The 57,513-nt window shown below is 71.3% G+C and carries 47 protein-coding genes, 1 tRNA gene and 3 pseudogenes (2 of these 51 cut by a window edge); 17 read left to right on the top strand and 34 right to left on the bottom strand.

The annotated features are described in order from the left end of the window. On the bottom strand, window positions 1-393 hold the 5' portion of the coding sequence (locus B9S57_RS05870) for an AlkA N-terminal domain-containing protein (protein WP_103514449.1). The gene continues 1,080 nt to the left of window position 1, outside the view; only the first 393 of its 1,473 coding nucleotides appear in the window; it begins with the start codon at window positions 391-393; its stop codon lies beyond the left edge, outside the window. A gap of 507 nt (window positions 394-900) precedes the next feature. On the opposite strand from B9S57_RS05870, the gene B9S57_RS05865 reads away from it, so the two are divergent. From B9S57_RS05865 to B9S57_RS05850, 4 genes and pseudogenes are all read left to right on the top strand, one after another. Beyond that, window positions 901-2,115, top strand: coding sequence for a right-handed parallel beta-helix repeat-containing protein (locus tag B9S57_RS05865; RefSeq protein ID WP_103514448.1), 1,215 nt, complete (start codon window positions 901-903; stop codon window positions 2,113-2,115). Between the two features lie 37 nt (window positions 2,116-2,152). Continuing rightward, window positions 2,153-2,323 (top strand): annotated as a pseudogene (locus B9S57_RS05860) (LuxR C-terminal-related transcriptional regulator); the annotation flags it as partial. 228 nt (window positions 2,324-2,551) lie between these two features. After that, complete coding sequence (locus B9S57_RS05855) at window positions 2,552-3,874, top strand: ammonium transporter (RefSeq protein ID WP_103514447.1); 1,323 nt, start codon at window positions 2,552-2,554, stop codon at window positions 3,872-3,874. Continuing rightward, window positions 3,871-4,209 (top strand): P-II family nitrogen regulator, encoded by a 339-nt coding sequence (locus B9S57_RS05850; protein WP_103514446.1) that lies wholly within the window; start codon window positions 3,871-3,873, stop codon window positions 4,207-4,209. The genes B9S57_RS05855 and B9S57_RS05850 overlap by 4 nt, the downstream gene beginning before the upstream one ends. A gap of 45 nt (window positions 4,210-4,254) precedes the next feature. Here B9S57_RS05850 and B9S57_RS05845 read toward each other — a convergent pair whose 3' ends face one another. From B9S57_RS05845 to B9S57_RS05820, 6 genes are all read right to left on the bottom strand, one after another. Beyond that, entirely contained in the window at window positions 4,255-5,220 is a 966-nt protein-coding gene (locus tag B9S57_RS05845) for a DUF6801 domain-containing protein (protein ID WP_103514445.1), read from the bottom strand. Continuing rightward, window positions 5,210-8,071 carry an NACHT domain-containing protein gene (locus B9S57_RS05840; protein WP_103514444.1) on the bottom strand — a complete coding sequence of 954 codons (2,862 nt, stop codon included), beginning with the start codon at window positions 8,069-8,071 and terminating at the stop codon, window positions 5,210-5,212. The genes B9S57_RS05845 and B9S57_RS05840 overlap by 11 nt, the downstream gene beginning before the upstream one ends. After that, on the bottom strand, window positions 8,068-8,367 hold the full coding sequence (locus B9S57_RS05835) for a trypco2 family protein (RefSeq protein WP_103514443.1): 300 nt from the start codon (window positions 8,365-8,367) through the stop codon (window positions 8,068-8,070). The genes B9S57_RS05840 and B9S57_RS05835 overlap by 4 nt, the downstream gene beginning before the upstream one ends. A gap of 232 nt (window positions 8,368-8,599) precedes the next feature. Next, window positions 8,600-10,015, bottom strand: coding sequence for an NAD(P)/FAD-dependent oxidoreductase (locus B9S57_RS05830; protein WP_103514442.1), 1,416 nt, complete (start codon window positions 10,013-10,015; stop codon window positions 8,600-8,602). A gap of 207 nt (window positions 10,016-10,222) precedes the next feature. After that, on the bottom strand, window positions 10,223-11,080 hold the full coding sequence (locus tag B9S57_RS05825; RefSeq protein WP_103514441.1) for an inositol monophosphatase family protein: 858 nt from the start codon (window positions 11,078-11,080) through the stop codon (window positions 10,223-10,225). Window positions 11,081-11,125: 45 nt separating this feature from the next. After that, on the bottom strand, window positions 11,126-12,931 hold the full coding sequence (locus tag B9S57_RS05820; RefSeq protein ID WP_103514440.1) for a gamma-glutamyltransferase family protein: 1,806 nt from the start codon (window positions 12,929-12,931) through the stop codon (window positions 11,126-11,128). 200 nt (window positions 12,932-13,131) lie between these two features. Between B9S57_RS05820 and B9S57_RS36185 the strand changes: the two genes are divergently transcribed. Together B9S57_RS36185 and B9S57_RS05810 are read left to right on the top strand one after the other, a co-directional pair. Next, window positions 13,132-13,770 carry a hypothetical protein gene (locus B9S57_RS36185; protein ID WP_103514439.1) on the top strand — a complete coding sequence of 213 codons (639 nt, stop codon included), beginning with the start codon at window positions 13,132-13,134 and terminating at the stop codon, window positions 13,768-13,770. Between the two features lie 136 nt (window positions 13,771-13,906). Continuing rightward, complete coding sequence (locus B9S57_RS05810) at window positions 13,907-14,971, top strand: biotin/lipoate A/B protein ligase family protein (protein WP_103514438.1); 1,065 nt, start codon at window positions 13,907-13,909, stop codon at window positions 14,969-14,971. A gap of 212 nt (window positions 14,972-15,183) precedes the next feature. Here the strand turns inward: B9S57_RS05810 and B9S57_RS05805 are convergent, their stop codons facing one another. From B9S57_RS05805 to B9S57_RS05780, 6 genes and pseudogenes are all read right to left on the bottom strand, one after another. Continuing rightward, window positions 15,184-16,605 carry a diaminopimelate decarboxylase gene (locus B9S57_RS05805; RefSeq protein ID WP_103514437.1) on the bottom strand — a complete coding sequence of 474 codons (1,422 nt, stop codon included), beginning with the start codon at window positions 16,603-16,605 and terminating at the stop codon, window positions 15,184-15,186. A gap of 145 nt (window positions 16,606-16,750) precedes the next feature. After that, window positions 16,751-18,418 (bottom strand): CdaR family transcriptional regulator, encoded by a 1,668-nt coding sequence (locus B9S57_RS05800; RefSeq protein ID WP_103514436.1) that lies wholly within the window; start codon window positions 18,416-18,418, stop codon window positions 16,751-16,753. 223 nt (window positions 18,419-18,641) lie between these two features. Next, window positions 18,642-20,861, bottom strand: a complete 2,220-nt coding sequence (locus B9S57_RS05795) for an NADP-dependent isocitrate dehydrogenase (RefSeq protein ID WP_103514435.1) — start codon at window positions 20,859-20,861, stop codon at window positions 18,642-18,644. Window positions 20,862-20,995: 134 nt separating this feature from the next. After that, window positions 20,996-21,155 (bottom strand): annotated as a pseudogene (locus B9S57_RS35205) (LuxR C-terminal-related transcriptional regulator); the annotation flags it as partial. Further along, window positions 21,143-22,624, bottom strand: a complete 1,482-nt coding sequence (locus B9S57_RS05785; protein WP_103514434.1) for an amidase — start codon at window positions 22,622-22,624, stop codon at window positions 21,143-21,145. The pseudogene B9S57_RS35205 and the gene B9S57_RS05785, both read right to left, overlap by 13 nt. Before the next feature lie 177 nt (window positions 22,625-22,801). Further along, a complete protein-coding gene (locus B9S57_RS05780; protein ID WP_103514433.1) occupies window positions 22,802-23,161 on the bottom strand; it encodes a hypothetical protein in 360 nt (119 codons plus the stop codon). 200 nt (window positions 23,162-23,361) lie between these two features. Here B9S57_RS05780 and B9S57_RS05775 point away from each other — a divergent pair, with 200 nt between their 5' ends. Further along, window positions 23,362-24,123 carry a hypothetical protein gene (locus tag B9S57_RS05775; protein WP_103514432.1) on the top strand — a complete coding sequence of 254 codons (762 nt, stop codon included), beginning with the start codon at window positions 23,362-23,364 and terminating at the stop codon, window positions 24,121-24,123. Here B9S57_RS05775 and B9S57_RS05770 read toward each other — a convergent pair. Beyond that, the gene (locus tag B9S57_RS05770) at window positions 24,086-25,633 is read right to left on the bottom strand and encodes an NCS1 family nucleobase:cation symporter-1 (protein WP_103514431.1); all 1,548 of its coding nucleotides are present in this window, start codon (window positions 25,631-25,633) and stop codon (window positions 24,086-24,088) included. The two genes, B9S57_RS05775 and B9S57_RS05770, sit on opposite strands and share 38 nt — an antisense overlap. 86 nt (window positions 25,634-25,719) lie before the next feature. Beyond that, window positions 25,720-26,721 (bottom strand): TIGR03842 family LLM class F420-dependent oxidoreductase, encoded by a 1,002-nt coding sequence (locus B9S57_RS05765; protein ID WP_103514430.1) that lies wholly within the window; start codon window positions 26,719-26,721, stop codon window positions 25,720-25,722. A 503-nt stretch (window positions 26,722-27,224) separates the two neighbouring features. Here B9S57_RS05765 and B9S57_RS05760 point away from each other — a divergent pair. Next, the gene (locus B9S57_RS05760; protein WP_103514429.1) at window positions 27,225-28,055 is read left to right on the top strand and encodes an alpha/beta fold hydrolase; all 831 of its coding nucleotides are present in this window, start codon (window positions 27,225-27,227) and stop codon (window positions 28,053-28,055) included. A gap of 207 nt (window positions 28,056-28,262) precedes the next feature. On the opposite strand, the gene hydA is transcribed toward B9S57_RS05760, so the two are convergent. From hydA to B9S57_RS05745, 3 genes are all read right to left on the bottom strand, one after another. Next, window positions 28,263-29,663, bottom strand: coding sequence for a dihydropyrimidinase (gene hydA / locus B9S57_RS05755; protein WP_103514428.1), 1,401 nt, complete (start codon window positions 29,661-29,663; stop codon window positions 28,263-28,265). 268 nt (window positions 29,664-29,931) lie between these two features. Beyond that, complete coding sequence (locus B9S57_RS05750; protein WP_103514427.1) at window positions 29,932-31,215, bottom strand: aspartate aminotransferase family protein; 1,284 nt, start codon at window positions 31,213-31,215, stop codon at window positions 29,932-29,934. Continuing rightward, window positions 31,212-32,054, bottom strand: coding sequence for a nitrilase-related carbon-nitrogen hydrolase (locus tag B9S57_RS05745; protein ID WP_103514426.1), 843 nt, complete (start codon window positions 32,052-32,054; stop codon window positions 31,212-31,214). Before B9S57_RS05745 ends, B9S57_RS05750 begins: the two co-directional genes overlap by 4 nt. A 271-nt stretch (window positions 32,055-32,325) precedes the next feature. On the opposite strand from B9S57_RS05745, the pseudogene B9S57_RS35200 reads away from it, so the two are divergent. The 3 genes and pseudogenes from B9S57_RS35200 to B9S57_RS05735 all read left to right on the top strand — a co-directional run. Continuing rightward, window positions 32,326-32,964, top strand: a pseudogene (locus tag B9S57_RS35200) (aldo/keto reductase); the annotation flags it as partial. A 58-nt stretch (window positions 32,965-33,022) separates the two neighbouring features. Beyond that, window positions 33,023-33,373: an aldo/keto reductase gene (locus tag B9S57_RS35195; protein WP_258036237.1), complete on the top strand. Its 351-nt coding sequence runs from the start codon at window positions 33,023-33,025 to the stop codon at window positions 33,371-33,373. Between the two features lie 346 nt (window positions 33,374-33,719). Beyond that, complete coding sequence (locus B9S57_RS05735) at window positions 33,720-34,568, top strand: hypothetical protein (RefSeq protein ID WP_146057716.1); 849 nt, start codon at window positions 33,720-33,722, stop codon at window positions 34,566-34,568. A gap of 45 nt (window positions 34,569-34,613) precedes the next feature. On the opposite strand, the gene B9S57_RS05730 is transcribed toward B9S57_RS05735, so the two are convergent. The 4 genes from B9S57_RS05730 to ggt form a co-directional block, all read right to left on the bottom strand. Beyond that, a complete protein-coding gene (locus B9S57_RS05730) occupies window positions 34,614-35,984 on the bottom strand; it encodes a hypothetical protein (RefSeq protein WP_181011242.1) in 1,371 nt (456 codons plus the stop codon). A 134-nt stretch (window positions 35,985-36,118) separates the two neighbouring features. Continuing rightward, complete coding sequence (locus tag B9S57_RS05725) at window positions 36,119-36,499, bottom strand: PPOX class F420-dependent oxidoreductase (protein ID WP_103514424.1); 381 nt, start codon at window positions 36,497-36,499, stop codon at window positions 36,119-36,121. A gap of 179 nt (window positions 36,500-36,678) precedes the next feature. Next, window positions 36,679-37,368: a glycoside hydrolase family 75 protein gene (locus B9S57_RS05720; protein WP_374935913.1), complete on the bottom strand. Its 690-nt coding sequence runs from the start codon at window positions 37,366-37,368 to the stop codon at window positions 36,679-36,681. Between the two features lie 156 nt (window positions 37,369-37,524). Beyond that, window positions 37,525-39,333 carry a gamma-glutamyltransferase gene (ggt, locus tag B9S57_RS05715; protein ID WP_103514422.1) on the bottom strand — a complete coding sequence of 603 codons (1,809 nt, stop codon included), beginning with the start codon at window positions 39,331-39,333 and terminating at the stop codon, window positions 37,525-37,527. A gap of 105 nt (window positions 39,334-39,438) precedes the next feature. Between ggt and B9S57_RS05710 the strand changes: the two genes are divergently transcribed. Both B9S57_RS05710 and B9S57_RS05705 read left to right on the top strand, forming a co-directional pair. Further along, the gene (locus tag B9S57_RS05710) at window positions 39,439-40,185 is read left to right on the top strand and encodes a hypothetical protein (RefSeq protein ID WP_103514421.1); all 747 of its coding nucleotides are present in this window, start codon (window positions 39,439-39,441) and stop codon (window positions 40,183-40,185) included. Between the two features lie 1,005 nt (window positions 40,186-41,190). Further along, complete coding sequence (locus B9S57_RS05705; protein ID WP_103514420.1) at window positions 41,191-42,426, top strand: PP2C family protein-serine/threonine phosphatase; 1,236 nt, start codon at window positions 41,191-41,193, stop codon at window positions 42,424-42,426. 579 nt (window positions 42,427-43,005) lie between these two features. Here the strand turns inward: B9S57_RS05705 and B9S57_RS05695 are convergent. The 5 genes from B9S57_RS05695 to B9S57_RS05675 all read right to left on the bottom strand — a co-directional run bounded on the left by B9S57_RS05695 (window position 43,006) and on the right by B9S57_RS05675 (window position 46,770). Next, window positions 43,006-43,878, bottom strand: coding sequence for an amino acid ABC transporter permease (locus B9S57_RS05695; RefSeq protein WP_103514419.1), 873 nt, complete (start codon window positions 43,876-43,878; stop codon window positions 43,006-43,008). Continuing rightward, window positions 43,875-44,519, bottom strand: a complete 645-nt coding sequence (locus B9S57_RS05690; RefSeq protein WP_103514418.1) for an amino acid ABC transporter permease — start codon at window positions 44,517-44,519, stop codon at window positions 43,875-43,877. The genes B9S57_RS05695 and B9S57_RS05690 overlap by 4 nt, the downstream gene beginning before the upstream one ends. Window positions 44,520-44,535: 16 nt before the next feature. After that, complete coding sequence (locus B9S57_RS05685; RefSeq protein ID WP_103514417.1) at window positions 44,536-45,450, bottom strand: glutamate ABC transporter substrate-binding protein; 915 nt, start codon at window positions 45,448-45,450, stop codon at window positions 44,536-44,538. Window positions 45,451-45,461: 11 nt separating this feature from the next. Next, a complete protein-coding gene (locus B9S57_RS05680) occupies window positions 45,462-46,205 on the bottom strand; it encodes an amino acid ABC transporter ATP-binding protein (protein ID WP_103514416.1) in 744 nt (247 codons plus the stop codon). A gap of 103 nt (window positions 46,206-46,308) precedes the next feature. Continuing rightward, complete coding sequence (locus B9S57_RS05675) at window positions 46,309-46,770, bottom strand: DUF6278 family protein (protein WP_103514415.1); 462 nt, start codon at window positions 46,768-46,770, stop codon at window positions 46,309-46,311. A 107-nt stretch (window positions 46,771-46,877) separates the two neighbouring features. Here B9S57_RS05675 and B9S57_RS05670 point away from each other — a divergent pair, with 107 nt between their 5' ends. Continuing rightward, window positions 46,878-47,657, top strand: coding sequence for an SDR family NAD(P)-dependent oxidoreductase (locus B9S57_RS05670; RefSeq protein WP_103514414.1), 780 nt, complete (start codon window positions 46,878-46,880; stop codon window positions 47,655-47,657). A 121-nt stretch (window positions 47,658-47,778) separates the two neighbouring features. Here the strand turns inward: B9S57_RS05670 and B9S57_RS34345 are convergent. The 5 genes from B9S57_RS34345 to pcaC form a co-directional block, all read right to left on the bottom strand. Continuing rightward, window positions 47,779-47,862 (bottom strand) — tRNA-Cys (locus tag B9S57_RS34345). A gap of 1 nt (window position 47,863) precedes the next feature. Next, complete coding sequence (locus B9S57_RS05665; RefSeq protein ID WP_103514413.1) at window positions 47,864-48,613, bottom strand: Clp protease N-terminal domain-containing protein; 750 nt, start codon at window positions 48,611-48,613, stop codon at window positions 47,864-47,866. A gap of 77 nt (window positions 48,614-48,690) precedes the next feature. Beyond that, entirely contained in the window at window positions 48,691-49,470 is a 780-nt protein-coding gene (locus B9S57_RS05660) for an exodeoxyribonuclease III (protein WP_103514412.1), read from the bottom strand. Between the two features lie 34 nt (window positions 49,471-49,504). After that, window positions 49,505-50,152, bottom strand: a complete 648-nt coding sequence (locus tag B9S57_RS05655) for an MBL fold metallo-hydrolase (RefSeq protein ID WP_103514411.1) — start codon at window positions 50,150-50,152, stop codon at window positions 49,505-49,507. 12 nt (window positions 50,153-50,164) lie between these two features. Next, complete coding sequence (gene pcaC, locus B9S57_RS05650; protein WP_103514410.1) at window positions 50,165-51,466, bottom strand: 4-carboxymuconolactone decarboxylase; 1,302 nt, start codon at window positions 51,464-51,466, stop codon at window positions 50,165-50,167. A gap of 176 nt (window positions 51,467-51,642) precedes the next feature. On the opposite strand from pcaC, the gene B9S57_RS05640 reads away from it, so the two are divergent. From B9S57_RS05640 to B9S57_RS05630, 3 genes are all read left to right on the top strand, one after another. Continuing rightward, the gene (locus B9S57_RS05640) at window positions 51,643-52,014 is read left to right on the top strand and encodes a hypothetical protein (protein ID WP_181011252.1); all 372 of its coding nucleotides are present in this window, start codon (window positions 51,643-51,645) and stop codon (window positions 52,012-52,014) included. 326 nt (window positions 52,015-52,340) lie between these two features. After that, on the top strand, window positions 52,341-56,375 hold the full coding sequence (locus B9S57_RS05635; RefSeq protein ID WP_107499016.1) for an SGNH/GDSL hydrolase family protein: 4,035 nt from the start codon (window positions 52,341-52,343) through the stop codon (window positions 56,373-56,375). A 4-nt stretch (window positions 56,376-56,379) separates the two neighbouring features. Further along, window positions 56,380-56,820, top strand: a complete 441-nt coding sequence (locus B9S57_RS05630) for a hypothetical protein (protein ID WP_146057715.1) — start codon at window positions 56,380-56,382, stop codon at window positions 56,818-56,820. Here the strand turns inward: B9S57_RS05630 and B9S57_RS05625 are convergent. Both B9S57_RS05625 and B9S57_RS05620 read right to left on the bottom strand, forming a co-directional pair. After that, window positions 56,811-57,323: a hypothetical protein gene (locus tag B9S57_RS05625; RefSeq protein ID WP_103514406.1), complete on the bottom strand. Its 513-nt coding sequence runs from the start codon at window positions 57,321-57,323 to the stop codon at window positions 56,811-56,813. The two genes, B9S57_RS05630 and B9S57_RS05625, sit on opposite strands and share 10 nt — an antisense overlap. A gap of 129 nt (window positions 57,324-57,452) precedes the next feature. Further along, window positions 57,453-57,513: the 3' end of a hypothetical protein gene (locus tag B9S57_RS05620; protein ID WP_103514405.1), read on the bottom strand. 662 nt of this gene lie beyond the right edge of the window; 61 of the gene's 723 nt are visible here — the last part of the coding sequence; its start codon lies off the right edge, out of view; its stop codon occupies window positions 57,453-57,455.

The raw sequence follows: 57,513 nt of genomic DNA, 5'->3' as shown, positions 1-57,513 counted from the left end.
TGCGAGCGGTCCCGCGCCGAGCTCGGCCAGGAGCTGGCGTTCGATCTGGCGGGCGGAGTATCCGAGTCGGGCGGCGAGCCCGGGGACGCCTTCCCGGTCGACGACCCCGTCCTGGATGAGGCGCATCGCCCGGGCGACGGAGTCGGCGCGGGCGTTCCATTCCGGGGATCCGGGGCTGGTGTCGGGGCGGCACCGCTTGCACGCCCGGAATCCGGCCTGCTGACAGGCGGCGGCGCTGGGGTAGAAGGTCATGTTCCTGGCTTTGGGTGCCACGACCGGGCAGCTCGGCCGGCAGTAGATCCGGGTGGTGAGGACCGCGGTGAAGAACCAGCCGTCGAAGCGGGCGTCCTTCGACTGTACGGCTCGCACGCAGCGCTCGGTGTCGGTGTGCATGCTCCAAGCATCGGGCACCGGAGCGCCCCGGGGCTGGCGGAAATCCGACATGGACGTCACGCGGAATTCCGACACGCCCGCGGCTCCCGCCCATCCTTCCGAGACACCCCACGCCCCCTCCGGACCGCCGCCCGACAGCCTCTCCGGACCGCACCATGCCGCCGCCGCGAGGAGCGCGGGATGCATGCCTCCACCCCTACATCGTTCAGATCGGTGAACTTCAATCACGTACCAACGTATTGACGCGCTCACGACACGGACCTACGGTCCAGGAAAGCGCTTGCCACCCGCCCGGCGCGGTGCCGACCGTACCGTCTGTTCACCCACTCGGACAGATGGCATGGCTCCACCCGAAGCCGCTCCAGGACGGGACATCCCCGTCCCTCCGCTCGGCCACGCCGCTCCCGGTCCCTTACGTACCGGGTCCGGTCTCCCCGCCGAGGTTTCCTCCGGATCCGCCGCTCCGGCCCCCACTGGTCACACGACCCACCAACCTGGAGACGAACGATGCAGAAGAAGAAGCCCGTCATCGCGTGCGTCAGCCTGCTGGCCGGCTCACTCGTCGCCCTGTCCGGCACCATGGCGCAGGCCACCTCGGCCCCCGAGGCCGCGGTCGCCGCCCCCGCCGCGGCGGCCGCGGACGCGCTGTACGTGGCTCCGGACGGCAGCGACGACGCGGCGGGCACCGGGTCCGACCCGACCACACTCTCCTCGGCGATCGCCCAGGTCTCCTCCGGCGGGACGATCTACCTGCGCGGCGGGACGTACGCCTACTCCGAGACGATCACCATCCCGCCGGGCAACGACGGCTCCGCGAGTGCCCGTACGACGCTGGCCGCCTACCCCGGCGAGAGCCCTGTCCTGAACTTCTCGTCCATGAGCGAGGACCCCGCCAACCGCGGGCTCGCCGTGAACGGCGCGTACTGGCACATCGACGGCATCGTCGTCGAGCACGCCGGTGACAACGGGATCTTCGTCGGCGGCAGCAACAACGTCGTCGAACACGTCGTGACACGCTTCAACCACGACTCGGGCCTGCAGATCTCGCGGATCGCGTCGGACACCCCCGACGACGAGTGGCCCGCGAACAACCTCATCCTGAGCTCGGAGTCGCACGACAACGCCGACTCCGACGGTGAGGACGCCGACGGCTTCGCCTCGAAACTCACCTCGGGCCCCGGCAACGTCTTCCGCTACACGGTCTCCCACAACAACGTCGACGACGGCTGGGACCTCTACACCAAGAACGAGACCGGCCCCATCGGCCCGGTGACCATCGAGGACTCCCTCTCGTACAGCAACGGCACGCTCTCCGACGGGACCATGAACGAGGACGGCGACCGCAACGGCTTCAAGCTCGGCGGGGACGACATCGAGGTCGACCATGTCGTCCGGCGCAACATCGCCTACGACAACGGGCACCACGGGTTCACCTACAACAGCAACCCGGGCTCGATGACGGTGTCGGACAACGTAGGCATCGACAACGCGGAGCGCAACTTCTCCTTCGACAAGGGCACTTCGCTCTTCCGTAACAACGTCTCCTGCCGCAAGGGCGACGGCTCGAACGACAAGACCGCGGGTGACGCCGACAGCTCCAACCAGTTCTGGACCGGCTCGAACGGCTCCGGGTGCTCCGCCTACTCCGGCGCGATGGACTGGTCCTTCGCCGAGGACGGCCACCTCGTCGTGACCTTCGGCGGCAACGAGGTGACGCCGTAGCACGGTGGAGCGGTCCGGCCGCGACACCCGAAGTCCCCTGACGGGCGGAGGGATCGCGGCCGGACCGCGCGTACGTCCGGCCGCCCGGGCCCTCGGCATGCAGGAGAGCACCGTCAAACCCCACGTCAGCCGCATCCTGACCACCCTGGGCGTGACCAACCGCGTCCAGGCCGCGCTCCTGGCCCGCGACGCCGGCCTCACGCCCTGAGGTCCAGCCCCGGCTTCACCCGCCACCGTTCACTGTGAACTCCACCGGCGGAACCGGAATCCGGACGTCTCCTGGCGCGGCCGGGAGGCCGGACGGCTCCGCACGTGAGGTTTCGGTCACCTTCACGCAATGAAACATGCCGGAAACGTGACGGCGTCCTCCGTGAAACGCACGCCCGGGACCCTCTTCGGGCCGGACCCCACGCCGCCCCGAGGAGGGACCTCTCTCTTGACCCCCGTGACCCTGGCCTCGGAAGGCCTCGACACCGGCGACACCGCCTGGCTCCTCGCCGCCACCGCCCTGGTGCTGCTGATGACACCGGGCCTGGCCCTGTTCTACGGCGGGATGGTCCGCACGAAGAGCGTCCTGAACATGCTGATGATGAGCTTCGTGTCGATCGCGCTGGTCACCATCGTCTGGCTGGTCGCGGGCTACTCGCTGGCCTTCGGCGACGACACCTTCGCCGGGCTCATCGGCGGGCTGGACCACGTGGGCATGGTGGGCATCGGCCCCGACGACCTCACCGGCAGCGTCCCCACCCTGCTGTTCACCACTTTCCAGCTCACCTTCGCGATCCTCACCGCGGCACTGATCAGCGGAGCGATCGCGGACCGCATGAAGTTCGCGGCGTGGCTGGTCCTCGTACCGGTGTGGACCCTGCTCGTATACGTTCCCGTCGCCCACTGGGTGTGGGGACCCGGCGGGTGGATCGCGGACTCGCTCGGCGCCCTCGACTTCGCGGGCGGCCTCGTCGTGGAGATCACGTGCGGGGCGTCGGGTCTCGCCCTCGCCCTGGTGATCGGCCCGCGCCTCGGCTTCAGGAAAGACGCGATGCGGCCGCACAACCTGCCGATGGTCATGCTCGGCGCGGGCCTGCTCTGGTTCGGCTGGCTGGGCTTCAACGGCGGTTCGGCGCTCGGCGCCAACGGCCTGGCCGCCGCCTCGGTCCTCAACACCCTGGTCGCCGGATGCACCGGACTGCTCGGCTGGCTCTTCGTCGAGCAGAAGCGGGACGGGCACCCCACCACCTTCGGCGCGGCCTCCGGTGCGGTCGCGGGCCTGGTGGCCATCACCCCGGCGTGCGGGACCGTCGGCGTGCTCGGTGCACTCCTCGTCGGGCTGGTGGCCGGCGTCGTCTGCTCGTACGCCGTCGCGTGGAAGTTCCGCTTCGGCTACGACGACTCCCTGGACGTGGTCGGCGTGCACTTCGTGGGAGGCGTCGTCGGCACGCTGCTCATCGGGCTGTTCGCGACGGCCGCGATGACCGGCGGCGCGGAAGGTCTCCTCTACGGCGGCGGGGTGGGCCAGCTCACCCGGCAGGCCGTCGCCGTGCTCGCCGTGGCGGCGTACACGTTCCTGGTGACGTACGGGATCGGCAAGGCGATCGACCGGCTGATGGGTGTGCGGGCCACCGAGGACCAGGAACTGACCGGCCTGGACCAGACAGTGCACGCGGAGAGCGCCTACGATCACGGCGGTCTGGGTCACGCCGCCGCGCAGTCCCCCGGCCACTCCGCACTCCATTCCGCGAACAGGAGCACCGCCCCATGAAGCTCATCACCGCCGTCGTGAAGCCGCACCGCCTCGACGAGGTGAAGACCGCGCTGCAGGACCTCGGGGTGAACGGGCTGACGGTCACGGAGGCCAGCGGCTACGGACGCCAGCGCGGGCACACCGAGGTGTACCGGGGCGCCGAGTACCGGGTGGACCTCGTGCCCAAGATCCGCATAGAGGTCCTGGTCGAGGACGAGGACGCGGAGCCCGTCATCGAGGCGGTGGTCCGCGCCGCCCGCACGGGCAAGATCGGCGACGGCAAGGTGTGGGCACTCCCCGTGGAGACCGCCGTACGGGTCCGCACGGGCGAGCGGGGGCCGGAGGCGCTCTGACCTGATCATTGGCCTGTGCTCCTGCCCAGCCGCACCGGAGGCTTCTCAGCCGCCGCCCTCGTCCCCCTGGCGCTTTCGCAGCCTCAGGCCGGCGATCGAGGCCGCAACGGCGATCACGAGGACGGCGGCCACCGGGAGGATCGGGCTCCGGCCGTCCTTGCCGTCCGGGGAGTCCGCCGCGGAGGGCCGCGTGACCGTGTCGTCGTGCGGGGCTCCCCCGGGCGGGGCCGAGGCCGCGTTGGACGAGGACGTGGCCTCGGAAGGTCCGGTGGTCGCGGACATGGTGACCGACGACGGCCCGGCGGTCGCGCTGCCGGAAGGACCGGGCTCCTCGCCTGTTCCCGGGCCCGCCGAGGCAGACGGCCGAGGGACGGACGGTGCGGATGGTCGCGGGGCGGGCGCGATGGTGAACGAGGTGAGGACGGCTTCCTGCCCGCCTCGCACGGTGCAGGGGACGTCGAGCTCCTGCAACGTGGGATCGCCGTCCGCGTCTCTCGGCACCAGGTGCGCGGCGAAGTCGCCCACGACGATCTCCGCCCGGCCGTCTTCGGCGAATGTGACCGCGGGGGCGACGCCGTCCGCCGGAATGCGGAGTGACCCCGAAGACGGGATGCCGGTTCTGTCGACGGTGAGGGGCACCGTGAACCCGAGGTCGCCCTCCGGAGCCGTAACCCGGGTCCTCGCCCGCAGAGTGCCGTCGATGCTGTGCACACCGAGCACGGCGAGTCCGCGCGTGAGACCCGAGCCCACCGTCGCCTCCGCATGAATGGCGAGCCGATGACTGGGCTCTCCGACCGTATGGTCCTGCGGGACATCCATGGAGATGCTGGCGGTGATGTCCTGGGATCCGATGTACGGAAAGGCGCACGCATACCTCAGAGTGAGCGAAACCGGCTGCGCTGCCGAGGTTTCGGCTCCCAGGACGCCCGCGGCGACGCCGGCCGCCAGCGTCGCCGCGAGGACGGAGGCCGTCGCCGTCCGAGTTCTTCCCGCACCGTGTTCATCCCTCATGGCTCACCTCCGGTTCTCGGTGCCCGCGGCGCCTGTGCCGTTCGTGGAAAGTGCGGCTCAGATGGTCTTGCAGGCGTGCGTGTCTGAACTGGTAGACCGCACCGGACCGCAGCAGCACGCCCCGCTCGTGGGCGTCGTCGAGAAAGGCGATCAGGGCCCAGGGCAGTCGTCCCCGCAAGGGCAACCAGATGCGGCACAGAGCCACCCACTGGCACCACGCGGTCATGGTGAGTCCGTATCCGATCCCGCCCGCGAACGCGGACACGAGCCCGAACACCAGCCCGGTCAGGAAGCCGCGCAGAGGACCGTGCTGGACACCCTCGATGATCCCGGCCAGGGGGCCGAGTACGCAGATCCAGGCGAGCAGGTTGTAGACCACGTTCCGGCGGTTGGTCTCCAGCAGGTCCACGGGCCTGACCGTGGTTCCGGGCGGCACAGGCACCTCGAGCCACGCCATGAGCCCGAACACGAGCCCGCCCCCGAGCGAGATCTCGGCCAGGAAGAGCAGCGCGGTCGTCAGTCCGCCGCCGCCCTGGCCGTCCGGCAGCCCGAGCGGATCGATCACCCCCCGGTCGATGAGCACCAGCGTGAGCGCGACGATCAACCCGCCGCAGAAGCCGGTCATGAATTTGGGGCGCACCTCCCCGTGTCTCATCCGGGGGCCGGCGAACGTCCTCAACCGGCCCACGAGGCTGATGCGGACCGGGGAGGGCCGGAACGCCGCGCCCTCGGAAGTGAAGTGATAGGCCAGCCCGAAGATCAGGCCGGCCGCGATCCCGTGGAGGAGCCCGGCCACCAGTCCTCGCAACAGGGCGAATTCGATACCGTGCGGCGTGTCGACCAGGACCACGGGCACATTGGAGATCGCGGTCGTGACTCCGAAGGCCAGTCCCGCCAGAAGGCCGATGACGACGGTGCGCGTGAAGCGAGGCAGGGTGGTGCCCAGTTCCCACCAGGTGAGGTCGTTGCTCTTCGCCCGGGCACCCTGAGGAAGCCGGTCCAGGTGCGCGGCGAGGTGGCCCAGCCAATACTCGGCTCGCCTGAGGTCCCAGGGGGGACGCGCGCCGGTGCCTCGCACATGTGGCGTGCCTGTCCGTCGAGGGTGGTAGGCGGCCGGCAGGAACTCCGTGAGAAGGTGCTCCTGAATGGCCTCGGGGCCGGCGAACCTCTCCACCTCCAGCAGAACCAGAGGGGACTCTCCCGGGGGGTCACCGCACACGGTGCGGGCCAGCGAGGCCATCAGCGGCGTCGTCAGCGCGGCAGCGACGTTCGACGCGCCTTCGGAGCGGTGCTGTTGACGCAGTTGCGCGAGGACCGGGTCCCAGGCGGAGACTCGCACGGGGCCGTCCGCGTCGGCTCCCTGCCCGCCGCGCAGATAGGCAGCGAGATCATCCGGGGTGAGGTCGCCCAGCTCGATTCCCGGGGCATTGAGGCGGACCGGTACCCGCTTCCTCCCCTCGGTTCCGTCGTCGTTCGGCAACACAGCCTCGGCGTAGGCAGCGGGACGACTCGTCAGGAGAAACTTCAGGCCGCTCTGGTTGAGTGCGGAAAGCGCTTCGTACCGCAGGCCGGCGCCGATCTCGTCGAATCCGTCGAGCACCGGCAGAATCCTGCCCTCATCGAGCAGCATCTGAGCCAGGCTTGTTCCGGGTTGCACGCGGAGCGCCAGATCGGGGTAGTCCCGCACCAGGAGTTCGCACAGCCAGTCCTGCAATTCGGTGGTCGCGGGGTTCCAGGAGCCCAGACCGAAGATCACGGGCACGGGACCACCGTGCGCACGGGTGCGCAGCAGTTCGAGGACGAGATGGATAAGCAGTACCGACTTGCCCGCACCAGCACCCCCCAGCACCACCAGGCGCCCCGTGCTGATCTCCCGGTACCCTGCCACGATCTGCGCGATCTGGTCGTCCAGTCGCGGGGACAGCGCCTCCTGCGTCAGCAGGCCGGGCGCCCTCTCGTTGAAGTAGGCGGGGTCCGCGGGCTTGAGACGCAGAGACAGCGCGTAGGGATCGTGCAGCCGTCTGCGCCGCTGTTCGGCTCTCCACTGTTGCCGTACCGAAAGCGCAAGCCGTTCGATCGGCTCCTCCTGCCCGGCGGCCGAGAACGACGACGAACGTGTGAGCCGGTCGAGCTCGACCACCGTGGCAGGGAGGCCGATCAGTCGGCACAGTGTCTCCAGCCGGTCCGGAGCCACCTTTCGGTACCACTCTTCGACCCGGCTCGCCGTCAGCGTGCCGGGCCCTTCGGCCCGGTGCTGCTCGGCGACGACGCCGACGACGCAGCCGCCGCTCCACATCGCGGCACCCGACATCCCCTCCCAAGCCGAGCCTGCGTGCTCCGGACCGTCGTGAGGAGCACCCGTGACGATGAACTCCAGGCTGCCCGCGCGGGCGTTCGACCACGGCGCGATCGTGCCGTGGGCATGGTGGGAGTCCCGGTACACCGAAGCGGCATCACCCCTCAGCTTGAACCGGGGAAAGCCCAGGGCCTCGCAGTCCGCCTTCATCCGGGTGCAGCCGAAGCGCACACCGGCGAGTGAGCCGGTCAACAGCCCGACAGCCGCGGTGTCCTCGATGTCGAGCACCGCCACGTCCACCGCGTCGTGTTCCCATACCGTCCGGCACTCGAGCTCCACCGTCCGGCGGTCCTGGGTCACGAAACGGGCGTATACCGTCGCCGCGTCCCGCACCACGTGCGAGGCCGTGAGCACCGCTGTTCCCGTCACGAGGTAGCCCGACCCCAGCACACGCCCACCGGTCTCGCGCACGGCGACGATCTGCACCGCCCTGGAGGGTTCGAGCCCGCTCGGCCCGGTCGTCCCGACGAAGGCACCGTCGAACACGACGCTCACCGCTCGTGGGCCTCGGCGTTGCCGGAGACGTACGGCGGGTTGACCGATCCGGCAATCGTCGGTTTCAGCGACAGGGTGATGCGCTGCGTCCCCGTGTGGGCGACCGCCGCCTCGGCGCCGGACTCCACCACCCAGAAGCGCACCTTCGCCCCGGTGTTGCCGGACCGCTCCAGTGCAACCGACACTTCGAGCTCGATGGTTCCCAGCTCGAACTTCAGTGTCGCGCCCTCGGCCGCACCCGTTGCACGTTCCAGTTCCTCTCTCAGGTCATTGATCACATGGGCCAACTCGATCACGCCACGCCTCTTTCCGAGCACTCCGACCATCCGGCGCCGCGCTCACCCCGGGATGCGTCCGACCCTAGGGATCCGTGGTTCCTTGGCACCACAGGAGGCATCTCATTGGCCGAAAGCAACCTGTGCGCAGCCGATTCGGCACAGTGCCGCACTCCCATGACTGCATGCGCGGGAGACCTGACGCCGCGGGGCGCACGGCCGAGTCCGCGCTTTCGGGTGAGTCGACTTCCGCTCACTCCGCCCTCAGGCGCCGCCACACCGCCTTCGCCGCGTGGTGTCCCGACATGCCGTGCACGCCCGGGCCGGGCGGGGTGGCCGACGAGCAGAGGAAGACCGCCGGGTGGGCGGTGGCGTACGGCACGCGGGCCAGCTTGGGCCGGAGCACCGTCTGGAGTCCGGCGAAGGCCCCGGTGCCGATGTCGCCGCCGACGTAGTTGGCGTTGCGGGCGGCCAGCTGGGGCGGTCCGGCGACCGCGCGGGCCAGGACCAGGTCGCGGAACCCGGGGGCGAAGCGCTCCAGTTGGCGTTCGATGACCTCCGTGGCGTCGCCCTCCCAGCCGGCCGGGACGTGCCCGTACACCCAGAAGACGTGGCGCCCCTCGGGGGCGCGGCCCGGGTCGACGAGGCTGGGCTGCGCGGTGATCAGGAAGGGGACGCTGGGGTCGCGGCCGTCCACCGCGGCGCGCAGGGAGGCGTCGATCTCGGCGGCGGTGGGGCCCACATGGACCGTGCCGGCCCTCCGGGCCTCCTCCGCCGTCCAGGGCACGGGGCCCGACAGCGCGTAGTCGATCTTGAAGCAGGAGGGACCGTAACGGTAGTGGTCGTAGGCCCCGCCGAGGCCGGCGATCCGGGCGAGCGCGGTCGGTGAGGTGTCGAAGACGTACGCGCGCGCGGGCGGGAGTTCGTCGAGGCGCCTGACCTCGAAGTCCGTGCGGATCACGCCGCCCTGCTCGCGCAGGAAGGAGGCGAGGGCGTCGGAGATCGCCTGCGAGCCGCCGCGTGGCACGGGCCAGCCGTTCTCGTGCGCCGCGAGGACGAAGAGCAGGGCGATCCCCGCCGTGGCGAAGCCGTTCGTCGGGGCGATGGCGTGCCCGGCGAGACCGGCGATCAGCGCGCGTGCCTTCTCGCCCCGGAAGCGCCGGGAGAGCAGGGTCGCGGGCTGGACCGCGTCGAGCCCGAACCGCGCCCAGCGGTACGGGTCCAGGGGCAGGCCGTCCCACGGGGTGCGCAGGAAGTCGGCGGCGAGGGTGTCCCAGTGGCCGGTGAACGGGGCGACGAGTCTGCGGTAGGCACCGGCGTCCGCCGGACCCAGCGACATGGCGCTCTCCCCGACGGACCGGCTGAGCAGCGCCGCGGAGCCGTCCGGGAAGGGATGGGCGAGAGAGAGCGGAGCGTGGAGCCATTCGAGGCCGTGCCGGGCGAGGGGCATCGCACTGAAGGCCGGGGATCCGATGCCCAGCGGGTGCACGGCGGAACACGGGTCGTGGCGGAAGCCGGGAAGGGTCAGCTCCTCGGTCCGGGCGCCTCCCCCGACAGTCTCCCTCGCCTCGAACACCTCTACGGCGAAGCCGCGACGGGCCAGCTCGGCCGCGGCCGTCAGTCCGTTGGGGCCCGCCCCCACGACGACGGCATCCAGCATCGATGGCACCTTCGGACTCCTTTGTCAGCCGGTGGCCGGGCTCCCAGGATATTCACGCGCACCGGCAGCGGTCCTCCGGGTAGCGTCATGCCTCGATGACCACTGCCTGCGAACCCACCCCGCCGTCGCCACGATGGCCGCCCGGCTCACCCAGGTGCCCGGTAGGAGGCGGCCGGAGTCGTCCGCGACGTCGAAGCCGTGCTGGAGGCCGGCTGATCAGCCGGCCTCGGGGCCGGGAGCGCGTAGCGCCTGGAGGATCCGGTCCGCCGTCGCCCGGTCCCTGGCCGCGGTGAAGGGCAGGTCGTTCCCGCCGGTGATGCGGTACGGGACCCCGGAGAACGTCGACTCGGTGCCCCCTGCCTCGGTGACGAGGAGCAGCCCCGCCGCGTGATCCCAGGCGAGCTCCCAGTTGAAGGCGACGGCGTCCTGCGCGCCGCACGCGACGGCGAGGTACTCGAGACCCGCCGAGCCGCACGCGCGGGCGTCGATGCCCTCGGTGCGCAGGCCGAACAGGGCCCGCTTCTGCGCGTCGGAGGTGTGGTCGGGGTGGGACATGGCCACCTTGAGCACGGCTCCGGGCGCGGGCGAACCGCTGTGCACCGGAGTTCCGTTGAGGGTGGCTCCCCTCCCTCGTACGGCGACGGCCATCTCGTCCAGGACCGGGGCGTACGTCCACGAGGCATAGACCTCGCCGTGGCGGGCGAGGGCCACCAGGGTGCAGAAGCCCGGCTCGCCGTGGACGAACTGGCGGGTGCCGTCGACCGGGTCGACGATCCACACGGGGGCGTCGCCGCCGAGTGCGTCGTAGACCGAGGGGTCGGCGTGGACGGCTTCCTCGCCGACGACGACGGAGCCGGGCAGCAGCCGCTTCAGGGACGCGGTCAGGTGTTCCTCGGCCCCCCGGTCAGCCGCGGTGACCAGGTCGTGCGGGCCGCTCTTCTCGACGATCTCGTGTGCGGCCAGCTGCTGGTAGCGCGGCAGGATCTCGGCGGCCGCCGCTGCCCGGACCGCCGCCTCCACGTCGGCGGTCGGCCCGGCGTGCCCGGCGGTCCCGTACAGGAAGTCATCGATCATGACTCCAGCTAAGCACGGTCCGCCGGGGGCGCCCCGGGCAGGTGGTCAGCGGCCGACGGCGTACCCCTGCATCCCGCGCGGGTTGGCCGCGGCGGACAGGACGCCGGTCTCCGGGTCCCTGGCGACCGCGCACATCCGGCCCTCGGACCAGGGGTCCCCGACGGTGACGTCGTGGCCCCGTCGGCGCAGTTCCTCGACGACCTCCGGGGCCATGCCCTCCTCCACGGTGACGCTGCCCGGGCGCATCCCGCGCGGGAAGAAGGAGCCGGGGAAGCTGTCGTTGTGCCAGTTCGGGGCGTCGATGGCGCCCTGGAGGTCGGGGCCGCCGCGGACCTCGTCGCGCTGTGCGACGGCGAGGAAGAAGTGCAGCTGCCACTGGTCCTGCTGGTCGCCGCCGGGGGTGCCGAACGCCATCACGGGGACCCCGTCGCGCAGGGCGAGGGACGGGGTGAGCGTCGTGCGGGGCCGCCGGCCGGGGGTCAGGGTGTTGGGCAGGCCCTCGTCGAGCCAGGCCATCTGCAGCCGGGTGCCGAGCGGGAAGCCCAGCTCGGGCACGACCGGGTTGGACTGGAGCCAGCCACCGCTGGGCGTGGCGGCGACCATGTTGCCCCAGCGGTCCACGATGTCGAGGTGGCAGGTGTCCCCGCGGGTCGCACCGTCCTTGGCGACCGTCGGCTCGCCCGCTCCGGCCACCGGGATGCCCATGGCGTCGAAGCCGGACTCGCCGGAGGCGACGGCGTGGGCGTGGGCGCTGAGGACGGGGGTCCGGCCCTCGGGGCTGCCGGGACGCAGCTCCAGGGAGGCGGTGTCCTTGATCAGGGTGCGGCGCTCGTCGTTGTACGGCGCGGAGAGCAGCGCGTCGAGCGGCACACCGGTGGCGTCTCCGTACCAGGCCTCGCGGTCGGCCATGGCGAGCTTGCAGCCCTCGATGAGCAGGTGGACGTAGTCGGCGGAGCCGTACGCCGGGAGCTCGTCCGGGAGGAGGGCGAGCTGCTGGAGGAAGGCGGGGCCCTGGCTCCAGCCTGCCGCCTTGGCGAGTGTCCAGCCGTTCCAGTCGTAGGTGGCGGGCGCCTCGTAGGTCGCGGACCAGTCCGCCAGGTCGGCGGCGGTGAGGGTGCCGGTGTGACGGCTCCCGCTGGTGTCCATGGTGGGGACGGCGGACTGGCGGACCAGTGCCTCGGCGATGAAGCCGGTGCGCCATATCCCCCGGGCTGCGTCGATCTGCGCGACGCGGTCCTGGCCGCCCGACTCCTCGGCCTCGTCGACGAGGCGGCGCCAGGTGGCGGCGAGGACCGGGTTGCGGAACAGCTTGCCCGGTTCGGGCGCCCTGCCGCCCGGGAGGTAGACGTCGGCGGAGGTCGGCCACTCGCTCTCGAAGAGCTCGCGGACGGTCTCGACGGTCTGGCCGACGCGCTCGACGGGGGCGTGGCCGTCCTCGGCGTAGCCGATCGCGTAGCGCAGGACCTCGGCGACGGTCTTGGTGCCGTGGTCGCGGAGCAGCAGCATCCAGGCGTCGAAGGCGCCCGGCACGGCGGCGGCGAGCGGTCCGGTGCCGGGGACGAGGTCCAGTCCGAGCGAGCGGTAGCGCGCGGCGGAGGCACCCGCGGGGGCGGGGCCCTGGCCGCACAGCACCCGCACCTCGCCGTCCTTCGGCGCGAGGATCATCGGGACCTCGCCGGCCGGGCCGTTGAGGTGGGGCTCGACGACGTGCAGGACGAATCCGGCGGCGACGGCCGCGTCGTAGGCGTTGCCGCCGTCCTCCAGGACGGCCATCGCGGACTGCGAGGCGAGCCAGTGGGTGGAGGACACCATGCCGAAGGTGCCCTGGAGGGTGGGGCGGGTGGTGAACACGGGTGAGGCTCCTTGCTGCGACATGCTGAGTTCTGTGGTTCCGCGACGCGTTCGCGGATCGTACGTACGGGAGGCGAGCCCCGTACAGGCGGTCAGGCCGCCGCGTCCGGGGCGGTGCCGTCGTCGGCGACGAGGTGGCAGGAGACCTGCCGGCCGGAGAGCACTCGACGCAGCTGAAGAGACGAAGGAGACGGCCAGCCATGCCACGACGATTCGGACGCCCCGGCCTGTTGGGGACGATCGCCCGTACCGCGGTGATCTCGGGCACCGCCACCGCGGTGTCCAACCGGGCGGAGCGGCGCGACATGCAGCGCCAGATGGACTCCCAGCCCCAGCAGATGCCCCCTGCCCAGGCTCCCGCTCCGCCCCCGGCCGCTCCGGCGTCGGGGACGGACCGGGTGGCCCAGCTGACCCAGCTCGCGGAACTGAGGATCCAGGGTGTGTTCGCCGGGATGGTGGTCTTCGCGGCCATTGGAATCACCCAGGCCGCCGAGGGCCGTCGGCGGGCTCCACGACGCGCCTACGTCATGCTCGGACTGCTCTTCACCGCCGTGCTCCTCCCGCTCGGCGCCAACACGGTGACCACCGTGCTGCTGAACAACTGGACCTCACGGACCAAGAGCACCGCGCAGCGATGGCTCTCCCACACCCCCGGCGCGTCGGTCACAAGCGTCGAGGCGCAGTCCAGAACCCTGTACGTCCACGTCCGCAGCCCCGGCGGTCTGCCCCCGCTCGACGACCTGCTGAGCGACCTCGAAGGGGCCGTTCCCGACGGCGTCCCCATCGTGGTCGACTCGACGCGTGGTGAGCGCATCGCCGCGGGCAAGGTCGGAGGATGAGGTGAGGCACCCACCCGCAGCCGTTGCCCCGAAGGCCGCGCCTGCGGCATCGGGGCCGCACAGCCGCCCACACAGCCGCTCGTGACGGTGCGACAGCTTCAGTACCCCGCACCGAACCGTGGAGAGGAACGAATCCGTGCATGGCGAGTACAAGGTGCCCGGCGGCAAGCTGGTCGTCGTCGATCTGGAGGTCGATGGAGGTGTCCTGCACGACGTGGCGGTCGCCGGGGACTTCTTCCTGGAACCCGACGAGGCGATCCTCTCGATCAACAGAGCTCTGGAGGGCGCCCCTTCCTCGACGGACACGGCAGGCCTGGCGGCCCGGATCACGGCAGCCCTGCCCGAGTCGGCCGTCATGCTCGGACTGACCGCGCAGGGCGTAGGCACCGCTGTCCGGCGAGCGCTCGCCCGTGCAACCGAATGGAGCGACTACGCCTGGCAGTTGGTGCACATGGAGCCGCAGGCCCCTGCCCTGCACATGGCACTGGACGAGGTCCTCACCGCAGAGGTGGCCGCCGGGCGGCGGGCCCCCACGCTGAGGGTCTGGGAATGGGCCTCGCCGGCTGTGGTCATCGGCAGCTTCCAGTCCCTGCGGAACGAGGTGGACCCGGTGGCGGTGGCGAAGCACGGCATGACCGTGGTCCGTCGTGTCTCCGGGGGTGGCGCCATGTTCGTGGAGCCCATGAGCACGATCACCTACTCCCTGTCCGTGCCGGAGTCGCTGGTCTCGGGCCTCTCCTTCGCCGACAGCTACGCCTACCTCGACGACTGGGTCCTGGGCGCGCTCGGTGACATGGGCATCAAGGCCTGGTACCAGCCCCTCAACGACATCGCCACCGACGCCGGAAAGATCGCGGGCGCCGCCCAGAAGCGGATCACCGGCCCCGACGGTACGCCGGGAGCCGTCCTGCATCACGTGACGATGTCGTACGACATCGACGCGGACAAGATGCTCGAGGTCCTGCGCATCGGCAAGGAGAAGATGTCCGACAAGGGCACCGGGAGCGCCAAGAAGCGCGTCGACCCGCTCCGCCGCCAGACGGGCCTCGTCCGCGAGCAGGTCATCGAGAACATGATCGCCTCCTTCCGCGACCGCTACGGGCTCACCGTCGGCGAGGTCACTGAGCGGGAGATGGCCCGGGCCAAGGAGCTGGTGCGGACGAAGTTCGCCACCGAGGAGTGGACGGCGCGGGTGCCGTAGCGGCGCACCCGGCGGCCGGCCTTCTCCGCGGGCCGGGGAGGAGGCCGGTCCCGTCAGCTCCCGACTGGCACACCCCGCAGGAGACGGCCGGGGCGCGCGCCGGCCGTCTCCTGGCCGCCGCGCAGGACGACGTCCCCCGCCACGACGACGTGCCGGGTCCCCGTGGCGTACTGCCACGGTTGCGCCTACGTCGCCGGATCGTCCGGTTCCCCTCAGGAACCGGCTGCAGCGCCCGGGGGGACCAGCGCGTCGGCGTGGGCGAGGCCGCTCTCCGCCGCGATCTCGTCGAGCGTCTGCGCAGCACGGACCGTGGTCAGCCGTACGCTGCCGTCCTGTTCGACTGTGAAGCCGTGGACGGCGGGACGGGGCAGGCTGTTGTACGCCCAGTGCGTCGAGAAGTAGTAGGCGCCGGTGTCGTACAGGGCTACGAGGTCGCCCTCCTCCAGCTCCGGGAGATCCCGGCCGTGGGCGACGACGTCACCGGCGAAACAGCAGGGACCGGCGATGTCCTGGCGCAGCGGGGAGCCGGTCCGGGGGATGCCGTCGCTGTCGAAGGCGCCCACCCGCAGCGGCCACGCCTCGGGCATCAGGACGGTGCGCGTGGCGGTCTGCGCTCCCGCGTGGGTGACGGCGATGCGCCGGCCGCCGGCCTCCTTGACGTACTCCACGCGTGCGGCGACGAACCCGTTCTTGGCGAGCAGCGAGCGGCCGAACTCGGTGACGAGCGCGTAGCGGCCGTCGAAGAGGTCCGGGACGGCAGCGCTCAGGGCGCGGGTGTGGTCGGCGAAGGTCGGGCGGGTCCCGTCGTCGTCGAAGTTGACGGGCAGTCCGCCGCCGATGTCGAGGCTCGTGATCTGCCGGGTGCCCAGCCTCCGGTTGATCTCCTCGGCCAGCCGGTACGCCTCCGCCACGCCCTCCGCGATGAGTTCCAGCGGACACCCCTGGGAGCCGACGTGCGCGTGGAGCCGGGTCAGCCACGGCCGTTCGGTGAAGGCGCGCACGACGCGCTCGCGGGCGCCGGGATCACGCAGTGCCACCCCGAACTTCGAGGTCGCGGTGGCGGTGCTCATCGCTCCGATGGAGCCGCCGCCGACCTGGGGGTTGACGCGCAGTCCGACGACCGAGGCGCTGCCCGGGGGGCGGAGTGCGTCGATGCGGCGCAGCTCGTCGAGGTTGTCGGCGTTGACGGCCACACCGAGGGCGAGGGCCTCGCGGATCTCCTGCCGTGTCTTGGCGGGCGAGTCGAGGACGATCCGCGAGGGCTCGACGCCGGCGTCGAGCGCGAGGCGCAGCTCCCCCGGGCTCGCCACCTCGCAGCCCATGCCGAGCCCGGCGAGCAGCCGGAGCACGGGGATCAGGGAGGCCGCCTTGACGGCGAAGGTGTGGAGCACGTCGGGGGCGTGGGCGAAGGCGGCGTGGAGGCTCTCGACCGAGGCCCGGATCCCCTCGGGGTCCAGGAATCCGGCGACGGGCTGCTCCTCCGAGACGAGTCCGGTGGCGACGGCCCTGCGCAGCACGGCGGAGACACGGTGGGCGGGGGCGGGGGCGGGGGCGGCCGGGATCGTGGGCGGCTTCGGGGAGACGTCGCTGACTGAGGTCACGGAGGGACTTTCCGGTGGGGCTGTGCCACGCATGCGGAACGGCGTGGCGGGACAGGGCAAGGCTGCTCCCCGCGTCCCTCGCCCGTCTTCGTCGACCAGGACGAAGCAGCACCGGATTTTTGGCCGGACGGACGAATACCGCCCCGAATCCGCTCAGACCGATCCGGCCCGGGTCCGCTCAGCTCTGATCACCGCTTGGGCCCGGGTCCTCTCGGACCACTTGGGTCAGACGCACCGCCAGGGCCATGACCAGCCGGGTGTCGGGGTCGTCGAGGTCGATGCCGAAGCGCTCGCGGACCCGCCGCAGCCGGTACCGGAGGGTGTTCGGGTGCAGCACCAGCCGCCGGGCCGCCCGAGGGACGTCCCCGGAGGTCTCAAGAAAGGCCGCGAGGGAGCGCACCAGGTCTCCGCCCGCCGCCAGGTCCGCGCGGATCAGCTCGTGCACGGGACCGGCGCCGGACTCCCACACGGGGCGGACCGCGTCGAGCATGCGCAGGGCGTCGATCGTCGGCCCCACGTCACCGGGCCCTGCGTGCCGTACGGGCTGGGGGTCGCGTCCCCGGGCCTCCCGTTCGCGCAGCGCGCGGACGACCAGCAGGGCCTTCTCGTACGACAGGGACGCCTCCAGCCCCGAACGCACGGCCTGACCCACGCCGATCCGGACGCGTGCGGCGTCCGGGATGCCGGCGGCCAGCGTGTCGAGTTCCCGGGCCAGGGCCATGGCCTCACGGGGGTCACCGCCGTCGTCGGTCACGGGGAGCAGCACGGCGACCTGGCCCTCCTCCCGCAGGGCCCGGGCGGTGGACCGGGAGGCGGTGGCCTGGATCGCCAGGGCCTCCAGTGCACGGTCGGCCCCCGGCCCCTCCGCCTCGCCGCGTACGGCGGCGACGACCGCGCAGGGGGCGTCGGGCGGCAGCCCGAGCGACCACAGGTGCGCGCGCCGGTCACCGTTTCGGTGCAGCAGGCCGCGCAGGGCGTGCGCCTCGCGCCGCAGGGTGCCGCTCTCGCGCATGCGGTGGCGCAGCAGATGGGGCACGGCGAGAGCGGCGGCGCGGCGCAGCACCTGTGCCGCGTCGGGCGAGAGGCGCCGGCCGTCGGCCGCCGCCCAGAGTGATCCCAGCATCTCGCCGCCGCTGCGCACGGCGACGACCAGGCGTTCGGGGCTGTCCCCGTCGGCGGCCCGGTGGATGACGTCCTGGGAGGTCCACAGCGCGCGCAGGAGCCCGCTGCGGCGCAGCTCGGCGACGCGCCGGTCGGGGACCCGGCCGCTCAGGATCGTGGATCTGCGCACCCCGTCCGCACCGGGGCCGGTCGCGGAGTGGGCGAGGACCCGGAACTGGGTGTCCTCCACCGTGATCGATCCCCGGCAGGAGTGGGCGGTGGCGGTGGCGAGAGCCACGAGCCCGCCGGCGTCGTCGGCCACGAGGCCGCCCCGGCCGGCCGACGCGAAGGCCGTCGCGGACCGCAGCAGTGCGAGGGTGTCGCCCCAGTCGGCCCACTCCGCGCGGGCGAGCAGTACGATCCCGCACTCCTCGGCGGCGTCCAGCGCCTCCGCCGGCACGGGCGCCCCCTCCGGCTCCCTCAGCACAACGGCGGCCGCACCCCGGCGGGCGGCTTCCCGCACGGCGGCGGTGGCGGCGGCCGGGTCCGCGGCGGGTCCGGCGGCCAGCACGATCCGCCCTTCGTGGGGGCGGGCCGTTGCCTCGTCACCGATGACCACGCCGTGGACCGTCACGTCCTGCCCGGCGGGAGCGAGCAACAGGCGCAGGACGCCGTCCTCGTCGTGGGCGAGGATCTGGCGGAGCGTGACGTGGTCCGGTTCGCTGCCGGTGGTGCCTGGCATCATGCGCCGAGGATACGAGCAGGCCGCAGGCCGTACGGAGCGCGACCACGCCCCGGCCGGGCCCGCCGGCGGTGTCGGGGGCGACGGCCCCCCGCCCGCGTGCGGAGGTCGCGGTGCGTCGCACGCAGCCGGTCGGTGAAGGCGGGGAAGGCCCCCGGACCACGCACGACCGCCCCGGCGGTGGGGTGCCTGCCGGGGCGGTCGTACGTGCGATGCGGTGCGCGAATCAGCCCAGGGTCGCGATGGCCTTGTTGAAGGTGGCCGACGGACGCATGACGGCCTCCGCCTTCGCCGGGTCGGGCTGGTAGTAGCCGCCGATGTCGGCGGGCTTGCCCTGAGCGGCGACGAGCTCGTCGACGATGGTCTGCTCCTGGTCGGACAGCGTCTTGGCGAGCGGTCCGAACGCCTCGGCGAGCGCGGCGTCCACGGTCTGCTGCGCCAGCTCCTGGGCCCAGTAGAGCGCCAGGTAGAAGTGGCTGCCGCGGTTGTCGATGCCGCCGAGCTTGCGGCTCGGGGACTTGTCCTCGTTGAGGAAGGTGCCCGTGGCCTTGTCCAGGGTGTCGGCGAGCACCTTGGCGCGCGCGTTGTCCGTGGTCGTGGCCAGGTGCTCGAAGCTGACCGCGAGGGCGAGGAACTCACCCAGGCTGTCCCAGCGCAGGTAGTCCTCCTTGACCAGCTGCTGGACGTGCTTCGGGGCGGAGCCGCCGGCGCCCGTCTCGAACAGACCGCCGCCGTTCATGAGCGGGACGACGGAGAGCATCTTCGCGCTGGTGCCCAGCTCGAGGATGGGGAACAGGTCGGTGAGGTAGTCACGCAGCACGTTGCCGGTGACCGAGATGGTGTCCTCGCCGCGGCGGATGCGCTCCAGGGAGAACGCGGTCGCCTCCTCCGGGGTGCGGACGGAGATGTCCAGGCCCTCGGTGTCGTGCTCGGCCAGGTAGGTGGTGACCTTGGCGATGAGGTTGGCGTCGTGCGCACGGCCCTCGTCGAGCCAGAACACGGCCGGGTTGCCGGTCGCGCGGGCGCGGGTGACGGCGAGCTTGACCCAGTCCTGGATGGGCAGGTCCTTGGTCTGGCACATCCGGAAGATGTCGCCGGCGCCGACGGCCTGCTCCAGTACGACGTCGCCCTTGCCGTCGAGGACCCGCACCGTACCGGTGGTGGGGATCTCGAAGGTCTTGTCGTGGCTGCCGTACTCCTCGGCCTTCTGCGCCATCAGACCGACGTTGGGTACGGAGCCCATGGTCGACGGGTCGAAGGCGCCGTTGGCGCGGCAGTCGTCGAGGACGGCCTGGTAGACGCCCGCATAGCTGCTGTCGGGCAGGACCGCGAGGGTGTCGGCCTCGTTGCCGTCCGGGCCCCACATGTGGCCGGACGTACGGATCATGGCCGGCATGGAGGCGTCGACGATGACGTCGCTCGGCACGTGCAGGTTGGTGATGCCCTTGTCGGAGTCGACCATGGCCAGGGCCGGGCCCTCGGCGAGCTCGGCTTCGAAGGACGCCTTGATCTCGGCGCCCGCGTCCACGGAGTCGAGGCCCTTGAGGATGCCGCCGAGACCGTCGTTCGGGGTCAGGCCGGCCGCGGCGAGCACGTCGCCGTACTTGGCGAAGGTGTTCGGGAAGAACGCGCGGACCACGTGGCCGAAGATGATCGGGTCGGAGACCTTCATCATCGTGGCCTTCAGGTGCACGGAGAACAGGATGTCCTCGGCCTTGGCGCGCGCGACCTGCGCGGTGAAGAACTCGCGCAGGGCGGCGACGCGCATGACGGCGGCGTCCACGACCTCGCCGGCGAGGACCGGGACGGACTCGCGCAGGACGGTGGTGGTGCCGTCGTCGCCCGCGAGCTCGATGCGCAGCGAACCGGCCTCGCCGATGACGACGGACTTCTCCGTCGAGCGGAAGTCGTCGACGCCCATGGTGGCGACGTTCGTCTTCGAGTCGGCGGTCCAGGCGCCCATGCGGTGCGGGTGCGCCTTGGCGTAGTTCTTGACCGACGCGGGGGCGCGGCGGTCGGAGTTGCCCTCACGCAGGACGGGGTTCACCGCGCTGCCCTTGACCTTGTCGTACCGGGCGCGGACGTCCTTGTCCTCGTCGGTCCGCGGGTCGTCCGGGTAGTCGGGAAGCGCGTAGCCCTGCCCCTGGAGCTCGGCGATCGCGGCCTTCAGCTGCGGGATCGAGGCCGAGATGTTGGGCAGCTTGATGATGTTCGCGCCGGGAGTCTTGGCCAGCTCACCGAGCTCGGCGAGCGCGTCATCGATACGCTGATCGGCCTTGAGACGCTCCGGGAAGCCGGCGATGATCCGTCCCGCCAGGGAGATGTCACGGCGCTCGACCGTGACACCCGCGGTCGAGGCGTACGCCTCGATGACCGGCAGGAACGAGTACGTCGCCAGGGCAGGGGCCTCGTCGGTGTGCGTATAGATGATGGTCGAGTCAGTCACCGGGTGCTCCGCTCCACGTCTGCAACATTGCTTGACATCAAGATATCTCCTGACCGTCCCCCTCTCCACAGTGGCCCGCGCCCATTCCGGCGGAACCGGTCACTCCTGCCCGGCGGGGCGGCGGGTGCTCGGGTGCGTGGCGCTTCGACCAGCCCGGACCCGTAGGCGAAGACGACCGAGCTGGGCGCGGTCGCGTGGGCCCAGCTCGGTCATGGGCCGGCTGATGTGGGTCCTGGCCGTGAAAGGGATGACCACCATGTGGACGGCGATCTCCTCGTTGGTCAGACCCCTGGCGTATCCGGGGCGGGCGGCCGGTGCTCGTACCAGCGCCGGTCGTCCTCCAACTGCGCGGCGAGGGAGATGAGCCGGGCCTCGCTGCGGGAAGGGCCGAGCAACTGGGCGCCGAGGGGCAGGCCGTCGCGGGTGAAGCCCGCCGGAACGTTGACGCCGGGCCAGCCGAGGACGTTCCAGGGCCAGGCGTAGGGGCAGGCCGAGGTCATCGCCAGGTCGGTGCGCCAGGCGCTGAGCCGGTCGAACGCCCCGATCTCCGGTGGCGGTGCGGCCGTGGTCGGGGTGAGCAGCACGTCGTACCCGGGTCCTCCGCGTGCCGTGGTGTCGAAGAAGGCGCCGATCCTGGCGTGCTGGCGCACCTCCCGCGCGCGTGCGGCGCGTACGACGCGACCGCCGAGGCGGGTACCGGTCCGCAGGGCGCTGCGGGTGCGGGGGTCCAGGAGTCCCGGTTCGGGGTGGAGCGCGGCGAGCTCGGCGATACCGGCGGTGGCGCGGGGGACGAAGGAGAGGCCGATCAGGCCGTAGCGGGGACGGGCCTCCTCGACGTGGTGGCCGAGCCGGGCCAGGACTTCGGCGAGCGCGGTGACGGCCCGCAGGACCTCCGGGTGGGGCGCGTTGCGGGTGAGGGTGAGCGGAGGCCGCAGAGAGAGCCCGATGCGGAGCCTGCCCGGGTCGCGGCGGGCCGCGGCCGACGCGTCGACGGCGGGCGGGCGGTGCGGATCACGGGGGTGCGGTCCGGCCGCGGCGTCCAGGAGGAGGGCCGCGTCCGCGACGGTGCGGGCGAGGGGCCCGTTGACGGTGAGGCCCTGGAAGGCGTCGCTGTGGGGGTGGACCGAGATCCGGCCGCGCTGCGGCTTGATGCCGACGAGGTGGGTCCAGGCGGCGGGGATGCGGATGGAGCCCGCACCGTCCGAGCCGAGGGCCGCGGGGACGAGTCCGGCGGCGACGGCCGCCGCCGAGCCACCGGACGAACCACCGGGTGTGTGCGCGGTGCTCCAGGGATTGCGGGTGACACCGAAGGCGGGCCCCTCGGTGAACGCCCACTGCCCGAGCTCGCAGGAGTTGGTCTTGCCGACGACGACGGCTCCGGCGGCCCGGAGCCTGCGGACCGCCTCGCTGTCCGCGGCGGCCGGAGGCAGCGCGCCGTCGCAGCCGAAGTAGGTGGGCATACCGGCGACGTCGGTGTCGTCCTTGACGGCGACCGGGACCCCGAGCAACGGCAGCCGCTCCCCCGCCGCCAGCCGCCGGTCGGCGTCGGCCGCCTCGGCGAGCGCGTCCTCGGTCCGCAGCTGGCGGAAGGCGTTGAGGGTGCGACGGCTCGCCTCGATCCGCGCGAGGGCCCCGGCGACCAGCGCGTACGAGGTCGTCCGGCCCTCGGCCAGCTCCCGTGCGCTGTCCATGAGTCCCGGCTGTACGGACGGCTCCGGCGGCCTGATCGGTCCGGTCCGCTCCGTGGGGTCTGCTGAGGACATCGCCACCGCCTCCTCGCGTCCGCCGGAGCACCGGTCCCCGGGGTCCGCCCGGGGACGCCCGAGCGGGTCTACTGGAGAGTAACGAGGCGGGGGTCCCCGCTCAAGCACGCCGCACGCTGACGGGCGCCCGTCTCCTCCCGCACGTGCCCCGGGAGACGGGCGCCACGGGCCGGGGTACTACGGCCGTACGTGGATCTCGCCGATGCCCGAACCGAGTCCGGCGCAGTGGGCGGTCGACTGCCCGGACTGGCCGGGCCCGAGCGTGACGTGCTCGCCGTCCACGTCGGGGGACCAGCCGCAGACCAGGTGGACCCAGAAGGTCTGCGTGGTCGAGCCGTTGTTCCTGCAGAGCGCGTAGCCGGTGTAGTCGTCGATCGCGTGCTTCCCGGTGTCGCAGGACAGTCCGGGCGGGATGGCGGCCGGTGTCGTGGCGGCGGCGGGCGCGACGGCCGTCGCGGCCAGCGCGAGGGCGGCACCGGCGACGGCAGCGCCTCGCACCAGCACGCGGACGGTGTTCCCCCCGAGCAGCTTCTTCATGGTCTCCCCTTTGGTTCCGGTCGGATTCCGGCGATCTTCAGGGCTGCTCTCCCCCACGTTCCGTAGCCGAAAACAGCGCCGAACCTCACCCTCCGTGCACCCGGCCACCGCGCACCGAACCGCGCGCGGGCGTACGCTCGCTGGAAGGGGTGAATTCCGCTGGCAAGGCCCCTGACCAGGGACGTTTCCGAGGAGGCGCCGTGACAGGACAGCGCATCGCCGCACGTGCTGCCGCCTGTGCGGCAGCGGTCGTACTCGCCGTCGCGGGTGGCACGGTGGCCCGGGCGGACGACGACTTCGCATCGCTGCCGGCCGAGCAGATCGCCGACCGCTTCCGGGACGCCCTGCTGGACGCCCGGTCCCTGCATCTGCGGGTGAGGGGCGACCTCGGGGAGAGCCGGCCTCCGATGACCGTCGAGCTCAGCCTGGACCGCAGCGGCAACTGCGCGGGCGACGTCGACCTGGGCAAGGGCAAGGGCATGGTCGAGATCGTCAAACGCGGCAACTCGGTCTGGCTGAAGCCTGACGCCGACTTCTGGGAGAACCAGGTCCCGGTCGGCGGCTCGGCCTTCGATGCGGTCCTCGCCGGGCGGTACATGAGGGGCGAGGCCTCGGACTCCAGGCTGCGGCCCGTCGTGGAGGCATGCGATCTGGACACCTTCCGCGAACTGGTCTCCGACAACGCCGACACGGCCACCGGGACGCTCACCAAGGGGGACGTGACGACGGTCGACGGCGTCCGGACCGTCCCTGTGACCAGGACCCTGCACGGCCAGGAGCTGACGGCGTACGTCGAGACCGGGGGCGCGCACCACCCGGTGCGGATCACCGTCCGGGGCGACGGGGCGGACGCGGCCGTGGACTTCTCCGGCTTCGACGAGCCGGTGCCGACGGCCACGCCGCCCGCGGACGAGACGGTGGACGTCAGCGCCCTGCTCGGCCGGGCCCCTTCGCAGTCCTGAAACCCCGGCTCAGCGCGGTGTACAGCACCAGCGAGGAGGCCAGCCCGACCGCCCAGCCGTAGTCGGCGAGCGGTTCGAGGAAGGGGATCAGCCCGTCGGCCGGGAACGGCCCCTTGCCCGGGGCCGAATGGGAACCGCCCACCGCGAGGACGCCTCCGGCCACGAATGCGGCCACGGCGCGCCAGTTCCAGCCGTTGGTGTACCAGTAGCGGCCCCCCGGCAGATAGAGGTCCGGAAGGTCGAGCACGGTGCGGCGGATGATCCAGTAGTCGGCGATCAGGATGCCGGCCACCGTACCCAGGAGCCCGCCGACCAGTCCCAGCCAGGTGAAGATGTACAGCTCGGGCGTCTCGGTGAGCTTCCACGGCATGATCAGGACGCCGACCACGCCGGTGATCAGCGCGCCGGTACGGAAGTTGATGAACTTCGGTGCCAGATTGGCCAGGTCGTACGCCGGTGAGACCACGTTTGCCGCGATGTTCACGGAGATGGTCGCGACGAGCACGGTGATCAGCCCGAAGAGCAGGCCGAAGACGTTGTCCGTCTCCGCGACGAGCTGGACCGGATCCCAGATGGCGTCCCCGTACACGGCCTGCGAGCCGGAGGTCACAAAGACGGAGAGCAGTGCGAAGAACGTCATCGTGGTCGGCAGACCGAACGACTGCCCCCGGATCTGGGCGCGTTGGCCGGCACCGAAGCGGGTGAAGTCGGGGATGTTCAGCGAGAGCGTGGACCAGAACGCGATCATGCCCATCAGCGACGGGAAGAAGACCGGCCAGAAGTCGGCGCCCCAGCCGAGGGCGGAGGGCTGGTCCAGCAGCGGGCCGAAACCGCCCGCCTCGACCGCGACCCAGACCAGCAGGGCGACCGCGCCGACCAGGACGAAGGGAGCCGCCCAGTTCTCGAAGCGACGCAGGGTGTCCATCCCCCGGTAGATGATGGCGAGTTCCAGCGCCCAGAAGAGCACGAAGCAGAGCCACAGCGTCCAGGGCTGCCCGCCGATCTCGCCGGCCTTCGCCCAGCCTCCGAAGATCTTGCCCAGCAGGGTGAAGATCCCGACGCCGCCGATCCACGTCTGGATCCCGAACCAGGCGCAGGCGACCGCCGCCCGGATCAGCGCCGGCAGGTTGGCGCCGCGCAGCCCGAAGGAGGCACGGGCCAGGACGGGGAAGGGGATGCCGTACTTGGGGCCGGCGTGTCCGGTCAGCAGCATCGGGGCGAGCACGATCAGGTTGGCCAGCGCGATCGTGAGGACGGCCTGCTTCCAGTCCATGCCGAGCGCGACGAGCCCGGAGGCGAGCAGCCAGGACGGGATGTTGTGGGCCATCCCGATCCACAGAGCCGCGAAGTTGTACGTCGTCCAGGTACGGCGCTCCAACGGGACGGGCAGGAGGTCGCCGTTGACGAAGCGTGAGTCGTCGGGAACGGCTCCGGGGGCGAGCTCGATCCGGCCCGGCGGTATCGGCTCCCCGGGGGCGGACGGTGGGACGGGCGGGATGGTAGCGGTCATGCCGGTGGGACCCTTCGCTCGGGAGAGGTGCCGTGCGGGGCGTGGGCGTGTGGTGCCCGGACCTCCTGCCAAAGGCGCGGAAGGGGTCAGACGGAGAGTGCCGGGATGATCGTCGAGCCGTAGGCGTCGATGGTCGCCTCCCGCGCGTCGTGCATGTTGTACACGGCGAACTGGTCGACGCCCAGATCGCGCAGGACCTGCAGCTTCTCGATGTGGGCGTCGGCGGGGCCCAGCAAGCAGAACCGGTCCACGATGTCGTCGGGGACGAAGGCCGTGTCCGGGTTTCCGGCGCGGCCGTGATGGCTGTAGTCGTATCCGGAGCGCCCTGCGATGTACTCCGTGAGCGCCTCGGGCACCAGGCCGGAGTGCTCGCCGTAGCGGGAGACGAGGTCGGCCACATGGTTGCCGACCATGCCCCCGAACCAGCGGCACTGCTCGCGCGCGTGGTCCAGGTCCTCGCTCACGTAGGCGGGCGCGGCCACGCAGATGGTGACGGAATCCGGGTCGCGGCCGGCCGCGGCAGCCGCGTCGCGGACCGCTTTGACCATCCACTCGGTGAGGAAGGGGTCGGCCAGCTGGAGGATGAAGCCGTCCGCCTTCTCCCCCGCCAGCGCGAGGGCCTTGGGGCCGTACGCGCCCATCCAGACGGGCAGCCTGCCGTCCTTCACCCAGGGGATCTGGACCGGCTGTCCGTCCACGGTGGCCTCTCGCCCCTCGGCGAGGTCCCGGATCACGTCGATGGCCTCGCCCAGCCTGGCCAGTGTGTTGGGCTTCCTGCCGGCCACCCGCATCGCGGAGTCGCCCCGCCCGATGCCGCAGACGGTGCGGTTGCCGTACATCTCGTTGAGCGTGGCGAACGTGGAGGCGGTGACCTCCCAGGTGCGGGTGCCGGGGTTGGTCACCATCGGCCCGACGACCAGCCGGTCGGTGTGTTCCAGGATCCGGCTGTAGATGACGAAGGGCTCCTGCCAGAGCACCGCCGAGTCGAAGGTCCAGCCGTAGCGGAAGCCGTTCCGTTCCGCGCGGCGCATGAGTCCGACGACGGCCGAGGCGGGCGGGTCGGTCTGCAGGACGAGTCCGAATTCCATGACAGATGCTCCTCGTAGAAGTACTGACACGTGGCGCGGGGGTGAAGGGGCCGTGCAGGGAGCGGCGGCGAGCTGCCTGCCCGGTGTGCACCGTCCGGCACGGCGCACGCAGGTGGACGGGGTCCGGACTGCGCTTCCGGAGACGTGTTCCGGCAGAGCCTTCCACATCGGGCCGTGCCCGCCCCGCTGACGCGGCCCCTGGCGACACGAGTCGCGGGGGGACAATCCTGGACCGCTTCCCGGCCTTTGGGAAGGGGGAGTCTACGCGCGAAGCTTCCCGGTGCGGGGTGCGTGAGCTGTGGGCCCGCACGACCACGCGGGGGCCTGCCCGTCCCCTGGCCCGAGACGGATTCAGAGTGAGGGGTTTGCCCCAGGAAGGTATCGTTTGTGGAGTTCAGTCGCGTATCCGGGCTCATCCGTCCGTGGCGGTCCTGCGCCCGCGCGGCCGACGCATTCCCGCACGTTTCCCTCCCCACAGCAGCGACTCCAGCGGAAGGATCGACATGGGCACGGTCACCACCGTCGACGGCACGAGCATCTACTACAAGGACTGGGGCCCGCGCGACGCGCAGCCGGTCGTGTTCCACCACGGCTGGCCGCTCAGCGCCGACGACTGGGACAACCAGATGCTGTTCTTCCTCGCCCAGGGCTACCGCGTCGTGGCCCATGACAGGCGGGGGCACGGGCGCTCGAGTCAGAGCGCCACGGGGCACGACATGGACACCTACGCCGCCGACGTGGCGGCCGTGACCGAAGCGCTCGACCTGCGGGGCGCCGTGCACATCGGCCATTCCACCGGTGGTGGCGAGGTGGCCAGGTACGTCGCCCGGGCCGAGCAGGGGCGGGTGGCGAAGGCCGTGCTCGTCAGCGCGGTCCCCCCGGTCATGGTGAAGTCCGCGTCGAACCCGGGCGGCCTGCCGATCGAGGTCTTCGACGGCTTCCGCGCCTCCCTCGCCGCCAACCGCGCGCAGTTCTACATCGAGGTGGCCTCGGGACCGTTCTACGGGTTCAACCGCCCCGGCGCCGAGGTGTCCCAGGGGCTGATCGACAACTGGTGGAGGCAGGGCATGCGCGGTGCGGCCAACGCACACTACGAGTGCATCAAGGCCTTCTCGGAGACCGACTTCACCGAGGACCTCAAGAAGATCGAGGTGCCGGTCCTGGTCGCCCACGGCACCGACGACCAGGTCGTGCCCTACGAGGACGCGGGCCCCCTGTCCGCGAAGCTGCTGCCGAACGGCAGGCTGAAGAGCTACGAGGGCTACCCCCACGGCATGCTCTCGACGCACCCGGAGGTCATCAACCCGGACCTCCTGGCTTTCGTGAAGGAGTAGGGCCCGCCGCACGGGCCACCGCGGGCCGGGCTGGCCCCGGCCCGAACGCTCATGCCGCATCCCTCATGCCGCATCCCTCATGCCTCATGCCTCATGCCGCATCCCTCATGGCTCATGCCTCATGCCTCATGCCGAATCCTGGGGTCGGGTGTCCGCTCCGCCGTGGCCTCCGGGTGCGATGCGCGCGCGGGCGGGGTGGGGGGCCGTTCAGTCGAGGTACTGACAGGTGGATCTGGGCGTGAAGGTCCCGTGTCCCGCGTGGCCGACGTACGTCCGCCCTTGGATGACGGGCTTGCCGCGCGAGAGGACCGTCTCGGCCTGCCCGGTGACCGTCTTCCCTTCGTACGCGGAGTAGTCGACGTCCATGTGGTGGGTCTCCGAGGACAGGGTCTGGACGGCCTGCGGGTCGTAGATGACGATGTCGGCGTCGGATCCGGGCGCGATCGTGCCCTTCCTCGGGTACAGGCCGAACATGCGGGCCGGCGTCGCGCAGGCGATCTCGATCCAGCGGCGCCGCGAGATGTGCCCGTCGACGACTGCCTGGTGCAGCAGGTCCATGCGATGCTCCACGCCCGGCAGCCCGTTGGGGATCTTCGAGAAGTCGCCGCGTCCCATCTCCTTCTGGCCGGAGAAGCAGAAGGGGCAGTGGTCGGTGGAGACGACCTGAAGTTCGTTGGCGCGCAGCCCTCGCCACAGCGCCTCCTGGTGTTCCCGAGGACGCAGCGGGGTCGAACAGACGTACTTCGCCCCTTCGAAGTCCGGCTCGGCGAGGTTGTCCGTGGAGAGGAAGAGGTACTGCGGGCAGGTCTCGCCGAACACCGGCAGCCCCTTGTGACGGGCGGCGGCGATCTCGGCAACGGCCTCGTCGGCGGAGACGTGCACGACGTAGAGCGGCGAACCCGCGACCCTGGCGAGCTGGATGGCGCGGTGCGTCGCCTCGGCCTCCAGGGCCACCTTGCGCACATCGCCGTGGTAACGCGGATCGGTACGCCCCTCGGCGAGCGCCTGCTCGACCAGGACGTCGATGGCGATGCCGTTCTCCGCGTGCATCATGATCAGACCGCCGTTGCCGGAGGCCCGCTGCATGGCGCGGAGGATGCGGCCGTCGTCGCTGTAGAAGACGCCCGGGTAGGCCATGAAGAGCTTGAACGAGGTGATGCCCTCCGCCACCAGGCGGTCCATCTCCTTGAGCGAGGACTCGTTCACGTCCGAGAGGATCATGTGGAAGCCGTAGTCGATGGCGCAGTTGCCCTCGGCCTTCTTGTGCCAGGCGTCGAGCCCTTCGCGCAGGGAGCGGCCCATGGTCTGGATGGCGAAGTCGACGATCGTCGTGGTGCCACCCCAGGCCGCGGCCCGGGTCCCGGTCTCGAAGGTGTCGGCGGCGTAGGTCCCGCCGAACGGCATCTCCATGTGCGTGTGCGCGTCGACCCCGCCCGGAATGACGTACTTGCCGGTGGCGTCGATCCTCCGGTCGGCACTCCAGCCCGCCGCGGCGTCGGTGCCGTGGGCGGCCAGGGCGGCCACGCGTCCGCCCTCGATGAGCACGTCGGCGTGGATCTCGTCCGACGCGGTGATGACGAGGCCGCCGTGGATGACGGTGCGGCTCATGTACCCCTCCTCGCTGTGGCGATACCGGTGGTGACCACCGGTGAAGACGTTCCTTGGCTCGTGTGAGGCCCTCCGCGCTCCCCCTCGGTGAGGAGTCCAGCTTCCGGCACGGGGCCGCCCGTTTTCTTCCCCCGCCCGAGGGATCCCGCTCCCCCGCCCGGGGGAGACCTCCGGCGGAAGAACCTCCCGGGGGAACCGCCCGGGCGGGGAGAACGGGAACGTCAGCGCGGGGTGCGACGGCTCGATGTCCGGCCGCCGCGCGGAGATGTCACCCGGCCGCCCGCAGCGCCTCGGCCAGGATCTCCGCGCCTTCCTCGGCCTCGGCGACGGTGAGCGACAGGGGTGGCGCGATCCGCAGGACGCTGGTGTCGTGGCCGCCGCCCTTACCGATGAGCAGCCCGCCCTCACGGGCCGCTTCGAGCACGGCCGCCGCGGCCTCCGGGTCGGCCTCGTCACTGCCGGGCTTGACCAGCTCGATGCCGATCATGAGCCCTCGGCCGCGTACCTCCCGTACGGCCGGGGAGCCCGCACCCACCGCCCGCAGCCGCTCGATGAGCAGACCGCCGACCCGGCGGGCGTTGCCCTGGAGGTCGTGCTCCAGCAGGTACGAGAGGTTGGCGAGCCCGGCGGCCATGGTGACGGGGGATCCGCCGAACGTCGAGATGGAGTTCGCGTCCAGGGAGTTCATGACCTCGGCGCGGGCGACCACCCCGCCGATGGACATGCCGTTGCCGATGCCCTTGGCGAAGGTGAGGATGTCCGGCGGCCCGTTCGACGCGTGTGCCTGCCAGCCCCAGAAGTGGTCGCCCGTACGCCCCCATCCGGTCTGCACCTCGTCGGAGATCCAGAGGATGCCGTGCCGGTCGAGGACCTCGCGGAAGGCCGCGTACAGCCCGTCGGGCGGTGCGGTGAAACCGCCGACGCCCTGAATGGGTTCGGCGATCAGGGCCGCGGCACCCCTGGTGTGCCCGAGCAGGTCCTCGAGGTCGGCGACACAGGCCTTGACGAACTGTTCGTCGCTCAGCTCGGCGTACGGTCCCCGGCCGCGGACACCGCCGTGGACGTACAGCGTCTGCAGCGGCGACAGACTCGTGGTCGACCAGGACCTGTTGCCCGTGATCGAAACCGCCGAGAAGGACCTGCCGTGGTAGCTGTTGCGCATCGCCAGGATCTGGTTCGACCCCCGGTGGGCGGTGGCGAGGAGGAGCGCGGTGTCGTTGGCCTCGGTGCCCGAGGTGGTGAAGAAGACCCGGGCGTCCGGGATGCCGGAGAGCGCCGCCACCCGCTCGGCGAGTTCGACCATCGGGCGGTTGAGGTAGAGGGTCGAGGAGTGGATGATCCGGCCCGCCTGCTCGGAGACCGCCTTGGTCACCTCGGGCAGGGCGTGCGCGGTCATCGTGGTGAGGATGCCGCCGAAGAAGTCGAGGTAGCGGTTGCCGTCCGCGTCCCAGACGTGGCGGCCCTCGCCGTGGGTGAGTTCCAGGGGCTGCCGGTAGTAGAGCGCCAGCCATGTGGGGCTGACCGCCAGGTGCCGTTCGTGCAGTCCGGTCACGGCTCCACCAGCCCGTCGTACGCGTCCGGCCGACGGTCCCGGTAGAAGGCCCACTGCTGCCGGACCTCCTCGATCAGGCCGAAATCGAGGTCACGGACCAGGAGTTCCTCCTCCTTGTCGCTCGCGACCTCCCCCACGAACTGCCCGCGCGGGTCGACGAAGTAGCTCGTCCCGTAGAAGTCGTTGTCGCCGTACTCCTCCTGGCCGACGCGGTTGATCGCGGCGATGAAGTACTCGTTGGCGACCGCCGACGCGGGCTGTTCCAGCTGCCACAGATAGCTGGAGAGGCCCCGCGAGGTGGCGGACGGGTTGTAGACCAACTGTGCACCGTTGAGTCCGAGTTGACGCCAGCCCTCGGGGAAGTGCCGGTCATAGCAGATGTAGACGCCGACCTTGCCGACGGCGGTGTCGAAGACCGGCCAGCCGGCGTTGCCGGGCTTGAAGTAGTACTTCTCCCAGAAGCCCTTGACCTGCGGGATGTGGTGCTTGCGGTACTTCCCGAGGTACGAACCGTCGGAGTCGATCACCGCTGCGGTGTTGTAGTAGAAGCCGGACTGCTCCAGCTCGAAGACCGGCACGACGATCACCATGCCCGTCTCCCGGGCCAGATCCTGCATGCGCCGGACGGTCGGCCCGTCGGGGACGGGTTCGGCCCAGCGGTAGTGCTCGGGTTCTTGGACCTGACAGAAGTAGGGGGCGTTGAACACCTCCTGGAACCCGATGATCTTCGCGCCCAGGCGGGCTGCCTCGCGCGCGTGCTCCTCGTGCTTGGCGATCATGGATTCGGTGTCGCCGGTCCAGGTCGCCTGGACGAGTGCGGCACGTACGACGTGGGACATGAGCTGCTCCTTCGACGCGGCGTCAGAGAGCCTCTACGTTCTCTACGCCCGTAGACACGGTGCATAGGAGGAGAACGTAAGCCCCGTCACACACCGGGGCAAGACCATCGCCGTGAACCGGCGGAGTCGATCATGTTTCGTACCCGAGCGGTCCACACCCACCAGGAAGGCCGGCACGCCCACCGGGCTGCGCGCACGGCCGTGACGCTCTTGTCCTGGAGTCCGCTCCAGCCCCCGGCCTCCGGGTAACACCGACCCGAGGGGGACACCCATGCGTTTCACACTGTTCGGCCGGACCGGTCTGCGGGTCAGCGAGCCGGCCCTGGGAGCCATGACCCTGGGTGGCCACGAGAAGGATCCGGAGGCCGTGAGGAGGGTCAGCGGGCACATCGTCGACAGCTACCTGGAGGCGGGCGGCAACTTCATCGACACGGCCGACGTCCGCGGCGCCGGCTCCTCGGAAACGGTCCTCGGCGAGCTGCTCGGACGCCGCAGGGAAGGGCTCGTGCTGGCCAGCAAGTACACCTGCGCGACTGCCGACGGGGATGTCAACTCGGCCGGAAACCACCGCAAGAACCTCGTGCGGTCGGTGGAGGAGAGCCTGGGCCGGCTGCGCACCGACCGGCTGGACGTGCTGCGGGTCCACGCGCGGGACAACTTCACGCCGGTCGAAGAGGTGATGCGCGCACTCGACGATCTCGTACGCGCGGGAAAGATCCTCTACGTCGGCGTCTCCGACTGGCCCGCCTGGGAGATCGCCCGGGCCAACACCCGTGCGGAGCTGCGCGGCTGGACGGCCTTCGCGGGCTCGCAACTCCGCTACAGCCTGCTCGAACGGACGCCCGAGCGTGAACTCCGCCCGCAGGCCAACGCCTTCGGACAGGCCGTCTTCGCCTGGAGCCCGCTCGCCCGTGGCCGGCTCACGGGCAGGGGCCTCACGGACAGGCCCCCGGCGGACAGGACGAGACGTGGGCCGCGAGCAGGAGACCGTCCGGGCCGTCGTGGAGATCGCCGGACAGGGCGGCTGGACGCCGGCCCCGGTGGCACTGGCGTGGCTGCGCGGGCGGCCCGGCACCATCGTCCCGATCATCGGCGCCTCCACGGAGAGCCGGCTCTCGGACAATCTCGCATGCCTGGGCACCCGGCTGGACGCCGGGGCGGTCGAGCGGGTGGACGCGGTGAGCGCCGTCCCGCTCGGGTTCCCGCACGACTTCCTGCGCGAGCGGGAGATCACCCGGAACGCGTACGGGGACCGCTGGCAGGACATCGAGGGCGGCCGCTCCGCGGCCGGGCGCACGGTGGACGGCTCGCCGTACTGAGGCCACCCCCGCGACTGCGCCAAGTCACCTCCCCTCAACTGCGGTTCATGTGACGGACACCCTCGCCACCCGGGCGTCCGCAAGAGTGACCGACGTGAACCGCAGCCGCTCGGGGGAGGCACAGGGTTCCGCGATGCCCGTTACCCGCGGTCACGGTTGGCAGTTGTTCGGTTCACCAGCCGATCGGACCAATCCTCGAGGCCTTCGGTTCCGAACCGGTTGTAGGGGTGGGGGGATCGGTCCGGCACGGTTGCCGGACCTCTTCGGCACAGGAGTGGCGTGGCCCCGGCAGCGGATGGGCCCTGCGGGCATACGGTCCGACAGGCCGACACAGGTGGAGATACACGTGGGCATAGCCAGTGCACCAGCGAACGACGTACGGGACCGCCAGGAGGTGCGGGGCGGAGGAAGGGCCGACGAGGACGGGCCTGCCGGACGCCCGGGGGCGAAGCGGCCAGCGGGCACGGAGCCGGGGAACACGGCCGACGCGCCACCGCCCGGCAAGGCACCGGCCACGTTCGCCGGCCGGCCGGCGCCCCGTGGACCGGCCCCGTCCACGGGGCCCGTCTTCGTCGACATGACCGGACGACGCAGCCGTACCTGGCGCCGGGCCGGCACCATCGCGGCGCTCTGCTGCGCCTGCTACGCCACGACCCTGGTCGCCACCCTGATCGGGAGCGACTCCAGTGCCCCCTTCCTCCAACTGCCCAGGGCGATGGGCCTGGAACGCGAGGGGGCAGCCAGTCCGGCACCGGACGGAGGCCAGAAACCGGCCGGCGAAGCGGCCGACGGAACGGCGGTGCCCGCAACCTCCGGGGCGGCCGTGCCGTCCCGGAGCGCCGAGGCCGTCACCCCCCAGTCCCTCCGGGCGTCCTCCGGCCCCTCGGACATCCCCGTCGTGGAGACGGGACACACCGCGGCTCCCCCCAAGGCCGCGGAGCCCGTCGCACCCGGTCCGGCCGTGCAGGACGCCGGGGACGACGCGGCGTCAGCCACAAAGCCCTCGACCGCGCCGGACACCGGGGCGGAGAGCGGCGCCGGGACAGGAGACGGATCCGGGAACGGGGCCGGGAACGAGACTCCGGCGGACAGCGACGACGACGCACCGGCCACCGAGCCCGAGGACACCGCCGCGAGCGGCCATCCCCTCGGGGACCTGGTCGGAGGACTGCTCGGGGGGCTCCTGGGCATCTGACCGGCGCCGCGCGCCCCGGCCGGGCCGGCGCCGTACGCCCCGCCTCTACGGGGCTGCGATGCCGGCCACCCGGAGCGCGTGGACCAGATCCCACTCCCGCGCCGCGGACACCTCCCGCGCCGCAGCCAGCAGTTGGGGCACGAGGTGACGCGGCCCGCCCTCGGCGATGCGCGCCGCGTCCTGGGGGGTCCGTACGCGGACGAACGCGCCCAGCAGCGCCCGGGCCTCCGGCTCGAGTCCGGCCCGGTCGAGGGCGACGACGGCGTCGGCGATCTCGCCGGCGGGCCGGGCCACCCCCTGTCGGAGCAGTTGCCCGCAGTCCTCGGCGCGGCCCGCGGCCGCCAGGGCCCCTGCGGCGGCGGCGAGTTCGGCCGGAGGCAGGGAGGACACCTCCCACAGCAGTGTCGCCCAGTCGGCGGCCAGCCCCGCCTGGTGAAGAGCCACGGCGAGTACGGGCAGATGCCCCGCGGGCCGGCCGGCCGCTTCGCAGAGCACCACGTGTGCCTCACCGGTGCGGCTCTCCGCGCGGAGCCGTACGAGCAGCGCGACGGTGTCCTCGGCCGCCCGGCGTGCGGCGGGGTCGGCCTCGGCGGCCTGCGGGAACCGCGGGGCCCCCTCGTCGACGCGGGACCCGCCGAAGCGTGCGCCGCGCGGTAAGGCGGCGGGCGCGGGAGCCGGGAGCACGGGCCCCTCCGAGGGCACGGGTTCGGCCTGTGCGTCGTCCTCGATCTCCAGGCCGGCGAAGCGCGCCCCGCCCGACTTCCTGCGCTTCTTGACCGTGACCGGCTCCGCCTCCGCCCGTGGACCGGGGCGCGCCCACGGGGCCGTGGGCTCCTCGGCGCGGCGGGGGCCGGGGACGGACGGACGGCCACCTGGGTCCGGCTCGTCCTCGTGGCCCTGCTCCCGGAACCAGCTGTCCGGCACCGTCCGTTCGACGGCCGCCAAGCGGTGGCGGAGCTCCACGCAGCGTGCCGTGGCGCGGACGTGGTCGTCCCGCGCCCAGGCCATCGCCTCCGTCTCCCCGTCCGCCGCACCCGTCCCGTCCGCGCCGGCGGCCCGCATCCGCCGGGCCGCGTACGACTGCTCCTGAAGCATCACGCCCAGCCGGTCGACGAGTGCCTGCCGCCCGCCCGGGCGCCTGTCGTGCGCGGCCGCAGAGGCGGCGCACAGCGCGGCGGCCTGGACGGACTCCTGTGCGGCGAACGCGGTGCCACGCAACGCGGCGAGGTCCTGGAGCAGCGACTCGACGACGTCCCAGGGAGGTACCTCGGCGCCGTCGAAACAGGCGCGCATGCCTTCGGGGTCGCGGACCCGGAACACCCCGTACCAGCCCTGCCCGGGATCGAGCAGGGCAGCCAGAGCTCGCAGGTACTGTGCGAACGCCCGTACTTCCGCCGCATGCTGATGCACTGTCACTGTCGCCCTCACCGGTCGCCCGGGACTGGACCATTCCAGTCCGCGGGCATTCGACCGCAGGCGTGTTACAGAAGCGCTACGCACGCTTTTCCGGAAGGGTGCGGCCGGAGCGCGGGCGCGGCGGGCGCGCCCCGTCAGAGGGTGACGGCGATTCCCGTGTGGGGCCGCTTGCCGAGCCGCGCAACCATGGCGGGCCAGTCCACGAGCCAGAACTTCCAGGTGTACTTGCGGGCGAGTACCTTGCGCACCGCGGCGGTTCCGTCACGGTCGAGGATGCGGGCCGTTCCCTCGGCGCTCGGCGCGCCGTCGGCGATCCGGCCACGGACGTCGCAGACCGTGACCCGCACCCGGCTGTCGTTGCGCAGCCGCTTCACCTTCCACGAGTCCGACCGGGTCCAGACGTACAGCACGCCGCCGTCCTCCGCGGCCCAGACGGGGGTGGCGACTGGAGTGCCGTCCTTCCGGTACGTGGTCAGGCTGACGTACTCACTGCGGGCGAAATCCTGGAGAGTCACGGGCGTGACCCTACTCGGCCCACGCCCCGAGCGGCAGGTCCCCCGTTCCTGTCCCGGGCCCCCGGGGCCCGCACGAGGGGATCCTCCGAACGGGTGACGGCGGCCGGGCGGCCGGCATCCGTGCCCGTCATCGACGACGGGCACGGATGCCGGCCGCGCTCCGGCGGGAGCCCTCGCCGTCAGCTCCCCCCGACGAACTCCCGGGCGAGCGACTCACCCTCAGCGACGGCGGCCGCGTGGTCCTCGATGGGCGACACCCTGGAATTCCGGAACAGGATGTACGTGACACCGGACGCCGTGCCCCCGGTCTTCGGGTCGGGGTCGATGCCGAGCGCCCGCGCCGTCGCGTAGGACGCCTCTCCGATGATCCCGGTGGGGCCGGTGTCCCCGACCACCGCGTAGACGACCTTGCCGTCGTGGACCACCGCGGCAACTCCGCCCGGCTTGATGCCGGACTCGGAGTACTTCCACAGGGGCCCGGGGCCGGGCACGACGATGTACGGCAGCCTGCTGGAGTCCAGGGGTCTGCCGCCCGACGTCTGGAAGGCGGTCTGGGACTGGAAGGACGGGTCCGTCTTCCTGTTGCAGACGGTGGTACTCCTCCCGTCGCAGTCGATGTCCATGTCCGCCTTCCAGAACACGGCTTCCTTCGTCCCGCACACGGGGATGTTCGCCGGTGTGCCCTGGTCCGTCCGGTACATCCCGTGGGAGATCCGGTCGCAGATCTTCACCTGCGCCAGGAGTTCGGCGGCACCGACCGTGCCTTCGCCGGCACTCCCGGCGGAGGATTCGGCCGACGCGGGGAGGGCCGGGGCGGCGAGGACGACCGCGGACGAGACCGCGGCGAGGGCCGGCATGCGCTTACGCACCGTGGGAGATGCCTTTCACTGGACACGGAGGGCCCTGGCGGGCCCTCCCTTGCCGATGCGGCCCGGACCGCGGGCCCGGCCGCTTCACGGCCTCGGGGCCGGTACGACGCGCGGAAGCGTCGTACCGGCCCCGAGGCCCTGGCATGCGGCGAACCGTCACGAACGGCCGCTCGGATGCACCACCATGGCCGAGCCCCCACCGCGCCGCACCTTTTCCGCGGCCGCGAGCCAGCGCCCGTCGGGCAGCCGCTGGATGCCCGTGGCGGCCCCGATCTCCGGGTTCAGCTTGAACACGTGTCCGAGCGACTCCAGCTCCCCGCGCACCGGGCTGTCCCACAGCCCCGGCTCGATCTCGGTCGTGGCCGAGTTGCGCTGGCTGGCACGCGGCGCGGCGATCGCCTCGACGAGGGGCAGCCCCCGGTCCAGATGCCCGGTCAGCGACTGCAGGACGGTGGTGATGATGGTGGCGCCGCCCGGCGACCCGAGTGCCAGGAGGGGCCTCCCGTGCTCCAGCACGACGGTCGGCGAGATGGACGACCGAGGCCTCTTGGCCGGGCCGGGCAGATTCGGGTCGTGGACCGCCGGGTTCGCCGGCGCGAAGGAGAAGTCGGTCAGCTCGTTGTTGAGCAGGAATCCGCGCCCCGGCACGGTGATGCCACTGCCACCCGTCGACTCGATCGTCAGGGTGTAGGCGACGACGTTGCCCCACTTGTCGGCCGTGGTCAGGTGCGTCGTGTTCTCCCCCTCGTACGTGGTCGGGGCGGCCGTGCCCCCGGCGGCGCAGCGGGCGGGATGCCGCGGATCGCCGGGCGCGAGCGGGCTGGTGAGGACCGCGTCGTCCTTGATGAGGCACTCGCGGGAGTCGGCGAAGCGCTGGCTGAGCAGCTCCCGCGTCGGGACGTCCTCCGCCGCTGGGTCGCCGACCCAGCGACCCCGGTCCGCGAACGCGATCCTGCTCGCCTCGATGAGGCGGTGCAGGTACCGCGTCCCACTCGCCTTCGAAAGGTCGGTCGACTCCAGGATGTTGAGGGCCTCCCCCACGCTCGTGCCCCCGGACGAGGAAGGAGCGATGCCGTACACGTCGAGGCCCCGGTAGCCGATTCTCGTCGGGTCCTGGCGGAGTGCGCGGTAGGCCTTGAGGTCCGCGGCCGTCAGGTCCCCCGGGCGCACCGCACGGTTCGCCGCCGGGTCCACGGGCGGCTTCCGGACCGTCGACACGATGTCCCGGGCCAGGTCGCCCCGGTACAGCTCGTCGACGCCCTTCCGGCCGAGCGCCTTGTACGTACGGGCGAGGTCGGGGTTCTTGAACACCGACCCGGTCACCGGCAACTGCCCGCCGGGCAGGAAGAGTTCGGCGGTCGCCGGGAAGTCGGCGAACCGGGCCTGGTTCGCCGCGGTCTGGGAGCGGAAGGTCTCGTCCACGACGAACCCGTCGCGGGCCAGCCGTTCGGCCGGTTCGAGCAGCCGCCCGAGCGGCTTACTGCCCCACGCGTCGAGCGCCTTCTCCCAGGTGGCGGGCGTGCCGGGGGTTCCGACCCCCAGCCCGCTGGTGACGGCGTCGGCGAAGGGGATCGGCTGCCCGTTCTCCAGGAAGAGCGAGGAGTCCGCGCTGCGCGGGGCGGTCTCGCGGCCGTCGACGGTCTCGACGCGCCCTGTCCGGGCGTCGTAGTGGACGAAGTAACCGCCGCCTCCGATGCCCGCCGAGTAGGGCTCGGTGACTCCCAGCGCGGCGGCGGTGGCGACGGCGGCGTCGACGGCGTTGCCCCCCTTGCGGAGCACCTCGATCCCGGCGGCCGAGGCGTCCGCGTCCACGCTCGACACGGCTCCGCCGTATCCCACCGCCACCGGTGACTTGGGCGGTGGCGCGGCCGGCGGCGCCGAGGCCGCGGGGGCCGCGGCACCGAGCGAGCCGATGACGGCGATCACGCTTAGGAACGACACATTCCGGCCGACGGAACGACGCATCCGTACCTCCTGTGAGGGATCGTCCGCGCAGGGTAGCCCCGCGCCGGCCGTATCGTCAGGACCGCCTCGGCCAGGTGTCCGAACGGACCGCTACTATCCCCGCTCATGAATGACGACGTACGCAACATCGCGCTCGGTCTCATAGCCGCCGGAATCAGCGCCGCCCTCGGCTGGATCGCCCGTACGTACCTCTGGCGGCGCAAGCTCCACCGCAAGCAGGCCTTCTTCGGGCTGCCCGGGAACTCCGAGTGCCTGCTCGTCGTCAACCGCGACGCCGGCGGCGACGGTGCGGTCCACCGCAACGACGTCTTCGCCCTGCTCGAACTCTCGGCACTCATCAAGGACTGCGCGGCACATGCGCAGATCGTGTCCCACGACACCACCCAACAGGGGTTCGGCGAACGTACGGAGTTCTGTGTCGGCGGCCCGGGGTCCAACCGGCGCATGGCCGCGCACCTGCAGCAGCTGCTGCCGGGTGTGAAGATCAACACCGGGTCCGAACCGGGCCCCGACCGCGCCGCCTTCCAGGTGGGCTCGGAGCGCTACCGCCTGGAGCCGGGCGCGGCCGAGCACGTCCTGCTCGCCAGGCTGACGGGCGGCCAGGACGCGCGCCCGGTCTTCCTGCTCTGCGGCCAGCGCGCCATCACCAACCAGGCGGCCTCGCGCTACCTCATGCGCAACTACGAGAAGCTGCAGCGCAAGCACCGCGGCGGATCCTTCGTCCTGCTCCTGAAGGTGGTCAACTCCCAGGCCTACGGGCCCGATGTGGTCGAGCTGGTCGGCGACGTCACGCGCGCCGCCCAGGCCCCGCTGCCCACCCCTTCCCCCGCCACCCATCGGGCCACCGACTGAGACCCGACCCGGTCGGCAGCGCTCCGTGCCGGGCCGCGCCCCCCGGTCCGTCGAGCGTCACCGCCAGCACCGGGAGGAATGCCTTGTTCTCAGGCGAGTTGAGGACGACGGCCAGTCCCGGCGCGCTCTGGCCCAGCCCGATCGTGAACCTGGGGCGCATCCGTGACCTGGGCGGTGACGTCGAAGGTCAGCCACGACGGCACGGCGGTGGCGGTGGCGTCCGCGCCTGACGGACCGAGAGCGGGCCGGGTGTTCCAGGTGAGGCCGGCTTCGGTCCAGGAGGCGTCGGCCACCCCGTGGTGGTGACGACCGCCCCGGTGCCACCGGAGTCCGACACGAGGCCGTGGACGGAGAGCGGCTCCGGCGTGGTGGTCGACGGCCGCCGTCCAGTCCGGCGGAGCCGTGCAGGACGCGCCCGCTGCCGTCGGTGGACGAGGTGCCCTCGCGTACAGACCGGTCGCGGTGGTCGACAGGACGGCGAGCGCGGGGGCGTAGTTCGCCCGGCGCCGGTCCGAAGGCGGTCGGCAGGGAGCCCGGGGTGACCGGGGTCCGCCGACCCGAGCCGCGCCTCCTGAGGCAGGGGCGGGGCGGCGGGCCTTGGTGAGGGCCCTTCCTCGACCGCCGGTCCTCGGCGACCGCACGTGGCCGACCGGCCGGCCGCGGACATTCCGGCCATGAGCCCCGTGGGCATCACGCCGAGGAGCGAGGTCGCCGCAGGCAGGCAGACAGACATCCCCCGGAAGTGCGCTGCGGCGGAGGCGACTGCCCCGGACGGCGGCACGCTCCGCCGGAAACGCCGCGCCGCGGGGCCGGCCCCGCGCCCGGAGCGGGAGAGAGCGGTCCTGCCGGGCTGTCCTCGGCTCCTCGCCCCCGTGGTCCCGCTCCCCGCCGCGAGGTGGGCCAGGCGATTCCCCGAGGCCGCGGCAGTTCGTTCCCGCGCCCGGCGGCCCGGCTCCTCCTAGAGTGGAACCTCACAGTACGGGTCGGCACCGAGGCGGACAGCAGATGAGGGAACCGCAGATCGACTACGCGGCGGTCTTCCGCGCCCTCCCCGGCATGGTGGCCCTCCTCACCCCCGACCTGGTGTACGCCGACGCGAACGAGGACTTCCTCCGTCTGGCCGGCCGGAGCCGTGAGCAGTTGCTGGGGCAGTACATCTTCGACGTGTTCCCCGAGAACCCGAACGATCCGGCCGCGGCCGGAATGCGGGAGACCCGGGAGTCGATGCTGCGGGTGGTGGCCGAAGGGGAGCGCGACACCATGGCGCTGGTGCGCTACGACATCGAGGACCGGGACCGGCCCGGCCACTGGGTGGAGCACTACTGGAGCCCCGTCAACGCACCTGTGGTCGGCCCGGACGGAAACGTGCTGCTGGTCGTGCACCGGGTCGAGGAGGTCACCGAGCTCATCCAGGCCCGCGCCCGCGGCGGTCCGGACAACGACGACCGGGCCCGCGTGCTGGAAGCCGAGCTCTACACCCGCGCCCGGGAGCTTCAGCAGATCAACGAACGTCTGCGCCGGGCCCACGCGCGCGACCGCGAGGTCGCCCTGGCCCTGCAGGCGGCGATGCTTCCCGCTCCCACGCCGGTCGGACACCACCGGGCAGCGGTCCGCTACCAGCCCGCCGTGGGCACGCTGAACGTGTGCGGTGACTGGTACGACCTGGTCGACCTGCCCGGTGACCGCATCGCGGTCGCCGTCGGCGACGTCGTCGGTCACGGCCTGAAGGCGGCGTGCGTCATGGGACAGCTGCGCAGTGCCTTGAGCGCGGCCGCCCGTGTCGCCGAAGGCCCGGCCCGTGCGCTGGAGGCCCTCGGTCTCTACGCCCGCCACGTGGACGGTGCCGAGTCGACCACCGCGGTGAAGACCTACATCGACTGGGCCGCCCACACCGTCGTGTACAGCAGCGCGGGCCACCCGCCCCCCGCGCTGCTCGCCCCCGACGGCACCGTGACCTTCCTCGACCAGGCGACCGACCCGCCGCTGGGCGCCCGCCCCGAGCACGTCCGCCGCCCTGAGGCAACGGTGTCCTTCGTCGAGGGCGCCACCCTGGTGCTGTACACCGACGGTCTGATCGAGCGCCGTCGCGAGGACATCGACGTCGGTCTGGCCCGCCTCTCCACGGCCCTCGTCCGCCACGGGCGCTCGGGCCCCGAGGCGCTGGCCGACGCACTCCTGTCGGACCTCCTCCCTCCCGCGGGCAGCACCGACGACACGGCGCTGGTCATCATTCGTCTGTGACTCCCCGACGGGGGCCGGCGGCGGACCGCCCGTCGAGAGGCCGCGGGCCGGCGGGGGTGCGAGCGCGACGGCCGGTGCCCGCACGCCCGTCCTTGACCATGCTGCGGACAGGGCGAGTGCTGGGCGTGCAGCTCGTCCATGGCCGCACCGGCGTCTCCCACAGATCCTCGGCCTCGTGGAACGAACCCAGCATCCGGTAGCAGAGCGCCACCGACCCACCTCGGTACGGCTCGAAGTCCACGGGCTCATCATGCCGCACACCCGTCCTGCGCCCACGAAGCCGGGCAGGCCGAGCGCCCTACCGCTGTCGGCCAGGCACATCCCGAGGACCGTCCGCCGACGGCGGAAGGACGGTCCGCGACGTGCGGAACGCGAACATGGCGGCCCCTCGTCGTCTGCCGGGACGACGTGGAACCGCCATGTTCCGGCGGACTGTTCGGTAACGCCCCCTCACTCTCCAGGGCCACGATCCGGCCGGCACACAGCTGACCTTCTCCCCCGCCGGGCGCGGCTCGGCCGCGCTCCGCTTGTGCGGTACGGGAGTGATCACCGGCTGCTGCCGGGCGGACGCGACGGCGGCTACCGCAGGCGGCCCGGCAGTACGGACCCCGGCTCGGCCGCGCCGACTCCCGTACCCTCCGTCTTCGGATTGCGCCGCTGCCGTCTGGCCACCCAGGTGGCGCACCAGGAGAGCAACATGCACATCCCGATGTAGATGGGTGAGATCACCATGACCACGGGGATGAACGGCAGACCGTAGTCGAGATTCGACGCGATCAGCTTCCCCGCGTGGAGGAACTCCTCGTAGGTGATCAGATAGCCCAGGGACGTGTCCTTGAGGGCCACCACCAGCTGGCTGATGATGGTGGGCAACATCGCCCGGACGGCCTGCGGGGCCAGGACATGGGTGGTGACCTGCGTCTTGCGCAGACCGAGGGCGTAGGCCGCCTCGCGCTGCCCCCGCTCCACGGAGTTGATGCCGGTACGGAAGACCTCAGCGAGCACGGACCCGTTGTAGAGGGTCAGTCCGGCCACCAGCGCAGGCAGCGGCTGGACCTTGAGCGCGACGAAGATGAAGAAGATCATCACCAGCACGGGCATCGCCCGGAAGAACTCGACCAGCAGCGTCGCGATCCAGCGCACCGGCCTGTGGTCGGACAGCCGGCCGACGGCGAGCACCGCCCCGAGGGCGAGGGAGAGAACAGCGGCGTAGGCGAAGGCCTTGAGCGTGTTGCCGAGCCCGCGCAGCAGCAGTTCCTGGATGCCCTTGTACGTGAAGGGGGCCCACTTCTCGCTGGTGAACTGATCGGTGTCGAAGAGCAGATAGAGGATCCAGCCGAACAGCGCGAGGATCACGACGGTCGAGATGATCCCGTAGAGGAAGTGCCGCTTACGGGTCGCGGGCCCCGGGATGTCGTAGAGCGCGGTGGCGGAGGCGGTGGTGCGGTTCATCGGGCGACTCCCCAGCGCTTCTCCAGGATGTTGAAGAGCGCGCTGATGGCGAGGGTGATGATCAGATATCCGACGGCGATCCAGACGAAGGACCAGATGATGCTGTAGCCGAGTTCGTTGAGCGGCTTGTACGTCCCGAGGAGCTCGGTGACGCTGAAGGCCCCCGCGATCGCGGAGTTCTTGGCGAGGGCGATGAGCGTCGACCCGACCGGCGGGATCACGGACCGGAAGGCCTGGGGCAGGACCACGTTGCCCAGGGTCTGGCTGAACGACATCCCGAGGCTTCGGGCGGCTTCGCCCTGCCCCGTGGGCACGGTGTTGATGCCCGAGCGCAGGGCCTCGCAGATGAAGGCCGAGGTGTAGCAGCCGAGCGCGAGGACAGCGAAGACCTGGAAGGGCAGGACCAGGCCGAAGCGCGGCAGGCCGAGGAGCACGGCGAAGAACAGCAGCGTCAGCGGGGTGTTGCGGAGGACCGCGACCCAGACCGTGCCGATCACCCGGAGGGAGCCGACGGGCGCGACGCGGAAGGACGCCATGACGAAGCCGAGCACCAGCGCCAGGATCGAGGCGTAGACGGTGAGTTCCAGGGTGCCGAGGAAGCCCTTGCCGTAGAGCGAGAAGTTGTCTGTCAGTACGTCCATGGTGGTGGCCGGCCCCTCAGTTCGCCGGGTAGCGGTCGATGGGCGGCGGTGTCGGCGCAGGCACTCCGGAGAGGCCGAGGGTCGCTTCGAACGCCTTCTTCCAGTTGCCGTTCTTCTCGTTGGCCTCCAGCGCGTCGTCGAGCGCGAGGCGCAGGGCGTTGTCGCTCCGCGGGACACCGATTCCGTACGGCTCCTCGGAGAAGGGCTTGCCGACGACCTTCATCTCGTCCGGCGCCTTGGCCGCGAAGCCCAGCAGGATGGCGTCGTCCGTGGTGACGGCGTCGACCTGGAAGGTCAGCAGGTTGTCGACACAGATCGAGTACGTGTCATAGGCGACGAGCTCCGCCTCGGGGTAGTCGGCGGCGATGCGCTGGTACGGCGTCGAGCCGGCGGCCGAGCAGACGGTCTTGCCCGCCAGGTCCTGCGGGCCGTTGATGTCCTTCTCGTCCGTGCGCACCAGCAGTCCCTGCCCGGCCATGTAGTAGGGCCCGGCGAAGCCGACGAGCTTCTTGCGCATGTCGTTGATCGTGTAGGTGCCGACGTAGTAGTCGATCTGCCCGTTCTGGAGCGCCGTCTCCCGGTTGGCGGAGGCGATGGTCCGGAAGCGGATCGTGTCCGGCTCGAAGCCGAGGGAAGCCGCCGTCATGCGGGCGATCTCGATGTCGAAGCCGGAGTAGACGCCCGTCGCGGGGTCCTTCTCCCCGAGGTAGGGCTGGTCCTCCTTGGCGCCGACGATGAGGTAGCCGCGCTTCTTCGCCTTCTTCCAGGTCTTCGACCCGGGCAGCCGGAAGGCGGTGTCGACCGTGTACCGGGGCAGCTCTCCGGCCTTCGGCCCCTTGACCGGCGGGCTGCCCTCCCTGCCGCAGCCGGTGGCCAGCGCGGCGATCAGGAGACAGGCCAGCAGGGCCGCGATGTTCTTCGTACGCAACACGGTGCCCCCTGTCAGTGCTTGAGGATCTTGGACAGGAAGTCCTTGGCGCGATCGCTCTCCGGGGCGGTGAAGAAGTCCTCCGGGGTGCGGTCCTCCACGATGCGTCCGTCGGACATGAAGACCACGCGGTTCGCGGCGGACCGGGCGAAGCCCATCTCGTGCGTGACGACCACCATGGTCATGCCCTCGCGGGCGAGTTGCTGCATGACCTCGAGGACCTCGTTGATCATCTCCGGGTCGAGCGCGGAGGTGGGCTCGTCGAAGAGGAGTGCTTTGGGGTCCATGGCGAGGGCGCGGGCGATGGCGACGCGCTGCTGCTGGCCGCCGGAGAGCTGGGCGGGGAGCTTGTCCGCCTGCGAGGCGAGCCCGACCCGCTCCAGCAGTTCCCGGGAACGCTGGTCGGCCTCGTCCTTCTTGCGCCCCCGGACCTTGAGCTGGGCGAGCGAGACGTTCGCCAGGACGGTCTTGTGGGCGAAGAGGTTGAACGACTGGAAGACCATGCCCACTTCGGCCCGGAGCTCCGCGAGCCCCTTCCCTTCCTCGGGGAGCGGCTTCCCGTCGATGGCGATGTGGCCGGACTCGATCGTCTCGAGTCGGTTGATGGTCCGGCAGAGCGTTGATTTACCCGATCCGGAGGGGCCGATGACCACCACCACCTCCCCGCGGCCGACGGTGAGATTGATGTCCTGCAGTACGTGCAAGGTCCCGAAGTACTTGTTGACGTCCCGCAGCTCGATCAACGGATCGACGGCCATACGCTGCCCTACCCACTTATCGCTTTGTGTCGAGGTCAGCGCAAACTATCCGGGGTGGGCACACTCGCCGGGGGCGACACGCACCGGCGGGACATAAGGCTGTTTATCGCGTTTTGGCCTCGGGGCCGCTCTCCGCCGACTCCGCGTACATCTCGGAGAGCTCGGGGCTGCCCGACATCGCCCAGTCCAGACCGGCGGCGACCACGTCGATCTCGCGCCCGGAGGCCAGGCGCACCACCGGCCTCCCGCCCGCGAGGATGTCCCAGACAGCCCCGCCGACGGTGCGCACCAGAACGGTGCCGAGGTAGAGCCCGGCGTCGTTGCCCACCCAGGGCAGCTCCTCCGGGTCGTCCCGCCAGATCGGCGGCAGCTGGTCGAGCGCGGACAACGAGGCGGGAGTGTCGTCGAGTTCGAGGCCGCACTGGCCTGCGCGGGCGCGCAGCAACTCACATTCCGCGAACAACTCGGCCACGCCGTCCGGATCGGTCTCGACAGCGGCCGCGAGTGCCGTCTCCCGTGTACCGCCCATGCGCTTGCGCCAGTTGTCCAGGAAGGAGATGTTCATACCACCAGGATCCCACCCCGGGAGCGTTCCGTATCGCAGGGCGCGCGACCGTACCGATTCCGGGACCCACGCCGTACATGTTCAGGCCATCTCTCTAGGGTACGGGGATGACTTCGCGGAACTACCTCTCCGAACTCTTCTCGCTGGAAGGCCGCGTCGCCGTGGTGACCGGCGGCAGCTCCGGCATCGGCCTCGGCATCACCCGGGCACTGGCGCGCGCCGGGGCGAAGGTGGTGGTCGTGGCACGCAGGGAGGCGGAACTGGTGCGGACCGTGGACGAACTCACCGCCGAGGGCTGCCGGGCGGCCCGGGTGAGCGCGGACCTCGGCACCGGCGAGGGGGTGCGCGGGGCCGGCGAGGAGGCGGCGGCCGCGTTCGGCGAGCCCGACATCCTCGTCAACTGCGCGGGGATCAACCTGCGTCCACACATGAGCGAGCTGGACGAGGACGTCTGGGACACCACGATGACGGTGAACCTCAAGGCGCCCTATCTGCTGGGCCGGAGGTTCGGCCCGGGGATGGCCGAGCGCGGATTCGGCCGGATCATCCACATCACCTCCCAGCAGGCGCACCGGGCGTTCGTGCAGAGCGGTGCCTACGGAGTGTCCAAGGGTGCGCTGGAGTCACTGGCGCGCTCCCAGGCCGAGGCCTGGTCGCCGTACGGCGTCACCTGCAACACCCTGGTGCCCGGTTTCGTGATGACGCCGCTCAACGAGCGCCTTTCGTCCGATCCGGAGCGGGTGGCCGCGCTGGCCGCCCGCACGATGGCCGGACGCAACGGGGTGGCCGAGGACTTCGCGGGCGCCGCGGTGTTCCTGGCGAGCGCCGCCTCCTCCTACGTCACCGGGCAGTCACTGTTCGTCGACGGCGGCTTCTCGGTCCACTGACGGACCGTGGAACGCGCGATGCCGCCCGGGCCGGGGCGGCATCGGCAGCGCACGAGCGCCCGAGATCGAAGTCGGTGACGGAGACAAGATGCTGGGCCGCTGCACCACAGCCCGGCCGGAGCCGGACCGCCAGGATTCGAACCTGGGTCCTCTTTTTTGCAGAAAGAAGTATCCGTCACCTGCGCACCGGGCGCTCGACGGCCACTCTAGCTCTCTGCGCCCGGAGCCTGCTTCCTCATTTCGCGGGCGACCTCCGCGGCGACGGCGGACGACGCCGCCGCCTTGTCGACGCTCAGTCCCGTGAGCACTCCCGCGCCCCCTTCGAACTCCAGCAGGGCGAGCAGGATGTGCCCGGACCCGATGTGGTCGTGCCCCAGACGCAGGGCCTCCCTGAAGGTGAGTTCCAGGACCTTGCGGGCTCCCGCGTCGTACGGGATCAGCTCGGGGACCTCGCCGGCCGCGGCCGGCAGGGTGAGCGTCGCCGCCTCCCGGAGCGCCGCCGGTGACACGCCCTGCCCGGCGACCACCCGCGCACCGACGGAGTCCGGCTCGGCCATGAGGCCGAGGGCGAGGTGCGCGACACCCACCTCGTCGTTACGGGCGGCGTGCGCCTCGTTGTTCGCGCCGACGACGACGTTCCTGGCCTCTTCGTCGAAACGGCCGAAGCCCTGGCTGCGATCCAGGTCCGATGACTCGCCGGGCTTCCTGGGGACGAACCTCTTCTGGGCCGCCTGCCGCGTGACGCCCATGCTCCGCCCGATGTCCGTCCAGGACGCGCCCGAGCGGCGCGCCTGGTCGACGAAGTGGCCGATGAGGTGGTCGGCCACCTCGCCCAGGTGATCCGCGGCGACCACGGCCCCGGAGAGCTGGTCCAGTGCGTCGGGGTGGGTGTTCCTGATCGCCTCGATGAGGTCGTCGAGGCGGATGAGAGGAGCGATACGCAGAGGCTCGGTCATGCGGCAACCTTAGGTTGACACCCGAAGGGCGTCAACCCGAAGTTGACAGTGCGGGAGGTCCGGCTTCCTCCTCCCCTTCAGACGTCCAGGTCCACGACCACCGGGGCGTGGTCCGAGGCGCCCTTGCCCTTGCGCTCCTCGCGGTCGACGTAGCTGTCCTTGACACCCGCCTGGAAGGGGGCGTTGCCGTAGACGAGGTCGATGCGCATGCCCTTGTTCTTCGGGAAGCTGAGCTGGCGGTAGTCCCAGTAGGTGTACGGGTGGTCGTACTTCAGCGGGCGCGGCACCACGTCGGAGAGCCCTCCCTCACGCAGTGCGGCGAGCGCGGCCCGCTCCTCGGGGGTCACGTGCGTGGCGCCCTCGAAGACCGTCCGGTCCCAGACGTCCTCGTCCGTCGGCGCGATGTTGAAGTCACCGAGGACCGCGAAGGGAAGCGACCCCGCCGCGTCTCCGGCGACGGCCTGGCGCAGTGCCTCCAGCCAGCGCAGCTTGTAGGCGTAGTGGTCGTGCTCGACCTCCCGGCCGTTGGGTACGTAGACGGACCAGACGCGCGCACCCCCGCAGGTCGCCGAGACCGCCCTGGGCTCCTGCACCCCCTCGTACTCCGGGCCGCCGGGCAGGCCCGTCACGACGTCCGTGAGGCCGACGCGGGAGAGGAGCGCCACGCCGTTCCACCGGCCCGTTGCGTTGACCGCGGACTCGTATCCCGCCTCACGCAGCGCGTCGGCGGGGAACTGTTCGAGGGTGCACTTGGTCTCCTGGAGACACAGCACGTCGGTGCCGCTGCTCTCCAGCCAGGCCAGCAGCCTCGGAAGCCGGGCGGTGATCGAATTGACGTTCCAGGTGGCGATGCGCATGCAGCAAACCTATCCGCTCCCACTGACAGCGAGGTCAGAGACGGGTCGCGTCACCCGGTGTCAGCCGGCCGTGGTCCGTCCCGCCCAGGGCGCCGATCTGCGTGTCGTAGATCGGGCGTGCGAGATCGGTGAGCAGGGCGTCGTGGATGTCGATCGCACGGCGCGGCTTCACCTCGCGCACGTAGTCGACGACCTCCGAGAGCTTGCTCCAGGGGGCCATGACCGGCAGCATCAGCGTGTCCACGGGGTGGTCGGGCACCGTGAGCGCGTCGCCCGGGTGGAAGACGGAACCGTCCACCAGGAAGCCGATGTTGGTGATCCGTGGGATGTCCGGGTGGATCACCGCGTGCAGTTCGCCGTGCACCTGGACGTCGAACCCGGCGGCGGTGAAGGTGTCGCCGTGGCCGACCGTGTGCACGCGCCCCGGGAAAGCGGTGGACAGCCGCTCGGCCACGCTCCGCAGGGTCCACACCTGCGCGGCCGGGTTGGCGTCCAGGCCTGCGCGCAGCCGTGCCTCGTCGAAGTGGTCGGGGTGTTCGTGGGTCACCAGGATCGCGTCGGCACCGACCGCGGCGTCGTCCTCGGTGAATCCGCCGGGGTCGATGACGAGCGACTGCCCGTACCGCTCCAGGCGGACGCAGGAGTGGGTCTTCTTCGTGAGCGTGAGAGGCGAAGCGTTCATGCCACCATCCTGCTACGCGGGAGGGGTGGTTTCCTCCTGGATCACGGACTGCGCGATCTCGAACGCCGCACCCGCCGCCGGGACGCCGCAGTAGACGGCGGTCTGCAGCAGCACCTCCTTGATCTCGACGGGACTGAGTCCGTTGCGCAGGGCCGCCCTGATGTGCTGGGCGAGGCTCCCCAGGTGACCGGAGGCGACGACCGCGGTGAGGGTCACGCAGCTGCGTGACCGGCGGTCGAGGCCCTCCCGGGTCCAGATCTCGCCCCAGGCGTAGCGGGTGAGGAGTTCCTGGAAGTCTCCGGTGAAGGCGTCGGACCCGGCCGACGCGGCATCCACGTGGGCGTCGCCCAGCACCTCCCGCCGGACCTTCATCCCCCGCTCGTACCGGTCGCTGCGTCCTGTGGGGGAAGCGTCGGGCAGCTCGACTGCGGCCGTGATCTCGGCGACGGGGACGACCGGGGCGAAGGGGGCCGCGAAACCCGGGGACGGCGGTACGGGGATCGACGCGAGGGTGTCCTGCCACGTGGTCGAGAAGTGCATGAGCAGCAGGTCGGTGACGGCGGCAGGCTGCTCGACCGGGGCCAGGTGGGAGGCGCCGGGGACGAGGGCGAGCCGGGCGTCCGGGATGCCCGCGACCAGGGTCCGGGCCTCCGCGGGGCCGGTGACCTTGTCCTCGGCGCCGACCAGGACGAGGGTCGGCACACCGATGCGGGGCAGTTCCGTACGGATGTCGAAGGCGGCCAGAGCCTCGCAGGAGGCGATGTAGCAGCCCGGGTCGGTGGTGCGGACCATCTGGACGGCCCACTCGACGATGGCCGGCTGGGCGGCGGCGAAGCCGGGGGTGAACCAGCGCTCCGGGGAGGTGCGGGCGATCGGCTCCAGGCCGTTGCTGCGGACCACCACCCCGCGCTGCCGGAATTCGTCCGCGGTGCCGAAGCGCGGCGACGCGGCGACGAGCGCCAGGGCCGCGACCCGGTGCGGGTGGCGCAGCGCGAGGTCGGCGCCGACGGCGCCGCCGATGGAGCAGCCAGCGTAGCCGAAGCGCTGGACGCCGACGCTGTCCAGCGTGGCGAGGAGGCGGTCGGCGAGGTCGCTGACCGCTGCGGCGGGGTACGCGGGGGCTCCGCCGTGCCCCGGCAGGTCGTAGCGGAAGATCCGCCAGTGCTTGGACAGCTCGGGTATCTGGCGGTCCCACATGTGCCATGTAACACCGAGGGAGGGCCCCAGGACGAGGACCGGGGCGTCTTCCGGCCCGTCAAAGCGGTATTGCAGGGTTTCAAGGTTCTTCTCGCTCACCCGCTCACGCTCCCACATCTCACATTCGCTTCGTGAGCGGGGGCTGGGGCGCTCGCCCGTTCTCCCCACGTACCCGCGGCCGGCCGTAGATCGTCACATTCGGCTTCACGTACCAGCGCTTCGTCGTGCGGACGTCGCTGTGCCCGGCCCGACGAGCGAGCCATTGGTCGGGCACACCCTTGGCCGCCAGGTACGTGAGGCAGCTCGCGCGAGCCGAGCTGCTCGGCGGCGCGTACACCCCGTCCAAGGGCATGGCCCTCTCCACCTCCGGTGCCGGCACGGAATTCCACGTGCTGGCCGGCAAGGAGCAGAGGACCCGTCTGATCACCGTCGACGCGGTGACGGGCAAGGAGTCCGAACCGGTTGACCTCCCCGGTCAGGTCACGTCGGCGGTTCCGACCCGGCACGGGATCGTCGCCGGTCACGGGAACAAGCTCGTCCGCGCGGACGGGCGGAAGGAGACCGTCCTCGCCACGACGGGGCGTTGGTCCGCAACCAGCTCTCAAGTCTTTGCCACAGGACGTGAAGGTCCTGGGTTCCGTCCGGCGAAGGGGTGCTGTTCATAGCGCGTCCTCTCCGTGATAGGGACCATCCTCCCCCGCCTGCCCACACAGGTCGACGGCCGGCCGCAACAGGTGGCCGGCCCTGTCGGCGTCGTGCCGAACGAGGGGTCACGACGTTCCCCGTGACAGGCAGAATCAGCCATTCCATCTCCCCTATTTGTCAACGCTGTGAACAACTGCTCCGGGAGCCCGGCAGGTGGCGGCCCCGCGGGCTTCGGCCCCGTCCCTCGGAGGGCCCCGAAAAGCAGCCACGGCTGATCAGGGGAGGACCACCGCGCGAGGTGACTGCATAGGGTCCGGCCGGATATCCCACCACTCGGAGGAGCCACATGCCGAAGCACAGACACCGAATACGCCGCAGGAGCAGAGCCGTCATCGGCCTGGCCGTGTGCGCCACGGGGATGGGGCTGCTCCAGGCGCCGGCGTCCGCCGCCGAGCCCGTGCCCGCGAGCGCTGCCGAGGGCTGGTCCGCGGCCGGCGGCACCGAGGTGACGGACCTCCGCCCGTCGGTGGTGCCCGCCAGCAGCCGGAGTGCTGTGCTGGGCGACGGATACCAGGACTCGGCGGACCGGATCTGGACGTCGTCGGGCGACGGCACGGGCTTCCACGTCCTGACTGCCGTCGCGAAGGACGGCTACCGGTGGAAGACCGCGGCGACGCTGTCCGAACCGGGTTTCGACACCGACACCTGGATCGGCAACGTCTGCGTGACCGCCTCCGGAAAGCGCGCGGCTGTCGCGTACGCGCCCCGGACGTTCACGAACAAGCCGGAGATGATGACACGCGGCGCCTTCGCCGCCGTGGTCGACCTGACCAGCGGCAAGGTCACCAAGCTGCCGTTCCAGGCGACGCTCGGCTACTTCTCACCCGGCTGCGGTACGGATGAGGACGCCGTGTTCTCCCAGTTCACCGACGACGACTCGGAGCGCAACGAGACGCGGCTGATCCGGGTGGACAGCGCGCGGGGCGCCGTCGGCAAGGCGCTGACCCTGAACGGCCAGGTCACCTCGGCCGTCCCGGTCGGCCGGGACATCGTGGCCGCGCGCGGATCGAGCCTGGCCAGGGCCGACGCCGACGGGTCGGTGCACACCGTCAGCGAGACGGTGGCCGTGCCCTTCCAGCTCAAGCCGGACGCGGACGGCGGGGTGGTGTTCCTGGACCGCGCCGCCGACCAGGGCAAGCAGGCCCAGGGCGCTGTGCGCCGCGTGTCCGCCCAGCAGATCAGCGCGGGCACGGGCAAGGGCGGCAGAGTTCCCGGCGTTCTCGCGTCCGGGGACATGGCGGGCCTCGACCTGGCGCGTGCCGCGTCGGGGACGGTCTTCGTCACCGGCGAGGCCCAGGTCCGGGGGGTTCTGCCGGGCACGGTCAAGCACGTGGCGGGCATCGACAAGGACGCCACCGTATCGACGTCAGGGAAGGCGGCCGTCACCTCACGGTGGGCCGACGGCAAGGACTCGCGCATCCGCCCCGACGAAGCGCTGACCGCGCGCACGGTCCGTACCGACGTGCATGTGCTGTCCACGGACACGTCCGTGACCCTGGACGCGCTGCCCGCGGGTGAGATGCTGGGCGGCGAGAAGGCCATGGCGGCAGGCACCAGCACCTCGCCGACGCTGCCCGAACCGAAGCCGGCCGCCATAGCCCCGCGTGCCGCGGCCGAGAGCCCGGTGGACGCGGACCGCTACTGCTCGGTGCCGCGCGGCGACCCCCGCAAGCAGGCGTTCCAGCCCACGCCCCGGCAGGTCGAGTGGGCCGTGGACCAAGCTGTCACCGGCAACCTGAACAAGCACATCTCCCGCGCGCCCGACTGGAAGGGCACGGGCATGGCCGGCTACCGGCCGCAGAGCCTGTTCCCGCTGGCATCGATGGCCGGCGATCCCGGTGACGACGAGGACTACCACATCCCCGCGCAGGTGATGCTCGGCATCACCGCGCAGGAGTCCAACATGTGGCAGGCGACCCGCTACGCCGTGCCCGGCGTCACCGCCAATCCGCTGATCGGCAACTACTACGGCATCGAGTACGCCCCCGACGGCGAGCAGAGCGATCCGTGGAAGATCGACTTCACCGAGGCCGACTGCGGCTACGGCATCACCCAGGTCACCGACGGCATGAGGATGCACGGCAAGGAGAAGAAGGACGAGCTGCCGCTGACCACCACGCAGCAGGAGGCGGTTGCGCTCGACTACACCGCCAACATCGCCGCCGGCGTGAACATCCTTGTCGGCAAGTGGAACGACACCTACAACGCCGGGATGCTCGTCAACGAGGGCAACCCGAAGTACATCGAGAACTGGACGTTCGCCCTGTGGGCGTACAACGCCGGATTCCATCCCCAGTCCGAGGCGTCCCAGAACGGCGGCAAGTGGGGGGTGGGCTGGACCAACAACCCGGCCAACCCTCTGTGGAAGGCCAACCGCACCCCGTTCCTGGAGGACTCCGAGCACAAGGACGACTACTCGCACGCCGCGCACCCGCAGGACTGGCCGTACCAGGAGAAGGTCATCGGCTGGGCAGCCCGTCCCATCTCCGCGATGTTCGCCCCCGGCGACATGCAGGCGGGCTACCGGGCCGCCTGGTGGAACAGCGACACCCTGCGCACCGGTGCCAAGCCGGCCGAGGACCTGTTCTGCGACTCCTCGAACAACTGCAACCCCGGCAAGATCGGCGACGGCGACTCCAACGACCAGGGCCAGGGCGCCTGTGAGCTGGACGACCCCAACTCGTCGATCCGCCTTTACTGCTGGTGGAACAAGGACGTCAAGTGGAAGGACTGCGACGACGGCGCCCAGTGCGGCAACCCTGTCCACCGCTTCAACGACACGTATCCGGAACAGCCCGACGGCAACGCCTACCCGCCGCGCTGCACACCCGACATCCCGTCCGGCACGTACGTGGTCGACAACCTGCCCGACGGTACGCGTCCGGCCGGATCGGATCTGCGCAGCTGCGGCAATGTCTCCTCGGCCGGATCGTTCGGCTTCGACTTCGCGACCGACTCCGGGAAGATCGACCTGCACCAGATCGGCGCGGCGTACGACAACCACTTCTGGTTCTCGCACACCCGTAAGGCCACTGACGCCGACGGGGCGCGCCTGCTCACCACGGGCACCTGGTCGCTGGGTTACGAGATGAACGAGTGGGTCCGCATCATGGTGCACCTGCCCGACCACGGGGCCCACACCCAGCAGGCGAGATACGAGATCGACACGGGCAACGGCACCTTCTCCCGGAACCGCACCATCGGCCAGAAGCGCGGCAAGAACGAGTGGGTGTCGATCGGCGCCTACAACGTCAACGGCAAGCCGCGCGTCCGGCTGTCGAACGCCACCCTCGACGGCACCGGCAGCGAGGACATCGCCTGGGACGCGGTCGCCTTCCAGCCGCTGGGCGGCAAGCCCAAGCACATGGTCGCCGTGCTCGGTGACTCGTACAGCTCCGGTGAGGGCGCCGGTGACTACTCCTTCGAGAGCGACAAGGACCACGGAACGTCGGAGTGGAACGGCTGCCGCCGCAGCGACAACGCCTGGGGCCGCAAGATCACTCTGCCGGGCATGACCGAGTCGGTCGGCGCGGACAGTGACGGCTGGGGCTACGACGTGGAACTCGGCTTCGCGGCCTGTTCCGGCGCCATGACGAAGAACGTGGCCACCGTCCCCTCCGGCAGCGTTCCGCAGAAGCACAAGGAGGGGCAGTTCAACGAAGTGCTCCAGGTCGACTCAGGGGTCCTGAGCAGCGACACCACACTCGTGATGCTGACCCTCGGCGGAAACGACGAGGGCGGCTTCGCGGGCGCCATGCAGGAGTGCAGCAGCATCACCAGCTGCGTCTCCGACTCCTTCATGGCCGAGAAGAAGGCCATCGTCAACCGGATGACCCCCGACCTCCGTGAAGTTCTGGTGAAGATCGCCGCCAAGGCGGACAAAGCCCAGATCGTCCTGATGGGGTATCCCGAACTCCTCAGCCGCACGGTCAAGTGCGCCGGTTCCTGGTACATCGACATGCCCGAGGTCGAGGCCCTGGCCGAGCTGGTCAACTACGCCAACGCCGAGCAGAAGAAGGTGGTGGACGAGCTTCGTACCAAGTCCGGTCTCAAGATCGAATACGCCGACCCGGTCAGCGCCTTCGTCGGCCACGGCGGATGCGACGACCCCGAGTGGATCAACAAGATCGTCATCGGCCCCAACGGCGACGGTGACTTCCACGACGGCGACCCCGCGTCCCAACCGGCTTCCTGCCTCTGGGGCATCTCCGGCGGCCGGTGCATCAGCCGCGAGTCCTTCCACCCCAAGAACGCCGGCACCACCGGCTACGCCGATGTCATGAACAAGCGCCTCAGCGAGATCGGATATACGGGATCCTGACCCGATGACACAGGAACCCACTACGCGCACCCGGTCCCGTGGGACCGGGTGCGCGGCCCTGGCCATATCCGCGGTGGTCCTCGGCTTCGTCGCCGTCTGCGTCGCCACCGCCGTGGCCGTCACCGGCTTCTTCGAAAGGCCGGACCCACCGCCCGAGGAACTGCTCGGCAAGAAGTCCGGCCTTACCGAGTACCGGTTGAAGAGGGCAGTAGAGGACGGGACCCTCACCGATGCCGAGATCGCGTACGCGGCCGGCGGGCGGTGGAGTGCCGTGCGTGAACGCTCCACCATCCGTGTCGTCGTCGGCTACAGCCCGGAAGCGGTCTGCTACCGATACGAGATTCCCTCCCCACTGAACGACACAACGGCCGTGCACCGCAGTCGGCTCGACACGTGCCCCGCCCTGCCGGAGGAACCGGCGGAAGGCCCCGGGGACTACCGGTAGATGTCGATGACCACGCGGTTCGGGGCGGTCAGGGTGAAGACGTCGTAGTGAGAGACCGGGCCGTCGAGCGTGATACCGAAGGACGGCTGAGAGTGCAGTTCGTAGAGGTACTGGACGGCCTTGACCGTGGGCAGGGCGAACGGCTTCACGATCGGGTTGGTGTCCGTGTAGTCGCCGGTGCGGGCCGGGTGGAGGTCGGCGAACAGGTACGAACTGCCGGTGGTGGCCAGGTTCGCCGTCTCGCCGCTCGGCAGTCCGTAGCCCGGGCTCGTGCTCTGGTTGACGGTGACCTCCGGCAGGGTGCCTGTGCCCAGATCGAAGACGACGCGGTCGTAGCCGTCGTGGGTGGCCGCGCGCACCCCGTCGACGCATATGTTGTCGCAGACCTCGGCCGAGGTCCGCGCGGGCGTCGCCGAGGCCACGGGAGCGGCGCCGAGCGTGGCGAGGAGGACGGTTGCCGCCGGGGCGACGAGGCGGACGAGAACGCGTTGTGCGGCGCGCATGATTCCTCATTCTGTCGAGAGGGGCGATTCGGCCGGGTCACCGGCACCCGGATTCCAGATCGCGTGCCTGCGCGGGGCGAGAGGCCCTGCCGCGGCCGGCAGGGCCTCTCGCTTCCGGTCATGGGCTTGCTAGGCCGCCGCGTGTCCGAGGATGCGCAGCGAATACGTGTCGTACGTCCGGTGCAGGAGC

The sequence above is a fragment of the Streptomyces sp. SM10 genome, assembly GCF_002910915.1.
Lineage (GTDB): Bacteria > Actinomycetota > Actinomycetes > Streptomycetales > Streptomycetaceae > Streptomyces.
Note: the sequence above shows the minus strand (reverse complement) of the source record. Positions and strands in the feature narration are given on the sequence as shown.

What these genes read in the sequence shown, in the direction of transcription:
- ggt (WP_103514422.1), bottom strand. Translation starts at nt 39,333, where the DNA reads ATGCGTCGTTCCGTCGGCCGGAATGTGTCGTTCCTAAGCGTGATCGCC.
- B9S57_RS05800 (WP_103514436.1), bottom strand. Translation starts at nt 18,418, where the DNA reads ATGATGCCAGGCACCACCGGCAGCGAACCGGACCACGTCACGCTCCGC.
- B9S57_RS05625 (WP_103514406.1), bottom strand. Translation starts at nt 57,323, where the DNA reads ATGCGCGCCGCACAACGCGTTCTCGTCCGCCTCGTCGCCCCGGCGGCA.
- B9S57_RS05845 (WP_103514445.1), bottom strand. Translation starts at nt 5,220, where the DNA reads ATGAGGGATGAACACGGTGCGGGAAGAACTCGGACGGCGACGGCCTCC.
- B9S57_RS05705 (WP_103514420.1), top strand. Translation starts at nt 41,191, where the DNA reads ATGAGGGAACCGCAGATCGACTACGCGGCGGTCTTCCGCGCCCTCCCC.
- B9S57_RS05660 (WP_103514412.1), bottom strand. Translation starts at nt 49,470, where the DNA reads ATGCGCATCGCCACCTGGAACGTCAATTCGATCACCGCCCGGCTTCCG.
- B9S57_RS05770 (WP_103514431.1), bottom strand. Translation starts at nt 25,633, where the DNA reads ATGACCGCTACCATCCCGCCCGTCCCACCGTCCGCCCCCGGGGAGCCG.
- B9S57_RS05690 (WP_103514418.1), bottom strand. Translation starts at nt 44,519, where the DNA reads ATGGACGTACTGACAGACAACTTCTCGCTCTACGGCAAGGGCTTCCTC.
- B9S57_RS05695 (WP_103514419.1), bottom strand. Translation starts at nt 43,878, where the DNA reads ATGAACCGCACCACCGCCTCCGCCACCGCGCTCTACGACATCCCGGGG.
- B9S57_RS05825 (WP_103514441.1), bottom strand. Translation starts at nt 11,080, where the DNA reads ATGATCGATGACTTCCTGTACGGGACCGCCGGGCACGCCGGGCCGACC.
- B9S57_RS05765 (WP_103514430.1), bottom strand. Translation starts at nt 26,721, where the DNA reads ATGGAATTCGGACTCGTCCTGCAGACCGACCCGCCCGCCTCGGCCGTC.
- B9S57_RS36185 (WP_103514439.1), top strand. Translation starts at nt 13,132, where the DNA reads ATGCCACGACGATTCGGACGCCCCGGCCTGTTGGGGACGATCGCCCGT.
- B9S57_RS05635 (WP_107499016.1), top strand. Translation starts at nt 52,341, where the DNA reads ATGCCGAAGCACAGACACCGAATACGCCGCAGGAGCAGAGCCGTCATC.
- B9S57_RS05865 (WP_103514448.1), top strand. Translation starts at nt 901, where the DNA reads ATGCAGAAGAAGAAGCCCGTCATCGCGTGCGTCAGCCTGCTGGCCGGC.
- B9S57_RS05850 (WP_103514446.1), top strand. Translation starts at nt 3,871, where the DNA reads ATGAAGCTCATCACCGCCGTCGTGAAGCCGCACCGCCTCGACGAGGTG.
- B9S57_RS05665 (WP_103514413.1), bottom strand. Translation starts at nt 48,613, where the DNA reads ATGACCGAGCCTCTGCGTATCGCTCCTCTCATCCGCCTCGACGACCTC.
- B9S57_RS05760 (WP_103514429.1), top strand. Translation starts at nt 27,225, where the DNA reads ATGGGCACGGTCACCACCGTCGACGGCACGAGCATCTACTACAAGGAC.
- B9S57_RS05805 (WP_103514437.1), bottom strand. Translation starts at nt 16,605, where the DNA reads ATGCGTGGCACAGCCCCACCGGAAAGTCCCTCCGTGACCTCAGTCAGC.
- B9S57_RS05680 (WP_103514416.1), bottom strand. Translation starts at nt 46,205, where the DNA reads ATGGCCGTCGATCCGTTGATCGAGCTGCGGGACGTCAACAAGTACTTC.
- B9S57_RS05675 (WP_103514415.1), bottom strand. Translation starts at nt 46,770, where the DNA reads ATGAACATCTCCTTCCTGGACAACTGGCGCAAGCGCATGGGCGGTACA.
- B9S57_RS05785 (WP_103514434.1), bottom strand. Translation starts at nt 22,624, where the DNA reads ATGTCCTCAGCAGACCCCACGGAGCGGACCGGACCGATCAGGCCGCCG.
- B9S57_RS05655 (WP_103514411.1), bottom strand. Translation starts at nt 50,152, where the DNA reads ATGAACGCTTCGCCTCTCACGCTCACGAAGAAGACCCACTCCTGCGTC.
- pcaC (WP_103514410.1), bottom strand. Translation starts at nt 51,466, where the DNA reads ATGTGGGAGCGTGAGCGGGTGAGCGAGAAGAACCTTGAAACCCTGCAA.
- B9S57_RS05745 (WP_103514426.1), bottom strand. Translation starts at nt 32,054, where the DNA reads ATGTCCCACGTCGTACGTGCCGCACTCGTCCAGGCGACCTGGACCGGC.
- B9S57_RS05630 (WP_146057715.1), top strand. Translation starts at nt 56,380, where the DNA reads ATGACACAGGAACCCACTACGCGCACCCGGTCCCGTGGGACCGGGTGC.
- B9S57_RS05670 (WP_103514414.1), top strand. Translation starts at nt 46,878, where the DNA reads ATGACTTCGCGGAACTACCTCTCCGAACTCTTCTCGCTGGAAGGCCGC.
- hydA (WP_103514428.1), bottom strand. Translation starts at nt 29,663, where the DNA reads ATGAGCCGCACCGTCATCCACGGCGGCCTCGTCATCACCGCGTCGGAC.
- B9S57_RS05710 (WP_103514421.1), top strand. Translation starts at nt 39,439, where the DNA reads ATGAATGACGACGTACGCAACATCGCGCTCGGTCTCATAGCCGCCGGA.
- B9S57_RS05780 (WP_103514433.1), bottom strand. Translation starts at nt 23,161, where the DNA reads ATGAAGAAGCTGCTCGGGGGGAACACCGTCCGCGTGCTGGTGCGAGGC.